Origin of the sequence: Cryobacterium sp. TMT2-15-1, from assembly GCF_004402345.1 — a bacterium.
GTDB classification, from domain to species: domain Bacteria; phylum Actinomycetota; class Actinomycetes; order Actinomycetales; family Microbacteriaceae; genus Cryobacterium; species Cryobacterium sandaracinum.
Genome location: NZ_SOGD01000041.1, coordinates 1 through 56,587, shown reverse-complemented (window position 1 = coordinate 56,587; position 56,587 = coordinate 1). Strand labels below are relative to the sequence as shown.

At 67.5% G+C, this 56,587-nt stretch carries 54 protein-coding genes and 1 pseudogene (1 of these 55 cut by a window edge); 27 read left to right on the top strand and 28 right to left on the bottom strand.

All coding sequences use genetic code 11. The features are described from left to right. Window positions 1–800, top strand: partial view of an HAD-IIA family hydrolase gene (locus tag E3O62_RS11575; protein ID WP_134393873.1) — the 3' portion only. 1 nt of this gene lie to the left of the window's left edge; the window shows 800 of its 801 coding nt (coding positions 2–801); the start codon is cut by the window's left edge — 2 of its three bases fall inside, at window positions 1–2; the stop codon is at window positions 798–800. A gap of 59 nt (window positions 801–859) precedes the next feature. Here the strand turns inward: E3O62_RS11575 and E3O62_RS11570 are convergent, their stop codons facing one another. The 3 genes from E3O62_RS11570 to E3O62_RS17350 all read right to left on the bottom strand — a co-directional run bounded on the left by E3O62_RS11570 (window position 860) and on the right by E3O62_RS17350 (window position 3,673). Beyond that, complete coding sequence (locus E3O62_RS11570; RefSeq protein ID WP_134398589.1) at window positions 860–2,584, bottom strand: hypothetical protein; 1,725 nt, start codon at window positions 2,582–2,584, stop codon at window positions 860–862. A 365-nt stretch (window positions 2,585–2,949) separates the two neighbouring features. After that, entirely contained in the window at window positions 2,950–3,498 is a 549-nt protein-coding gene (gene pyrE / locus E3O62_RS11565) for an orotate phosphoribosyltransferase (protein WP_104170664.1), read from the bottom strand. A gap of 52 nt (window positions 3,499–3,550) precedes the next feature. After that, on the bottom strand, window positions 3,551–3,673 hold the full coding sequence (locus E3O62_RS17350; protein ID WP_255408580.1) for a hypothetical protein: 123 nt from the start codon (window positions 3,671–3,673) through the stop codon (window positions 3,551–3,553). 137 nt (window positions 3,674–3,810) lie between these two features. Here E3O62_RS17350 and E3O62_RS11560 point away from each other — a divergent pair, with 137 nt between their 5' ends. Then, window positions 3,811–4,734: a LysR family transcriptional regulator gene (locus tag E3O62_RS11560; RefSeq protein ID WP_134398588.1), complete on the top strand. Its 924-nt coding sequence runs from the start codon at window positions 3,811–3,813 to the stop codon at window positions 4,732–4,734. Here the strand turns inward: E3O62_RS11560 and E3O62_RS11555 are convergent. The 5 genes from E3O62_RS11555 to E3O62_RS11535 all read right to left on the bottom strand — a co-directional run bounded on the left by E3O62_RS11555 (window position 4,731) and on the right by E3O62_RS11535 (window position 11,052). Continuing rightward, the gene (locus E3O62_RS11555; protein WP_134398587.1) at window positions 4,731–6,230 is read right to left on the bottom strand and encodes a CoA-acylating methylmalonate-semialdehyde dehydrogenase; all 1,500 of its coding nucleotides are present in this window, start codon (window positions 6,228–6,230) and stop codon (window positions 4,731–4,733) included. The genes E3O62_RS11560 and E3O62_RS11555 overlap by 4 nt on opposite strands. 56 nt (window positions 6,231–6,286) lie before the next feature. Continuing rightward, window positions 6,287–7,621 carry an aspartate aminotransferase family protein gene (locus tag E3O62_RS11550; RefSeq protein ID WP_241973454.1) on the bottom strand — a complete coding sequence of 445 codons (1,335 nt, stop codon included), beginning with the start codon at window positions 7,619–7,621 and terminating at the stop codon, window positions 6,287–6,289. A 106-nt stretch (window positions 7,622–7,727) separates the two neighbouring features. Then, window positions 7,728–8,744: a TIGR03842 family LLM class F420-dependent oxidoreductase gene (locus tag E3O62_RS11545; protein WP_134398586.1), complete on the bottom strand. Its 1,017-nt coding sequence runs from the start codon at window positions 8,742–8,744 to the stop codon at window positions 7,728–7,730. 12 nt (window positions 8,745–8,756) lie between these two features. Then, complete coding sequence (gene hydA, locus E3O62_RS11540) at window positions 8,757–10,193, bottom strand: dihydropyrimidinase (protein ID WP_134398622.1); 1,437 nt, start codon at window positions 10,191–10,193, stop codon at window positions 8,757–8,759. Window positions 10,194–10,203: 10 nt separating this feature from the next. After that, on the bottom strand, window positions 10,204–11,052 hold the full coding sequence (locus E3O62_RS11535) for a nitrilase-related carbon-nitrogen hydrolase (protein ID WP_134393637.1): 849 nt from the start codon (window positions 11,050–11,052) through the stop codon (window positions 10,204–10,206). 472 nt (window positions 11,053–11,524) lie between these two features. Here E3O62_RS11535 and E3O62_RS11530 point away from each other — a divergent pair, with 472 nt between their 5' ends. The 5 genes from E3O62_RS11530 (at window position 11,525) to cofD (ending at window position 16,691) form a co-directional block, all read left to right on the top strand. Next, a complete protein-coding gene (locus tag E3O62_RS11530) occupies window positions 11,525–12,310 on the top strand; it encodes a (S)-acetoin forming diacetyl reductase (RefSeq protein WP_134393638.1) in 786 nt (261 codons plus the stop codon). A 321-nt stretch (window positions 12,311–12,631) separates the two neighbouring features. Beyond that, on the top strand, window positions 12,632–13,642 hold the full coding sequence (locus E3O62_RS11525; RefSeq protein ID WP_134393639.1) for a putative F420-0 ABC transporter substrate-binding protein: 1,011 nt from the start codon (window positions 12,632–12,634) through the stop codon (window positions 13,640–13,642). A gap of 171 nt (window positions 13,643–13,813) precedes the next feature. Continuing rightward, window positions 13,814–14,836 (top strand): putative F420-0 ABC transporter permease subunit, encoded by a 1,023-nt coding sequence (locus tag E3O62_RS11520; protein WP_134398621.1) that lies wholly within the window; start codon window positions 13,814–13,816, stop codon window positions 14,834–14,836. Further along, complete coding sequence (locus E3O62_RS11515; RefSeq protein WP_134398585.1) at window positions 14,827–15,693, top strand: ABC transporter ATP-binding protein; 867 nt, start codon at window positions 14,827–14,829, stop codon at window positions 15,691–15,693. The genes E3O62_RS11520 and E3O62_RS11515 overlap by 10 nt, the downstream gene beginning before the upstream one ends. Next, the gene (gene cofD, locus E3O62_RS11510; RefSeq protein WP_134398584.1) at window positions 15,690–16,691 is read left to right on the top strand and encodes a 2-phospho-L-lactate transferase; all 1,002 of its coding nucleotides are present in this window, start codon (window positions 15,690–15,692) and stop codon (window positions 16,689–16,691) included. The genes E3O62_RS11515 and cofD overlap by 4 nt, the downstream gene beginning before the upstream one ends. 107 nt (window positions 16,692–16,798) lie before the next feature. Here cofD and cofC read toward each other — a convergent pair whose 3' ends face one another. The 3 genes from cofC to E3O62_RS11495 are packed head-to-tail and all read right to left on the bottom strand — an operon-like array spanning window position 16,799 to window position 19,277. Next, entirely contained in the window at window positions 16,799–17,452 is a 654-nt protein-coding gene (cofC, locus tag E3O62_RS11505; RefSeq protein WP_134393642.1) for a 2-phospho-L-lactate guanylyltransferase, read from the bottom strand. Further along, the gene (gene cofE, locus E3O62_RS11500; RefSeq protein ID WP_198413789.1) at window positions 17,449–18,273 is read right to left on the bottom strand and encodes a coenzyme F420-0:L-glutamate ligase; all 825 of its coding nucleotides are present in this window, start codon (window positions 18,271–18,273) and stop codon (window positions 17,449–17,451) included. The genes cofC and cofE overlap by 4 nt, the downstream gene beginning before the upstream one ends. Before the next feature lie 2 nt (window positions 18,274–18,275). Continuing rightward, window positions 18,276–19,277, bottom strand: a complete 1,002-nt coding sequence (locus E3O62_RS11495) for a TIGR03557 family F420-dependent LLM class oxidoreductase (RefSeq protein ID WP_104194343.1) — start codon at window positions 19,275–19,277, stop codon at window positions 18,276–18,278. Between the two features lie 151 nt (window positions 19,278–19,428). Here E3O62_RS11495 and E3O62_RS11490 point away from each other — a divergent pair, with 151 nt between their 5' ends. From E3O62_RS11490 to E3O62_RS11480, 3 genes are all read left to right on the top strand, one after another. Beyond that, window positions 19,429–20,265: an exodeoxyribonuclease III gene (locus E3O62_RS11490; protein ID WP_134393644.1), complete on the top strand. Its 837-nt coding sequence runs from the start codon at window positions 19,429–19,431 to the stop codon at window positions 20,263–20,265. 695 nt (window positions 20,266–20,960) lie between these two features. Next, a complete protein-coding gene (locus E3O62_RS11485) occupies window positions 20,961–22,328 on the top strand; it encodes a hemolysin family protein (protein ID WP_134398619.1) in 1,368 nt (455 codons plus the stop codon). Next, window positions 22,321–23,361, top strand: coding sequence for a hemolysin family protein (locus tag E3O62_RS11480; RefSeq protein WP_134398583.1), 1,041 nt, complete (start codon window positions 22,321–22,323; stop codon window positions 23,359–23,361). The genes E3O62_RS11485 and E3O62_RS11480 overlap by 8 nt, the downstream gene beginning before the upstream one ends. Before the next feature lie 73 nt (window positions 23,362–23,434). On the opposite strand, the gene E3O62_RS11475 is transcribed toward E3O62_RS11480, so the two are convergent. Further along, on the bottom strand, window positions 23,435–24,121 hold the full coding sequence (locus E3O62_RS11475) for a TetR/AcrR family transcriptional regulator (RefSeq protein WP_198413788.1): 687 nt from the start codon (window positions 24,119–24,121) through the stop codon (window positions 23,435–23,437). A 113-nt stretch (window positions 24,122–24,234) separates the two neighbouring features. Between E3O62_RS11475 and E3O62_RS11470 the strand changes: the two genes are divergently transcribed. Then, window positions 24,235–24,936: a DUF4386 domain-containing protein gene (locus tag E3O62_RS11470; protein ID WP_134398582.1), complete on the top strand. Its 702-nt coding sequence runs from the start codon at window positions 24,235–24,237 to the stop codon at window positions 24,934–24,936. Between the two features lie 48 nt (window positions 24,937–24,984). Here E3O62_RS11470 and E3O62_RS11465 read toward each other — a convergent pair whose 3' ends face one another. Next, window positions 24,985–27,828: an AMP-binding protein gene (locus tag E3O62_RS11465; protein WP_134398581.1), complete on the bottom strand. Its 2,844-nt coding sequence runs from the start codon at window positions 27,826–27,828 to the stop codon at window positions 24,985–24,987. Between the two features lie 113 nt (window positions 27,829–27,941). Between E3O62_RS11465 and E3O62_RS11460 the strand changes: the two genes are divergently transcribed. The 6 genes from E3O62_RS11460 (at window position 27,942) to E3O62_RS17345 (ending at window position 31,806) form a co-directional block, all read left to right on the top strand. After that, the gene (locus E3O62_RS11460) at window positions 27,942–28,595 is read left to right on the top strand and encodes a hypothetical protein (protein WP_134398580.1); all 654 of its coding nucleotides are present in this window, start codon (window positions 27,942–27,944) and stop codon (window positions 28,593–28,595) included. A gap of 512 nt (window positions 28,596–29,107) precedes the next feature. Then, window positions 29,108–29,923 carry an alpha/beta fold hydrolase gene (locus E3O62_RS11455; protein WP_134398579.1) on the top strand — a complete coding sequence of 272 codons (816 nt, stop codon included), beginning with the start codon at window positions 29,108–29,110 and terminating at the stop codon, window positions 29,921–29,923. A gap of 67 nt (window positions 29,924–29,990) precedes the next feature. Beyond that, window positions 29,991–30,431, top strand: coding sequence for a hypothetical protein (locus E3O62_RS11450; protein WP_134398578.1), 441 nt, complete (start codon window positions 29,991–29,993; stop codon window positions 30,429–30,431). Continuing rightward, window positions 30,407–30,568, top strand: a complete 162-nt coding sequence (locus E3O62_RS16600) for a hypothetical protein (RefSeq protein ID WP_166786470.1) — start codon at window positions 30,407–30,409, stop codon at window positions 30,566–30,568. Before E3O62_RS11450 ends, E3O62_RS16600 begins: the two co-directional genes overlap by 25 nt. After that, window positions 30,559–31,671, top strand: coding sequence for a hypothetical protein (locus E3O62_RS11445; RefSeq protein WP_134398577.1), 1,113 nt, complete (start codon window positions 30,559–30,561; stop codon window positions 31,669–31,671). The genes E3O62_RS16600 and E3O62_RS11445 overlap by 10 nt, the downstream gene beginning before the upstream one ends. Beyond that, entirely contained in the window at window positions 31,672–31,806 is a 135-nt protein-coding gene (locus E3O62_RS17345) for a hypothetical protein (protein WP_255573834.1), read from the top strand. A 117-nt stretch (window positions 31,807–31,923) separates the two neighbouring features. Here the strand turns inward: E3O62_RS17345 and E3O62_RS11440 are convergent, their stop codons facing one another. Next, window positions 31,924–32,742, bottom strand: coding sequence for a GntR family transcriptional regulator (locus E3O62_RS11440; protein ID WP_134393652.1), 819 nt, complete (start codon window positions 32,740–32,742; stop codon window positions 31,924–31,926). 114 nt (window positions 32,743–32,856) lie between these two features. On the opposite strand from E3O62_RS11440, the gene E3O62_RS11435 reads away from it, so the two are divergent. Both E3O62_RS11435 and E3O62_RS11430 read left to right on the top strand, forming a co-directional pair. Further along, window positions 32,857–34,296: an MFS transporter gene (locus tag E3O62_RS11435; RefSeq protein ID WP_134398576.1), complete on the top strand. Its 1,440-nt coding sequence runs from the start codon at window positions 32,857–32,859 to the stop codon at window positions 34,294–34,296. Between the two features lie 29 nt (window positions 34,297–34,325). After that, window positions 34,326–35,438: a nucleoside hydrolase gene (locus E3O62_RS11430; RefSeq protein ID WP_134398575.1), complete on the top strand. Its 1,113-nt coding sequence runs from the start codon at window positions 34,326–34,328 to the stop codon at window positions 35,436–35,438. 32 nt (window positions 35,439–35,470) lie between these two features. Here E3O62_RS11430 and E3O62_RS11425 read toward each other — a convergent pair whose 3' ends face one another. Then, a complete protein-coding gene (locus tag E3O62_RS11425) occupies window positions 35,471–37,300 on the bottom strand; it encodes a chloride channel protein (protein WP_241973453.1) in 1,830 nt (609 codons plus the stop codon). A 97-nt stretch (window positions 37,301–37,397) separates the two neighbouring features. Here E3O62_RS11425 and E3O62_RS11420 point away from each other — a divergent pair, with 97 nt between their 5' ends. The 4 genes from E3O62_RS11420 to E3O62_RS11410 all read left to right on the top strand — a co-directional run bounded on the left by E3O62_RS11420 (window position 37,398) and on the right by E3O62_RS11410 (window position 42,185). Next, window positions 37,398–37,862 carry a MarR family winged helix-turn-helix transcriptional regulator gene (locus E3O62_RS11420; protein ID WP_134398574.1) on the top strand — a complete coding sequence of 155 codons (465 nt, stop codon included), beginning with the start codon at window positions 37,398–37,400 and terminating at the stop codon, window positions 37,860–37,862. A gap of 115 nt (window positions 37,863–37,977) precedes the next feature. After that, entirely contained in the window at window positions 37,978–40,080 is a 2,103-nt protein-coding gene (locus E3O62_RS11415) for a transglycosylase domain-containing protein (protein ID WP_241973452.1), read from the top strand. Window positions 40,081–40,099: 19 nt separating this feature from the next. Continuing rightward, complete coding sequence (locus E3O62_RS17155) at window positions 40,100–40,477, top strand: PASTA domain-containing protein (protein WP_241973451.1); 378 nt, start codon at window positions 40,100–40,102, stop codon at window positions 40,475–40,477. 37 nt (window positions 40,478–40,514) lie between these two features. Beyond that, on the top strand, window positions 40,515–42,185 hold the full coding sequence (locus tag E3O62_RS11410) for an ABC-F family ATP-binding cassette domain-containing protein (protein ID WP_134398573.1): 1,671 nt from the start codon (window positions 40,515–40,517) through the stop codon (window positions 42,183–42,185). A 109-nt stretch (window positions 42,186–42,294) separates the two neighbouring features. On the opposite strand, the gene deoC is transcribed toward E3O62_RS11410, so the two are convergent. The 6 genes from deoC to E3O62_RS11380 form a co-directional block, all read right to left on the bottom strand. Next, window positions 42,295–43,008 carry a deoxyribose-phosphate aldolase gene (deoC, locus tag E3O62_RS11405; RefSeq protein ID WP_134398572.1) on the bottom strand — a complete coding sequence of 238 codons (714 nt, stop codon included), beginning with the start codon at window positions 43,006–43,008 and terminating at the stop codon, window positions 42,295–42,297. A gap of 177 nt (window positions 43,009–43,185) precedes the next feature. Next, window positions 43,186–43,569, bottom strand: a complete 384-nt coding sequence (locus E3O62_RS11400; RefSeq protein ID WP_241973450.1) for a hypothetical protein — start codon at window positions 43,567–43,569, stop codon at window positions 43,186–43,188. 509 nt (window positions 43,570–44,078) lie between these two features. After that, complete coding sequence (locus E3O62_RS11395; RefSeq protein ID WP_134393660.1) at window positions 44,079–44,753, bottom strand: hypothetical protein; 675 nt, start codon at window positions 44,751–44,753, stop codon at window positions 44,079–44,081. A 251-nt stretch (window positions 44,754–45,004) separates the two neighbouring features. Then, the gene (locus E3O62_RS11390) at window positions 45,005–45,718 is read right to left on the bottom strand and encodes a GAF and ANTAR domain-containing protein (RefSeq protein ID WP_134393661.1); all 714 of its coding nucleotides are present in this window, start codon (window positions 45,716–45,718) and stop codon (window positions 45,005–45,007) included. Continuing rightward, complete coding sequence (locus tag E3O62_RS11385) at window positions 45,711–46,430, bottom strand: GAF and ANTAR domain-containing protein (RefSeq protein WP_134398570.1); 720 nt, start codon at window positions 46,428–46,430, stop codon at window positions 45,711–45,713. Before E3O62_RS11385 ends, E3O62_RS11390 begins: the two co-directional genes overlap by 8 nt. Before the next feature lie 92 nt (window positions 46,431–46,522). Further along, complete coding sequence (locus E3O62_RS11380) at window positions 46,523–47,017, bottom strand: MarR family winged helix-turn-helix transcriptional regulator (RefSeq protein WP_134393663.1); 495 nt, start codon at window positions 47,015–47,017, stop codon at window positions 46,523–46,525. A gap of 221 nt (window positions 47,018–47,238) precedes the next feature. Here E3O62_RS11380 and E3O62_RS11375 point away from each other — a divergent pair, with 221 nt between their 5' ends. Then, the gene (locus E3O62_RS11375) at window positions 47,239–47,499 is read left to right on the top strand and encodes a hypothetical protein (protein WP_134393664.1); all 261 of its coding nucleotides are present in this window, start codon (window positions 47,239–47,241) and stop codon (window positions 47,497–47,499) included. A 24-nt stretch (window positions 47,500–47,523) separates the two neighbouring features. After that, window positions 47,524–47,661, top strand: a complete 138-nt coding sequence (locus E3O62_RS16595; protein ID WP_166784544.1) for a hypothetical protein — start codon at window positions 47,524–47,526, stop codon at window positions 47,659–47,661. Between the two features lie 258 nt (window positions 47,662–47,919). On the opposite strand, the gene E3O62_RS11370 is transcribed toward E3O62_RS16595, so the two are convergent. Next, window positions 47,920–48,450 (bottom strand): pyridoxal 5'-phosphate synthase, encoded by a 531-nt coding sequence (locus E3O62_RS11370; RefSeq protein WP_134393665.1) that lies wholly within the window; start codon window positions 48,448–48,450, stop codon window positions 47,920–47,922. Between the two features lie 74 nt (window positions 48,451–48,524). Here E3O62_RS11370 and E3O62_RS11365 point away from each other — a divergent pair, with 74 nt between their 5' ends. Further along, the gene (locus tag E3O62_RS11365) at window positions 48,525–49,418 is read left to right on the top strand and encodes an NAD-dependent epimerase/dehydratase family protein (RefSeq protein ID WP_134398569.1); all 894 of its coding nucleotides are present in this window, start codon (window positions 48,525–48,527) and stop codon (window positions 49,416–49,418) included. A 147-nt stretch (window positions 49,419–49,565) separates the two neighbouring features. On the opposite strand, the gene rbsD is transcribed toward E3O62_RS11365, so the two are convergent. The 6 genes from rbsD to E3O62_RS11335 all read right to left on the bottom strand — a co-directional run bounded on the left by rbsD (window position 49,566) and on the right by E3O62_RS11335 (window position 55,502). Beyond that, window positions 49,566–49,949: a D-ribose pyranase gene (rbsD, locus tag E3O62_RS11360; protein ID WP_134398568.1), complete on the bottom strand. Its 384-nt coding sequence runs from the start codon at window positions 49,947–49,949 to the stop codon at window positions 49,566–49,568. After that, window positions 49,946–50,869: a ribokinase gene (locus E3O62_RS11355; RefSeq protein ID WP_134398567.1), complete on the bottom strand. Its 924-nt coding sequence runs from the start codon at window positions 50,867–50,869 to the stop codon at window positions 49,946–49,948. The genes rbsD and E3O62_RS11355 overlap by 4 nt, the downstream gene beginning before the upstream one ends. Continuing rightward, complete coding sequence (locus tag E3O62_RS11350) at window positions 50,866–51,810, bottom strand: substrate-binding domain-containing protein (protein WP_134398566.1); 945 nt, start codon at window positions 51,808–51,810, stop codon at window positions 50,866–50,868. The genes E3O62_RS11355 and E3O62_RS11350 overlap by 4 nt, the downstream gene beginning before the upstream one ends. A gap of 74 nt (window positions 51,811–51,884) precedes the next feature. Next, window positions 51,885–52,856 (bottom strand): ABC transporter permease, encoded by a 972-nt coding sequence (locus tag E3O62_RS11345; protein WP_134398565.1) that lies wholly within the window; start codon window positions 52,854–52,856, stop codon window positions 51,885–51,887. An 11-nt stretch (window positions 52,857–52,867) separates the two neighbouring features. Continuing rightward, complete coding sequence (locus tag E3O62_RS11340) at window positions 52,868–54,382, bottom strand: sugar ABC transporter ATP-binding protein (protein ID WP_134398564.1); 1,515 nt, start codon at window positions 54,380–54,382, stop codon at window positions 52,868–52,870. 1 nt (window position 54,383) lies between these two features. After that, window positions 54,384–55,502, bottom strand: a complete 1,119-nt coding sequence (locus E3O62_RS11335) for a LacI family DNA-binding transcriptional regulator (RefSeq protein WP_241973449.1) — start codon at window positions 55,500–55,502, stop codon at window positions 54,384–54,386. A gap of 548 nt (window positions 55,503–56,050) precedes the next feature. On the opposite strand from E3O62_RS11335, the pseudogene E3O62_RS11330 reads away from it, so the two are divergent. Next, window positions 56,051–56,587: pseudogene (locus E3O62_RS11330) on the top strand (hypothetical protein); the annotation flags it as partial.

Below are 56,587 nucleotides of genomic sequence, written 5' to 3'. Positions count from 1 at the left end.
TGACACGCCGCGAAGACATCGAATGCTGGCTCACCGATATGGATGGCGTGCTCGTGCATGAAAACAGTCCGTTGCCGGGAGCGGCGCAGCTGCTGCAGCAGTGGAGCGACGCCGGCACGCCGTTCCTGGTGCTCACGAACAACTCGATCTTCACCCCCCGGGACCTCAGTGCCCGCCTGCGCGCCTCGGGCCTGAACGTGCCCGAAGACCGCATCTGGACCTCCGCGCTGGCGACGGCCGACTTCCTCCGCTCCCAGGCACCCGGCGGCACCGCCTTCGTGATCGGTGAGGTCGGGCTCACGACCGCCCTGCACGAGGCGGGCTTCATCATGACCGAGACGAACCCGGACTACGTGGTGGTGGGCGAAACCCGCAACTACTCGTTCGAGGCCATCACCAAGGCGATCCGACTGCTCTTGAACGGTGCCCGCTTCATTTCGACGAACCCGGATGCGACCGGCCCCAGTTCGGACGGCCCCCTGCCCGCCACGGGTGCGATCTCGGCCCTGATCACCAAGGCCACCGGCATGGAGCCCTATGTGGTGGGCAAGCCGAACCCGATGATGTTCCGCTCGGCGATGAACAAGATCGGCGCGCACTCGGAGAACACGGCCATGATCGGTGATCGGATGGACACCGACATCATCGCCGGGATCGAGGCCGGGCTGCACACCATTCTCGTGATGACCGGCATCAGTGACGACGCTGAGGTGCACCGCTACCCGTTCCGCCCGGACGAGATCCTCTCCGGCGTGCACGAGCTGGTCTCCAAGGAGCCCGTGGAGTCCGACGCGATCTAGGTTCGGTCGCTCCCGTCGCAGCCGGGCGGCAGACGTCGGTGACGGATGCTCCGGAGCGGTTATGCGGCGGGTCCCGGTCCGGGGCCCGCGATGCTCGCGTTCATCGGCTCGCCGGAGGCCCGGCTCACGAAGCAGTAGTAGGAGCGGCCGCCATCGGACCACTGTTCCTCGGTGATCGGGTAACTACCCTGCACCTGCACGTCGTCGTAGGCCGAGGCCGCGGCCAGGTCGATGACGCCGTTCGCGCTGCAGAGCAGGTTGATCTGCCCGGCCAGCTCGGCCTCGCCAGGGAAGGCTGTGGCGGCATCCCCGGCAAACACACCGCGGTACACGAGCTGAGCTGCATGCGGGGTGGCGCAGTCGGCGACCGTGAACTCCTCTTCCCAGGGTGTCACGTACGGCTGCAGACATTCGCCGCCGAATAGGGTGTCCCACTGGTGCACGCCGACCGGCTGCGGGCCGGTGGCCTCGGGCGGCGCCGACGGTGCCGCACTCGGGGTGGCGCTCGGGGCAGGTGTGGCGCTGGACGTGGCCACCGCAACGGGGGCAGGGTCGCCGCCGGCCAGGCTCTGCCCGAGGAAGAACAGTGCCGCCAGCGCGAGCACGAGCACCAGGCCGCCGACGCTCCAGATCAGAAGCCGGGGTCTGCCGGGGCGGCTGCCTCCGGGCGGGCGACCGGCCGAGGCAGGCCGCGCGGCACCGGCACCGGACAGCGCCGCGTCCACGGCGGAACGCCGGCCGTTCGCTCCGACCGGAGTGGCCACGCCCGACGAGGAGTTCGTGCCCGACGAGGGGCGCGGGGATACCGCGCCGAACGGACTCGTCGGGCCCGACGCGGGCCGCGGAGTGGTGGCAGCAGTACTCGCACCGGCGTGGGTACCGGCCCCCGCCCCGGCTGGTGCGGGTTCGGGGGAAGCAGTGGCGGCGGACACGGGCGCGCCGGACAGGTGGGCCGGCGGTGCGGTGGGCGCGGCGCGGGCCGCAGCCGAGGCCTGCGCCGCCGTCTCGGCCAGCCGTGTGCCTGCACGGGCGTCCGGTGCTCGGACGGCTGTCTTCGGCGCCGGGATGGCTGCCGCGGCTAACGGGGCACCCGAGGCGGCAACAACGGCCGCGGCTCCCGCCGCAACTCGTGCCTCGGCTCCAGCGATCCCGGCGGCGTCGCGGGCCTGGCCCGCGAGCGGGGCCGGAACCGACAGCGACGCGGCCAGTCGTGCGCGAAGACGGCCGCGGGCGGAGACCGGAGCCGGCAGCGCGGCCGGCTCGGGGTCGGGAGCAGGCGGCGTGCGCCCGGCCAGCAGATCGGCGGCCGCAATCTCCTCGGCGGTCAGCTCGAGCGGTGACTGCGTGACGGTGGTCCACCACGGCGCCGGTGCGAGATCGGCTTTCTCCGAACGGATGCCGCCGCTCCGGTCAGACTCGTCCGGCCCGGTCCCGCCGGGCACCGGCAGGGGCGCGGGAGCCTCGACGGGTGCCAGAGGTGCCGGTGCCGACGCGTCGGGCGCCCACGGGGTGGGCCGCAAAGCTGAGGCCGAGCGTGTTTCGGCGGGCGTCAGTTCCGAGGCCGAGTCAGCCGTGAGCGCGGCGGACGAAGCGGCCGACCTGACAGCGGCCGAGGGCGCGAACGCGGCCGGCTGGAGCTCGGAAAACGCGGCCGCAGACGAGGACGCGGCCGCAGTCGACTCGGCAGACGAAGCAGCACCGGAAGCAGCGGCACCGACTGCGGAAGCAGCACGCGCCGGGTTTGCGGGCGTCAGGACGAACAGGGCCGCGGTCGTGATCGGCACGGTTCCTGTCACATTGGCCGGCCCCGCAGACGAAGGCGTCGCTCCAGCCGAAGGCGTCGCTCCCGACGAAGGCACAGGAGCGGCCGGAGGCGCCGGAGCAGGACCAGCCGCAGCAGCGGCGGCCCGAGCCGCGGCACCCTTGGCGAGCCGAGGGTCAGGCTGGGAGGTCGGCTTGAGCCCCCAGAGGAAGACGCCGGTATGGGTCGACGGCTCGGCGGGTGCCGGTGGAACAATGCGGGAGGTTCTCGGCCACCGCGGCGACTGGCGGGGCGAATATTCATCCGGCAGGGCCGGGCGCGCACCGTCACCGAGCTGAGATGCCAGCCACTTCATTCCGTCCTCGCCGGGCACCTCGTCTGCGGGCACTAGTTCAGCCCCAGGTCCTCAAGGCCGATCGCGGCGTAGTAGGGGTAGCCCGCGGCTTCGATCACTTCGCGCGCGCCGGTGTTTCGGTCGACCACGACGGCTACGCCGGCGATGATCGCACCGACCTTGAGGAGCGCGTCGATCGCCGCCAGGGGCGAACCGCCCGTGGTGGACGTGTCCTCGAGCACGACGACGCGCTTGCCGGCGAGATCAGGTCCCTCGACCTGCTTGCCCCGGCCGTGGTCCTTGGGCTCCTTACGCACGACGAAGGCGTCATACGCGGCCCCGCGGGCCACGCCCTGGTGCAGGATGGCCGCCGCCACCGGGTCGGCGCCCATGGTCATGCCGCCGACCGCGGTGACATCCGGGATGTGCGCGATCAGGTCGAGCATGACCTGGCCGATCAGTGGAGCGACGCGGTGGTCGAGGCTGACCTTGCGCAGGTCGACGTAATACGTCGCCTTCTTGCCGCTGGTCAGGGTGAAGTCCCCGTGAAAAACGGCCTCGGCTGAGATGTGGGCGATGAGCTGCTGGCGTGTGTCCGTCACAGGACCAACTTTAGGCCATCGGCCGGTCGGTGAACCTGAAGCAGGCGTTGCTCTAGAAGATACGAACGAGCTTGCGCTCGGGAACGCGGCGGAATCCGTCCTTGTGCACGTCGACGACGACGGCAACGACGGAGGAGATGACGATGAGAACGAGAACGGCGAGAAGAACAAACACGGTCGTACCTTTCGGGAAATGGGGTTGAGTGTCGGGGAGACGGAGGCACCATTGCACGAGTTCGACGTAGATAGTCCATCATCTTTAACCTTGCAGCACAATCGCATAGTTCTGCACGGAGTGTGTAGCGTTACTACATGGATGTCCAACGACTCGAACTTCTCCGCGAACTGGCCGAACGCCACAGCATCACTGAGGTTGCCCGCGCCACGCACCGTACGCCATCCGCTGTCTCGCAGCAGCTGAAAGTGCTCGAACGCGAGGCCGGCCTGCCGCTCACCGAGCGCAGCGGTCGCGGCCTCATTCTGACGGATGCCGGCCGCGCCCTGGCCCGCAGCGCAACGGATGTCGCGGTCGCCCTCGCCCGCGCCCGAGCGGTCTGGGACGAGTTCCGCAACGACGCCACCGGCGAGGTGAGCCTGGTCACGTTTCCGACCGCGGGCGAGATGCTGCTGCCGGGCGCGGTGAAGGCCATCGCCGCCGTGCCCGGACTCGTCGTCAACTGCACCGATAAGGACCCGGAACTGAGCGACTTCCCCGCGCTCACGGCGGAGTACGACATCGTGCTCGCCTACAGCCTGCGCGGCCAGCTCCCCTGGGGCGGTCGGGGCCTGACGGTGGTCCCGCTGATGACCGAGCCGCTCGACGTCGGGGTGCCGGCCGACCACCGGCTGGCCTCCCGGTCGTGGATCACTCCGGCGGACGTCATCGGCGAGACCTGGATCGGCGCGCCGACCGGCTACCCGTTCGAGCGCATCCTGCACCAGATCGAGCAGAAGGCCGGCAGCCAGATCACTGTCGCCCAGCAGTTCGCCGACCTGCGAGTGATCGAGGCGTTCGTCGTGGCAGGCCTCGGCATCGCCCTGGTGCCCCGGTACACCTGGGGCGGCGACCAGCCGGGCCGGCTCGTGCTCAAGCCGCTGCGCGGGGTGGACGCCGAACGCCAGATCGTGGCGCTGATGCGCCCCGACCGGGCCGAGCGCCTCGCCGTGCGCACCGTTTTGGAGGTGCTCCGCACCGAGGCCGCCCGCGTGCAGGCCAAGCACTCCCTCATCCCCTAGGCGTTCTGTGGGAAGCCCAGGTTGATGCCGCCGTGGCTCGGGTCCAGCCACCGGCTCGTGATGGCCTTCTCCCGGGTGTAGAAGGCGATCCCGGCCGGGCCGTAGGCCTTGGCATCGCCGAACAGGGAGTCCTTCCAGCCGCCGAACGAGTGGTAGGCCACGGGCACCGGGATCGGCACGTTGATGCCGACCATGCCGACCTGCACCTCGTTCTGGAACCGTCTGGCCGCACCGCCGTCGTTGGTGAAGATGGCCGTGCCGTTGCCGTAGCGGCTGCGGTTGATCAGGTCGAGCCCCTCGGCGTAGCTGGCGACCCGCACGATGGAGAGCACCGGGCCGAAGATCTCGTCGAGGTAGACGTCCGAGTCCGTGCTGACCCTGTCGAAGAGGGTCGGGCCGAGCCAGAATCCGCTCGCGTCACCGTCCACCTCGATGCCGCGGCCGTCCACGACGACCTCGGCTCCGTCGGTCTGGGCTTGGTCGATGTAGGAGGCCACCTTGTCGCGGTGTACCTTCGTGATCAGAGGTCCCATGTCGCATCCGCGCATGCCGTCGCCCACCTTGAGGCCCCTCAGCCGTGCGGTGATCTTCGCGACCAGGTCGTCAGCGACCGGTTCCACGGCCACCACCACGCTGATTGCCATGCAGCGCTCACCGGCCGAGCCGAAGCCGGCGTTGACCGCGGCATCCGCGGCCAGGTCCAGGTCCGCGTCGGGCAGCACGAGCATGTGGTTCTTCGCGCCGCCGAGGGCCTGCACGCGCTTGCCGTGGTGGGCGGCCGTCTCGTAGATGTACTGCGCGATCGGCGTGGAGCCGACGAACGAGATCGCCTGCACGTCGGGGTGCACGAGCAGGGCGTCGACGGCTTCCTTGTCGCCGTGCAGGACGTTGAGCACACCGGCGGGCAGGCCGGCCTCGGTCATCAGGGCAGCCATCCAGTTCGACGCGGACGGGTCTTTCTCGCTCGGCTTGAGCACGACCGTGTTGCCGGCGGCGATGGCGATCGGGAAGAACCAGAGGGGCACCATGGCGGGGAAGTTGAACGGGCTGATGATGCCCACCACGCCGAGCGGCTGGCGCAGCGTGTAGACGTCGACGCCCGTGGACACGTTCTCGGAGTACTCGCCCTTGCTCAGGTGCGGCATGCCGAGCGCGAACTCGACGACCTCGAGGCCGCGCGCGATCTCGCCGAGCGCATCCGAGGTGACCTTGCCGTGTTCGGCGGTGAGGATGTCGGCCAGCTCGCCTTTGCGCGCGTTCAGCAGCTCGCGGAAGTTGAACATCACGCCCTGGCGCTTGGCTTGGGATGTGTCGCGCCAGAGCGGATAGGCGGCGTGGGCGGAGGCGACGGCGGTGTCGACGTCGGTGGCACTGGCCAGGATCACGTTCTTCGCGACGGCGCCGAGGGCGGGGTTGAAGACGGGCGCGGTGCGGGTCGAGGCTCCCCGGAGGGGAGCCCCGTCGACCCAGTGGGTGATGAGGGGCAGTTCGGTCATGGGCGTTCGTCTCTCTTCATTCTCTTCATCGAGTCGGGGTGAGGGTGAGCGGGGCGTCAGCCGAGCAGGTCGAGGCTGAGGACCTCGTCATAGATAGTGAGCGCCTCGGCGACCTCGGCGTCGGTGACGACGCAGGGCGGCACCACGTGGATGCGGTTCTCGGCCAGGAACGGCAGCAGGTTGCGGGCCAGCAGCTCCGATTTGATCCGGCCCATCACGGCGCCGCTGAGCGGCTGGCGGGTCTCCCGGTCGGAGACGAGTTCCATCGCCCAGAACACGCCGACCCCGCGCACCTCTCCGATGATCGGGTGCTTGGCCGCCAGTTCGGCGAGCCCGGGCGCGAGCACGTCGCGCCCGATTCGGGCGGCGTTCTCCACGATGCCCTCGTTCTTCATGGCATCCAGGGCCGCCACGATCGACGCCATCGCCAGCGGATGTCCGCTATAGGTGAGTCCGCCGGGATAGACCGTGGTGTCGAAGTCGTGGGCGATGGGGTCGGAGATGATCACACCGCCGGTGGGCACATAACCGGAGTTGACGCCCTTCGCGAAAGCGATCAGGTCCGGCACCACGTCGAAGCCGTCGAACGCGAACCAGTTGCCGGTGCGGCCGAAGCCGGCCATCACCTCGTCGAGGATCAGCATGATGCCGTACCGGTCGCAGAGGGCCCGCACGCCGGCGAGGTAGCCGGGCGGCGGCACGAGCACGCCGGCGGTGCCGGGGATGGATTCCAGCAGCACGGCCGCGATGCCGGCGGGTCCCTCACTCTGGATCACGTGCTCGAGGTGGCGCAGGGCCCGCTCCGACTCCTGCTCGGGGCTGGTCGCCCAGAACTCGCTGCGGTAGAGGTAGGGGCCGAAGAAGTGCACGTGCCCGCGGGCGAACTCATTCGGGATGCGGCGCCAGTCGCCGGTCGCGACGATGGCCGCGCCCGTGTTGCCGTGGTACGAGCGGTAGGTGGAGAGCACCGTGTCGCGGCCCGTGTGCAGGCGCGCCATGCGGATCGCGTTCTCGATCGCATCCGCCCCGCCGTTGGTGAAGAAGACCTTGTTGAAGCCCTCCGGCGCCCGTTCGACGACGCGCTGAGCGGCCTCGCCGCGGGACAGGGTCGCCGTGGAGGGCGCCACCGTGGCGAGCCGACCGGCCTGCTCGATGATGGCCGCGGTGACGGCCGGATGCTGGTGGCCGATGTTCACGTTGACGAGCTGGCTGGAGAAGTCCAGATAGCTGCGCCCGTCATAATCCCAGACCCGGGAGCCCTGCCCGCCGGCGATCACCAGCGGTTTGAGGGCCCCCTGGGCCGACCAGGAGTGGAAGACGTGCGCCCGGTCAAGGTCGTAGGCGAGCTCGTTGCGGCTGGCCGTGGCGCTCGGGGAAGTGATGTCATTCACGAATATCGGGTTCTTTCTCTCTGCGTTGAGATGGTGAGGTCGTGGATCGCCCACCTTCAGTGTGACCTCGATCGGCTTGAAGTCTGCACCATTCACCTGGATCGGGTCATTTCCTTGCCACGATGGGCTCGGTCATCGCCGGGATCACGGTCTCCCCGTAGACGCGCATCGTTTCTTCCTTGTTGTCGTGTTGCAGGTAGCCGGCGAACTGGTCGACGCCGATGGCGCGCAGGGCCTCGAGCTTCTCGATGTGGTCCTTCGCGGTGCCGAGCAGACAGAACCGGTCGATGATCTCGTCGGGCACGAATTCGGCGTGCGCGTTTCCGGGACGGCCGTGCTCGTTGTAGTCGTAATCCTGCCGGCCAATGATGTAGTCGGTGAGGGCCTTCGGCACAGAAGATTCGGTGCCGTACTTGGCGACGATGTCAGCCACGTGATTGCCGACCATGCCGCCGAACCAGCGGCACTGGTTGCGCATGTGGCCCCAATTGTCGCCGATGTACATGGGCGCGGCCACGCAGAACTTGACCGCCATCGGGTCGCGGCCGGATTTCGCCGCGGCCTCCCGCACGGTCTTGATCATCCACTCGGCCACGTCGAGATCGGCCATCTGCAGGATGAAACCGTCGCCGACCTCGCCCGCGAGTTTGAGCGCGAGGGGCCCGTAGGCCGCCACCCACACGTCGAGGGTGGAGCCGCGGCTCCACGGGAACTGCAGGGTCGCGCCGTTGTATTCGACCGACCGGGAGTTCGCGAGTTCCCGGATCACATGCACCGACTCGCGCAGCGTCTTCAGGGTGGTGGGGGTTCCGTTGATGACCCGTACCGCCGAATCCCCGCGGCCGATGCCGCAGATGGTGCGGTTGCCGTACATCTCGTTCAGCGTCGCGTAGGTGGAGGCCGTGACCGTCCAGTCGCGGGTGCCCGGGTTCGTGACCATGGGTCCGACGATGATCCTGTCCGTCTCAGCGAGGATCCGGCTGTAGATGACGTAGGGCTCCTGCCAGAGCAGATGCGAGTCGAACGTCCAGACGTGGCTGAAGCCGTGCGCCTCGGCCAGTTTGGCCAGTTGCACGGTGCGGGCGGATGGGGGGTTGGTCTGCAGCACTGCTCCGAAGTCCATCTGGGGTCCCGCCTAGATCAGGTACTGGCTCAGGCCGCGCTTGACGAACCGGCCGTCACCCGTGGAGCCGAGATAGGAGTTGTCGTCGATGATGACCTTTCCGCGGGACAGAACGGTGTCGACGTGACCGTCGATCTCGTAGCCTTCCCAGGCGGAGTGGTCCATGTTCATGTGGTGGGTCTTGCCATTCCCGTTGACGGGCAGGCCGATCGAGGTGTGGCCGTTCGGGTCGTAGATCACGATGTCGCCGTCGGCGCCCGGCTGGATGACCCCCTTTTTGCCGTACAGCCCGAACATCCGTGCCGGGGTGGTCGCGGTGATCTCCACCCAGCGTTCGAGCGAGATGCGGCCGTTGACGACGCCCTGGTAGAGCAGGTCCAGGCGGTGCTCGACCGAGCCGATGCCGTTCGGGATCTTCGAGAAGTCGCCGAGGCCCAGCTCTTTCTGCCCCTTCATACAGAACGGGCAGTGGTCGGTGGAGACCATCTGGATGTCGTTGGTGCGCAGGCTCTGCCACAGGTGGTCCTGGTGGCCCTCGGCCCGCGAGCGCAGCGGCGTGGAGCAGACCCACTTCGCGCCCTCGAACCCGGGTACCCCGAGATTCTCCTCGAGCGACAGGTAGAGGTATTGCGGGCAGGTCTCCCCGAACACGTTCTGGCCGTGGTCCCGGGCGGCGGCGATCTGCTGCACGGCCTGCTTGGCGCTCACGTGCACCACGTAGAGCGGCGCCCCGGTGAGGTTCGCGAGCATGATCGCGCGGTGGGTGGCCTCCTCCTCCAGCTGCCAGGCGCGGGCGACGCCGTGGTAGTAGGGGTCGGTCTTGCCCTCTGCGAGCAGCTGCGTGACGAGCACGTCGATGGCCGGGCCGTTCTCGGCGTGCATCATGGTCATCAGCCCGGTCTCGGCGGACTTCTGCATGGCGCGCAGGATCTGCGCGTCATCCGAGTAGAAGACGCCGGGGTAGGCCATGAACAGTTTGAAGCTGGAGATGCCCTCGTCCAGCAGCCCGTCCATCGCCTGCAGCGAGTCCTCGTTGAGGTCGCCGATGATCTGGTGGAAGCCGTAGTCGATGGCGCAGTTGCCGGCCGCCTTCTCGTGCCAGGCCGCCAAACCGTCGAAGACCCGCTGGCCGTAGCTCTGCACCGCGAAGTCGACGATGGTGGTGGTGCCGCCCCAGGCCGCGGCCCGGGTGCCGGTCTCGAAGGTGTCGCTGGCCGCGGTGCCGCCGAACGGCAGCTGCATGTGGGTGTGCGCGTCGACGCCGCCGGGGATCACGTACTTGCCGGTGGCGTCGATCACACGGTCGACGGATGCGGCGAGGTCGTTCCCGAGGAGGGCCGAGCCCGGTGCCAGCACGGCGACGATGATCTCGCCGTCGATGAGGACATCCGCCCGCACCCGGCCGGTCGCGCTGACCACGGTGCCGTTCTGGATCAGGATCGTCACGATGCACCCCTGGCTACGGCCGGGCGATCGGGCCGTAGGAGTCAGGACGGCGGTCCCGGTAGAACTGCCACGAGTTGCGCACCTCTCGGATGACACCCAGGTCGAGGTCGCGGATGACGACCTCCTCGGTGTCGGTGGAGGCCACCTCGCCGACGTAGTTGCCGCGCGGGTCGACGAAGTAGGAGCTTCCGTAGAAGGTGACGGCGTCGGCGCCGAACTCCTCGGTCTCGGTACCGATGCGATTGTTGGCGCCGATGTAGTACTGGTTGGCGACGGCGGCGGCCGGCTGCTCGAGCTCCCAGAGCCGGTTCGAGAGGCCGGGCTTGGTGGCCGAGGGGTTGAAGACGATCTCGGCGCCGTTCAGGCCGAGCACGCGCCAGCCCTCCGGGAAGTGCCGGTCGTAGCAGATGTAGACGCCGATCTTGCCGACCATGGTGTCGAAGACGGGGTAGTCGGCGTTCCCGGGGCGGAAGTAGAACTTCTCCCAGAACTGGGGCAGGTGGGGGATGTGGTGCTTGCGGTACTTGCCGAGGTAGGTGCCGTCGGCGTCGATGACGGCGGCCGCGTTGTAGAGCACCCCGGGCTGCTCCTCCTCGTAGATGGGGAGCACGATCACCATCGTGTGCTCGGCGGCGAGCTTCTGGAACCGCTCCACGAGCGGTCCCGGCACGCTCTGCGCGTAGTCGTAGTACGTGGCGTCCTGCACAATGCCGAAGTAGGGGCCGTGGAACAGCTCCTGGAAGCAGATCACCTGCACTCCCGCTTCGGCGGCGGTGCGCACGAATCCCTCGTGCTTCTGGATCATCGACTCCTGATCGCCCGTCCACTCGGTCTGGGTGATTGCGGCCCGAACTACAGTCATCTTGTCTCCACATTCACCAGTGACGGAACAACGTCAAGCCGAACGACAGCGTCCGGGCTTGTTATTCTTCGACGCAAACATTTGGTGCTGTTTTTCTGTGTGACCAACGCGTTTATCATCCTGTCGAGTGAATCTGCCGGTGGCAAGGATTCATGCAAACCGTTATCGTCGCGGCCCAGCACGGGGGCACTGGCCGACCGAGTATCACTCGATCGCGCCTACAATGGGGGTAATGCCTCGTCCGCTGCTGGAGTTCTCGGACAACTTCGACACAGAAAACGGGGACGTCTCAGTTCACCCCGAGAGGCTCGCCGTCGGGGCCACTCATCCGCCGCGACGACGCCGGAAATTTTCGGTGCGCGCCGCGCTGCTGGCGCCGTGCGTATCGGATCAGTAAAACTCCTGTCCTGCTTTGACATGACGTCATCGACTCGCCGGCAGGTTGTGAATAATCGAGATTGGAATCCACACCATGGCACGCACAGAAAACGGAAAAGTCGCACTCGTTACCGGTGGTGGACAGGGAATTGGTCAGGCCATTGCTGAGCGGCTCCACGCTGACGGCTTCAAGGTCGCCATCGCCGACCTGAACCGTGCGACCGCGGGCGCAGTTGCAGATTCCCTGGGAGGCAAGGAGGGCGGAGCACTCGCGCTGCACGTCGATGTCTCCGACCGAGACAGCGTGTTTGCCGCGGTCGAGCAGGCCGTCACGGAGCTCGGCGGCTTCGACGTCATCGTCAACAACGCCGGCATCGCCCCCACGTCTCCACTCGATGACATCACCCAGGAAAGCATCGCACAGATATTTTCCATCAACTTCAACGGCGTGGTGTGGGGCATTCAGGCAGCCACCAAGGCGTTCAAAGAGCTCGGCCACGGTGGCAAGATCATCAGCGCTGCGTCCCAGGCCGGTCATGTCGGGAACCCCGGCATCGCGTTGTACTCGGCCACCAAGTTCGCCATTCGTGGCCTGTCCCAGACAGCCGCCAAGGACCTGGCCCAATTCGGCATCACGGTCAACACCTTTGCTCCCGGCATCGTGAAGACGCCCCTCATGGAGGAGCTCGCGAAAAAGGTGGCAGCCGACGCGGGCCAGTCGGAAGAGTGGGGCTGGGATCAGTTCACGAACGGCATCGCCCTCGCCCGCCTGTCCGAAGCGTCCGAGGTCGCGGGGGTCGTTTCGTTCCTGGCTGGCCCCGACTCCGGCTACATCACTGGACAGTCGATTCTCGTCGACGGCGGAATGGTCTTCAACTAAGCGGAGGACGAGACTGACTCACCCCGGCCCGGAGACTGGCCGCATCGAGTATCCGGGGCGCGCCGGACATCCGTCGCCTCATGCCCCGCTCGCCCGGGATGGGCCGCGCCGGAGTTCTGGCCTAGGCTGAAAGAAGACCGCCGGTTGGCTCTGACCGGTTGAGCCGGCCCCGACTTGGGCGGCAGGTCGCCGACACATGCTCGGTCGCACCCTTCCTGCCCCGCAGTTCTCCCTGTGCTCGCCAGAGCGGGTGAATCGTCGCTGTGGCGCGCGCATACCGACGATTCACCAGCTCTCGCAACCCTGAACCGGATCGGTAACATGTCCCAATTACGTTTGTTCCGTGGGCCCCTGCTGGTGGTCGTTGCTGCGGCTGCCCTGCTGTCGAGCGGATGCGCTGCGGCGAGTCCCGCCGCCGCGCCCAGTGCCGCGCCGGGCGCGAGCGCCGGCACGCGTGGGGGCTACCCGATCACGATCGACAACTGCGGCACCGACGTGACCGTGGAAGCGGCGCCCGAACGGATCGTGACGATCAAGTCGTCGACGACAGAGCTGCTGCTCGCACTGGACCTCGGCGATCGCATCGTGGGCTCGGCGTTCCTCGACGGCCCGCTGCCGGCATCCCTCGCAAAGGCTGGCGGCGATCTGAACGTGGTCAGCGACTTCGTGCCCGGCCAGGAGGCCGTGCTCGGACTCACGCCCGACTTCGTCTACGGCGGCTGGGAGTCCAACTTCTCAGCCGAGGGCGTGGGCGAACGCCAGAGCCTCACCGACCTCGGCATCGGCAGCTACGTATCCCCCGCCGCCTGCAAGGGTGAGGGCTACATGCCTGACCCGCTCACTTTCGACTCCGTGTTCGCCGAGATCACCGAGGCCGGCGCGATCTTCGGCGCCGAAAAGGCCGCGGCCGACCTGGTCGCCGACCAGCAGAAGACCCTCGCGGCCCTTGACCCCGCCGCCGCGGACACCACCGCGCTCTGGTATTCCAGCGGCACCGACACGCCCTACGTGGGCGCCGGCATCGGCTCACCCAACATGATCATGGCGGCCGCAGGCCTGACCAATGTGTTCGCCGACGTGCAGGACACCTGGACCTCGGTCGGGTGGGAGTCGGTCATCGAGGCGAACCCGGGCGTGATCGTGCTCGTCGACGCCATATGGAACACCGCGGAGTCGAAGATCGCGAACCTCGAGACGAACCCGGCCACGCAGCAACTCGACGCCGTGAAGAACCAGCGCTACATCGTGCTGCCGTTCGCGGCCACCGAGGCCGGCATCCGCAACGTCGACGCCGCCGCGTCAACCATCGAACAGCTCGACGCGCTCGAGTAGACGACGGCCGGCTAGCGACCGGCGCCAGAGCAGGACGCACGACGCACGACAGGACAGCACCACCAGGACAGCACCACCAGGACAGACACGACGGAACAGGCGAGGCAGGTGGATCGGGTGGATCGGGTGGAGCTGCAGCAGCCGGAACGCACGGCGGCCCAGAGCCGTCGCGTGGCCGGGCGCGCGCGCTACCTGGGCTGGCTCGCCCTGTCGGTCCTGGCCCTCGTGCTCACGGCGGGGCTGGCCGTGACCATCGGTCCGGCCGACGTGAGCCTGACGGATGTCGCCGCGAGCCTCGCCGGGCACCTCGGCCTGCCGGGCGCCGCCGGGGTGGCGCCGCTGACCGACTCGATCGTGTGGCAGCTGCGCCTGCCGCGCGTGCTGACGGCGGCCGCGGTCGGCGCGGGGCTCGCGCTCTGCGGCGCGGTGATGCAGTCGGTGACTCGCAACCCGCTGGCGGACCCCTACCTGCTCGGGCTGTCGAGCGGGGCCTCTCTCGGCGCGGTCTGTGTGATCGTTCTCGGCGTCGCGGTGGCGCTGCCGGCCGCGGCGTTCCTCGGCGCGTTGGCAGCCCTCGTCGCCACGCTCAGCATCGCGCGGGTCGGCAACACGATCACGCCCGGGCGGGCGGTGCTCTCGGGCCTGGCCATTGCGCAACTGGGTGCGGCCGGCACGTCCTTCATCATCTTCTGGGCAGCCAAGGGCGACTCCTACCGGGAGATCCTCAACTGGCTGCTGGGCTCGCTGGCCGGCAGCTCGTGGTCGAGCGTCGTCATCTCGGGCACCGCCCTCGTGGTGGTCGGCGCCGGGATCGTGCTCTCGGCCACCCGTCTGGACGCATTCACCTTCGGGGACACCGCCGCGGCATCCCTCGGCATCAACGTCAACGGCACCCGGTGGATGCTGCTCGGCGCGGTGGCGCTGCTGACCGGCGCCATGGTGGCCGTGAGCGGGGCCATCGGCTTCGTCGGCCTGATCCTGCCGCACCTGGTGCGCGGCCTGAGCGGGCCCGGCCACCGCCGCCTGCTGCCGCTGACCGTGGTGCTCGGCGCCCTGTTCCTGATCGTGGCCGACACGGTCGCCCGCACGGTGTTCGACCCGCGCGAGCTGCCCGTGGGCATCATCACCGCGCTGATCGGCGTGCCCGTCTTCATCGTGCTGATCAAGAGCAGAAGGGCCGCCGCATGGTCGTGATCCTCGACCGGGTGTCGTTCCAGGTCGACGGCACCCCGATTCTGACCGATGTGTCGGCGGTCGTGCCCACGGGCGCGGTGACCGGCCTGCTCGGACCCAACGGGGCCGGCAAGTCCACCCTGTTGCGCCTGATCGCAGGGCTGGAAACGCCGGATGCCGGCGGCGTCGAACTCGACGGAGCGCGCTCCGGCAGAGGGTCCGGTCTGTCGCGGCGCGAGACCGCCCGGCGGGTGGCGCTGCTCGAGCAGAACGCCGCGCCCAGCGTCGACCTCACGGTGCGCGAGGTCGTGCTCCTCGGCCGGATCCCGCACCGCAGCCGGGTGCTCGGCAGCTTCGGCGACGACGACGACCACCGGGTGGCCGAGGAATCACTCGCCGTGGTCGGCGGCAGCGACCTCGCCGATCGGGCGTGGCATACGCTCAGCGGCGGCGAGCAGCAGCGCGCGCAGATCGCCCGAGCGTTGGCGCAGCGGCCGAGTCTGCTGCTGCTGGACGAGCCGAACAACCACCTCGATGTGAGCGCCCAGCTCGGACTGCTCGGGCAGGTGCGCGGGCTCTGCGCGGGCGCGGCCGGCACGGGCCTGACCGCGATCATGGCCCTGCACGACCTGAATCTGGCCGCCGCGTTCTGCGACCAGATCCTGCTGCTGCACCACGGGCGACTGGTCGCGGCCGGAACCCCCGAGGCGGTGTTGCGGCCGGCGACCATCGCGGAGGTTTACGGCGTGGACTGCGACGTGATCCCCCATCCGCGCGGCGGGCATCCGGTGATCATGTTCTCTCCATCCACACCGATTCCGGCCTTCCCGCCTCCCCGTGAACCCGAAGTCACCCAGCACGAAAGAGCGCACCGATGACGACCATCACTGTTCTGGCCGGCGGCATCGGCGGCGCCCGGTTCACCCGCGGGCTGCTGAAGCACCTGGCGGCAACCGAGCCGGAGGCGACGGTGACGGTGATCGTGAACACGGGCGATGACATGTGGCTGGACGGGCTGCGCATCTGCCCAGACCTCGACACCGTGATGTACACCCTCGGCGGAGGCATCAACGAGGAACAGGGCTGGGGGCGGCCCGAGGAGTCCCGCCGCGCCTCCGCTGAGATCGCCGCCTACGGGCGCGGCTGGTCCTGGTTCACGCTCGGCGACCTGGATCTGGCCACCCACATCGTGCGCAGCGACCTGCTCCGGAACGGCTCCACGCTGAGCGAGGCCACCGAGTTCCTCTGCCGCCGCTGGCAGCCCGGGGCGCGCCTGCTGCCGATGAGCGACATCCCCGTCGAGACACATGCCCGACTGGCTATGGATGCCGATGAGCACCGGGCCGGCGAGCTGATCCACTTCGAGGAGTGGTGGGTGCGCTACCGCGCCGGCGTCCCGGTGACCGAGTTCGTGCAGGTCGGACGTGAGGCCGCCGTGCCCGCGCCGGGTGTCGTCGACGCCATCCTGACGGCGGACCTGGTGATCCTGCCGCCGTCGAACCCGGTCGTCTCGGTCGGCACGATCCTCGCCGTACCGGGTATCCGGGACGCCCTGCGTTCCAGCGCCGCCGCGGTGGTCGGCGTCTCGCCGATCATCGCGGGCGCGGCCGTGCGCGGCATGGCCGACGCCTGCCTGCACACCATCGGCGTCGAGACTTCGGCCGAGGCCGTGGGCCTGCACTACGGCTCCCGCGCCGCGGGCGGCGTGCTCGACGGGTGGCTGGTGGACGAGACGGATGCCGGCGCGCTGCCGGCGCTGGCGGCCGCCGGCATCCATTCGGTCGCCGTGCCGCTCTGGATGCGGGATGCCGCGACAACCATGCGGCTCGCGGCGGACGCGGTCGCCCTCGCTCGCGGCACCTTCTCCTTCGTCTGAGCGGCAGTGGGCGGACACGTAGCCTCGAAGATTTTCGCGACACGCCGTTCGCGGCGCCCGCTCACCCGGCGTTGTGCGAAAAATCTCCGACTGTAGCGACGCGCCGATCAGCGGGCGGCGGCCGACCCCGGGGCCTCGACGACCCGGAGGGTGTGCGGCCCGACGCCGAGCCGCTGCGCCACCGCAAGGTCGGCGGCGGTATCGACGTCGTGACGGATTGAAACGGATGCCGCCAGCAGGAGCGGCACATGGCCGGCGGCCTCATGGGCCGCCCGAGACCCAACCCCGAACCGAGGCTCGATCAGGATTCCGGCGAGCGCGAGCAGAGTCGTGGTTCCGGTTCCGGCCGCGTCGGGCACCAAACTGCGATCGTGCGCGGCGGCGAGGTGCAGAGTGCGCTCGACATCCGCGGGCGTCAGCGCCGGCAGATCGCCGGTCAGCACGGCCAGGTTCGCCTCCGGAAATGCCCCGCGGGCAACCATCAGCCCCTGCCGGATTGCCGCGTTCAACGGGTCCGCGGGCAGGATCGATTCGCGCGCCGGGGCCTCGCGTACGATGTCGACCCCGAGCTCGGCCAGCCGACCCGACAGTTCACCGTCGCCCGTGACGACCAGCACCCGGTCGACACCGTTCGCCGCCAGCAGGGCCGCGACCGTGTCGAGAGCGAAGGCATCCGCCAGCCCGGCCCGATCGGGCCGCTTGCCCAGCCGGCTCTTCGCCCCGGGGTTACCCTTGACGGGCACGATCGCCACCCAGCTCATTCGGTGACGGAAACGACGGATGCCGCGTCGACGGCGGCAGCGGCCAGCCCCGCCGCGTACCCTTCCGAGAAACCCTCGGCGTGCGCCTCGGCGCTCCCCAGCCGGAACATGTCGTTCTCGCTCGGCCGCAGCAGCCGGGTCGCTCCGCGCGCATCCGCTTCGTCGGGCTCGCCCACGAGGCGACGGAGCCCGCGCACGACAGCGACCGGGTTGCCGCTGGTCTTGCCCTTCACCAAATCGGCCGCGCCGGCGATCTCATCGGCGACCGCGGCGACGGTCACGTCGAGGCGCCGACCGGTCGCATCGGTCGTGCCGCGCAGGTCGTCGAGAACCGTGACTCCGGCGGCGCCGATCGCGATGTCGGTCTGGCCCTCACGCCACGGGCGCCCGACGGTGTCGGTGATCAGCACGCCGAGCCGCAGGCTGGTGCGTTCGTGGAGGGCTGTGCAGAGGGCGCGCGCGGAAGCATCCGGATCGTCGGGAAGGAGCAGCACGAACCCGTCAGGGGTGTTGCTCGCGTCGACGCCGGCCGCGGCCATCACCAGGCCCTGGCGGTTCTCGACGATCCGCGTCATCCCACCGGGAAAGGCGCGGGTCGCGACGACCCGCACCGTCTCGTCGGTGATCGCCTGCTCCCGATCGGCCGCCCGCATCTGGCGGCCCTCGGCCTTGGACACGATCTTGCTTGTCACCGCGAGAATGTCGCCGTCGCGCAGGCGGTTGCCTGCCGCGTCGGCGATGAGCGCAGCGAGGTCTGCGCCGGCCCCGACTTCACCGATGCCCTCCAGCACGAAAACGTGCAGGCCGGTTGGTTCTGGCACCACTAGCGCACGAGCTTCGGCAGCACGGATGCGCCGAAAACGTCGATCCACTGGCGCTGGTTGCGGCCCACGTTGTGCAGATAGATGCGGTCGAAGCCGAGGTCGACGAACTTCTGGATGTAGGCCCGGTGGTCGTCGGGGTCGGCCGAGATGATCATGCGGCCCTCGAAGTCCTCGGGGCGAACGAGTTTGGCGATCTGCTCGAATTCGAACGGTGAACGGATATCCCCCTTCGGGAACTTCATCCCGCCGTTCGGCCACTCGACCAGGGCGTTCCGCATGGCCTCCTCGTCGGTTTCGGCCCAGCTCATGTGCAGCTGCAGCACCTTGGGCATAGCGGCCGGGTCCTTGCCGCCATCCCGGGCGCCGTCGTCGAACTTGCCGAACAGCATCGAGATCTTTTCCAGCGGGGCTCCGACCGTGATCAGGCCGTCGGCGTGACGCCCGGCGCGCTTGGCCGTGACCGGGCCGGCGGTGGCGACGAGAATCTCCGGGGCCACCTCGGGCATGGTCCAGAGCCGGGTCGACTCGAGCTTGTAGAACTGGCCGGAGTGCTTGACGTCCTTGCCTGCGATGGAGGCGGTGAACAGCTTGGAGATGATCTCAATGGCCTCGAACATGCGGTTGATGCGCTCGGGGGCTTCCGGCCAATACTGGCCGACGATGTGCTCGTTCAGTGCTTCGCCGGAGCCGAGGCCGAGCCAGTGCCGGCCGGGGTACATCGAGGCGAGCGTCGCGGAGGCCTGCGCCACCATCGCCGGATGCCACCGGAAGGTGGGCGCGGTGACGCCGGGGCCGAGGTCCCCCTTCGTGCGCTCACCGATCGCCGCGAGCACGCTCCAGACGAACGAGGACTCACCCTGGGCGGGCACCCACGGTTGGAAGTGGTCGGCCGCCATCACCCCGGTGAACCCGTGTTCCTCGGCGTAGGCCGACAGGGCCACCGCCTCCGCGGGAGCGAACTGCTCCAGCATCGCCGCGTAGCCGATCTGCAAATCCGTCATGGGTACCGCCCTGTCTTTCGTTGTGGTTCGATCCTGTCACTCCCGGCTCCGAGAACTCCCCTCCCCACCCGGAAACGCCCGAGCGGCATCCGTCAGGGGGCATCCGTCACAGCGCATCCGTCACCGGGCATCCGTCAAATAGGCTGGAAGCATGCGCATCGCCACCTGGAACGTCAACTCCATCCGTGCCCGAGTCGGCCGGGTCGTCGACTGGATGGTGCGCGAAGACATCGACGTGCTCGCGATGCAGGAGATCAAGTGCAAGCCCGAGCAGTTCCCGGCGCAGGCGTTCGAGGACGCCGGCTACGAGCTGGCCGTCCACGGCCTCAGCCAGTGGAACGGCGTCGCGTTCGCCAGTCGCCACGAGATGACGGATGTCGCCACCGGCTTCCCCGGCATGCCCGGCTTTCTGAAGGGCCAGGAGGGTCCCGGCCTCCCGCTCGAGGCCCGGGCGCTCGGCGTCACGGTGGAGGACCTGAGGTTGTGGAGCCTGTACGTTCCGAACGGACGCGGCATCGACGACCCGCACTTCGCCTACAAGCTGGACTGGCTGGAGCGCCTGCGCGCGCACGCCCGGGACGAACTGGCTCGCGACCCGCACCTGGCCCTCGCACTGATGGGCGACTGGAACGTGGCCCCGTTCGAGCGTGACATGGGTGACCCGAGCTTCGTTCCCGGCGAATCCACTCACATCTCCGAGCCCGAGCGAACCGCGTTCCGCGCGTTCGAGGCAGAGGGCATCCTCGATGTGGTGCGCCCGCTGGCTCCGGAGGGTTACACCTTCTGGGATTACAAACAGCTGCGGTTCCCCCGCAACGAGGGCATGCGGATCGACTTCATCCTCGGCTCCCCTGCGTTCGCGGAACTGGTGACCGCGGCGAGCATCCACCGCAATGAGCGCAAGGGTGATGCGCCGAGCGACCACGTTCCCGTGGTCGTGGAGCTGGCCCTCGAGGGCGAGGACGACGACCGCCCGATGATCTTCTAACCGGCGCACCGAGCCGGAAACGTGCCGGCGACGGCGCGGGCGAGCGCGGCGGCGATACTCGCACAATGCCTTCCGTACCCCGGGGGGGGCGCCACAGGATCGCCACACGCGCGCCCAGCGACCTCCGGCACCGTCTCCCGCCGCATCGAGCCGACCGCACCGAGTAGCCTCGGTTCATCGACGGCGGAACGAGGCGCAGGGCCTCGGACTCAGCTCGGCCGGCCTTCCCTCGCTTTGTGCTCCGGAGCCGTGTTCGGCTTCGAGCGATCGATGTCGTGCTCAGCCATCGGCCGGCCGGCCGCTAGATCGGGGCAAGCAGCTCCGCGTTCGCGCCCCGAACCCGCCTCGTGCAGGCGCTCCCCGTGCAACGCCATACCGAACGCCCGGAGCAGCCGCAGCCGGCACGGCTTCACCCATCGGAGCGTGAAAGGACACCCGGTTGATGGCCAGCCCGGCGCCAACGCCGATGGTGCCGCGGAGCTCGGCGAGATAACCCACCAGGATCACGAATCGGATGATGGAGAAGCCGACCAGAACACCGCCTATTCGACGAGCTTGGGGCGGCCGGAACCGACAGTTTCCCAGCCACAACCGGGCACCGCCCGATAGTCTTGATCTCCTCATGGACCCCGATAAACCCTCGCCCATCCAGCCACACCTCGACATCCTGCGCCCGAATCTGAGAGGGCCACATGCTGTTTGAGTGGGCGATGGTGGGGGTCGGGCTTCTCCTCACCGTCGGAACGGGCATCTTCGTCGCCGCCGAATTCTCCCTGGTCACCTTGAACCGCAACGAGCTCGAGGCCCGGCAGGAACGCGGCGAGAAACGCCTCGGCCCGACCATCAAGGCCCTGAAGATCACCTCCACGCACCTGTCCAGCGCGCAGCTCGGCATCACGCTGACCACCCTGCTGACCGGGTTCACCTTCGAGCCCGCCATCAGCTCGCTGTTGACCGGGCCGCTCACGGGCGCCGGCGTGCCCGAAGGACTCGTGCCGCTGCTCGGCACCATCACCGCCATTTCGCTGGCCACCCTGTTCTCCATGGTGATCGGCGAGCTCGTGCCGAAGAACTTCGCCCTGGCCGTGCCGCTGGCCACGGCAAAGATCGTGGTGCCCCCGCAGGCCCTGTTCACCGCCGTGTTCAAGCCCGTCATCCTGCTGTTCAACAACACCGCCAACGCTCTGATCCGCCTGGTCGGCATCGAGCCGAAAGAGGAACTCTCGGGTGCCCGAAGCGCCGAAGAACTCAGCTTCCTCGTGCGCCGGTCGGCGACGGAAGGCGTGCTCGACAACGACCACGCGGCCATGCTGCACCGCACCCTGCGCTTTGCCGACCACACGGTCGACGACGTCATGACGCCCCGGGTACGGATGTCCTCGGTCAAGGTCACAGACTCTGCCGAGAGCATCCTGGCCCTGTCCACGGCCACCGGCTACTCCCGCTTCCCCGTGATCGACAGGGATTCCGACGACATCGTCGGGGTGCTCCACGTCAAGGCGGCCTTCGCCGTCGAGCTGACGCAACGCGACCGGGTCACCGCCGACGAGCTGAAGGTGGAGGCACTGCGTGTGCCCGAGTCGATGGCCGTCGACACGCTCCTGGGCCTGCTGCGCAGGCAGGGCTTCCAGATCGCGGTCGTCGCGGACGAATACGGCGGAACGGCGGGCATCGTCACTCTCGAGGACCTCGTCGAAGAACTTGTGGGCGAGCTGGAAGACGAGCATGACCGGGCGAAAGCCGGCGTCATACGTTCGGGGCGTTCCGTGGTGTTCGACGCCGGCTGGCGGCCGGACGAGCTGTTCGATCGTTCGGGCGTCACGGTGCCCGAGGACGGCGACTACGAGACCGTCGCGGGCTTCATCGCCGATCAGCTCGACCGCATTCCCGAGCTCGGCGACGAGGTCCCCGTCGACGGGGGCATCCTGCGGATCGACCGAGTCGATGGCGTGCAGGTTCAGCGCGTGCGCTACACCCCGGAAGACCCCGAGCACGATCCGAGCCTGGCCACCAGACACGACCGCATCGTCACGCGAATCCAGAAGGACCTGGCCCATGAGTGAGTACTGGCCGGGCCTGATCTGGCTCGTCGTGTTGTTGACCGTCAACGCGTTCTTCGTGGGCGCCGAGTTCGCCGTGATCTCGGCCCGCCGGTCCCAGATCGAGCCGCTCGCCGCCCGCGGCAACAAGGCGGCGAAGACCACCCTCTGGGCGATGGAACACGCGACCCTGATGCTGGCGACCAGCCAGTTGGGCATCACCGTGTGTTCGCTGCTGATCCTGAACGTGTCCGAGCCGGCCATCCACGGCCTGTTGGAGTACCCGCTGGCCCTGACCGGACTCTCTGAGGGCGCGATCAGCGTGATCGCCTTCGCCATCGCACTCGCGCTCGTGACGTTCCTGCACGTGGTGTTCGGCGAGATGGTGCCCAAGAACATCTCCTTCTCCGTGCCCGACCGCGCCGCGCTCATCCTGGCGCCGCCGCTCGTCGTCGTCGCCCGCATCTTCAGCCCGGTGATCGTCAGCCTGAACTGGCTGGCGAACGGCATGCTGCGCCTGTTCAAGGTGCAGCCGAAGAATGAGGCGACCAGCGCGTTCACCCTCGACGAGGTGGCCGGCATCGTGGAGCAGTCCACCCGAGAGGGCCTGCTGACGGATGCTTCGGGCACCCTCTCCGCCGCGTTCGAGTTCACCTTGAAGCGAGTCTCCGACGTGGAGGTGCCGATCGGCGCAATGGTCTGCCTGCCGGCATCCGCGTCACCCGCCGACATCCAGCAGGCCGTCGCCCAGCACGGCTACTCCCGGTACATCCTCACTGACGTCGACGGGCAGCCCACGGGCTACCTGCATCTGAAAGACGTGATGAACCTCACCTCCGGGAGCACGTTCACGGAGCCGGTGCCGGCCAAACGCATCCGTCGCCTGGCCTCCGTGTTCCGGGGCAGCGAGCTCGAAGATGCCCTGGCGTCGATGCGGCGCCTCGGCGCGCATGTCGCCACATCGTTCGACGCTGACGGAGTCGCCACGGGCGTTCTGTTCCTCGAGGACATCATCGAGGAGCTCGTCGGCCAGGTCGATGACGCCACCACCGTGTAGGTGACGGCCGGGGCGCGGATGCCGCGTGGAATGTCGATGGGTGCCCGTCACGTGTGTCTCATGACGCCCTCATTCATTCACAGGCCGAGTCGGTGTCTCGCAGAGTCTCGAGTCCGTCGAGTATGAGGTCGAGCCCGACCAGGAATTCATCCCCATAGGAGTATCCGGGCTTCAAGACGTGGTCGGCCGTGAGTTCAGCCAGGTACGGGTACTCGCTTGTGGTCAGCTGCGCCAGCATGATCGCGGCCATCGCTGCCGTCTCGTCCGGCGTGGTGAAGGGCAGGCTCTTCTCCTGCATCGCGAACCCGTAGATATAGCTGTCGACAGCGGAGAAAGCGTGGGCCGTCTTCTCAACCGAGAAACCGCCGTTGCGGAAGGTTCCGATCACCCGGTCGTGGTGGCGGAGGGTGCCCGGTCCCGGGTTCGTTCCGGAGTCACGAACGGTCGTAGCCCAGGCATGACGGGCGAGGACATCCCGGAATGAGATCGAGCGCTTTCGGATTGCCGGCTTCCACTCATCGCTGTGTGACGGCAATTCGATCTCGCCGAAGATCGCATCGGCCATGGCGTTGATGAGGTCATCCTTGTTGGCCACGTGGTTATAGATCGACATGGCCTTCACGTTCAGATCCTCGCCCAGACGCCGCATCGTGAGGGCTTCAAGCCCCTCCGCGTCGGCAAGGCGAACGGCGGTGGCGATCACCCGCTCGCGGTTCAAACGAGCTCGGGGTGCGGGTGCTGCTTCACGTGCTGCTGCCAAGTCTCTCTCCTGCACTCATATTCGTTGACAAACCTTACCACGTACATATATTTTACTTACATCATAAACATACGTCGTAAGTTCTAGCCACAGATACAGTAAGGATACGAGCCATGACCACTCACCTCCACCCCGCCCCCAGCGCCACGGCGCCGGCTGCCACCCTCAACCCCTTCCGCTGGTCACAGCGGACCGGAGCGCTCGTAACGGGCACCGCCCTCACGGCCATGGTGTTCCTCTCGATCTTTGGTTATTTCATCGCCGTCAACAGCCTCGTGACCGCCGGTGATGCGGAAAAGACGACCGATGCCATTTCCGCCTCGCCGGCGCTGTGGCTCGCCGGGATCGGCGCGCTGTGTGTCGTCGTCGTGCTGGACGTCGTCGCCGCCGCCGGCACCTACGCGCTCTTCAAGCCCGTCAGCCGTGTCGTCTCCGCTGGTGCCGGGTTGATCAGAATCGCTTTCGCCGGGTGGTTCATGGTCGCTCTCAGCCGGCTCGTGGTCGCCTTCACCAACCTCGACACTCCGGAAGCCGCGCTGGCCGACATCGAGTCGTTCTCGTCGATCTGGACCACCGCCCTGGGCCTGTTCGGGGTGCATCTCCTCCTGATCGCCTACCTGTCGATCCGCTCGGGCTTCATGCCGAAGGTCTTTGGAATCCTGATCGGTCTCGCCAGCATCGGTTACATTGCCGACCTCATCGGCCTGGTGGTGGCACCCGCCTTCACCCCGACCTTCGGCCTGTTCGGCTTCGTGGGCGAGACCGCCATGATCTTCTGGCTGCTCATCGGGGGACGGCGTCTCCCGCGTTCCTAACCGCACCCGACCTCACCCCGAACTATGCCCCGCTCATCCAGCCCAACCTCACCGCCGGCGACCGGCCGACGTTCTTGTCGCGAATACATTGGCCACAAGCGTGCGGGTTGCGACCGCGGGATGACGGGTCCACCAAGCGCTCAGTGCGGAATATCCTCGCCAGGCGAGGATACCCACCGCGAAGGAGGCAAGGGTGGCGAGCAGCGGTACGTCGTCCCCGAAAAGCGGGAAGACCTGCCAATGGACGAGATATACGAACAACGATGCCGAGGCCGTGACGCTCAGCACCGACACCAGAATCCGCGGGACGGGGACGGCCGGAATCCAGAGGAGAAGAAGCAGTCCCGCAATCGTGATCGCCTCGCGGGCCGGGTCGCCGAAGAAGCCCGGAACGGAGAGCACGACGAGCGCAGAGCTCAGCACCCGCCGAGTGACGTCCGTGGAACGCGCGATGAGCCAGCCGAGAGTGATGAGCCAGAGCACGAACGGCAGCGAATAACGTTCGGTCGGCCCTGCCTCGACCCCTCCGGTCAGCAGCAGACGAAGCAGAAGCGCCCCCGCAAAGAAGGACGCCGCGAAGACGAAGGGGTATCGGCGCTCGATCCGGTCGAGCTGGGGCACGCAGAAGAGAAGCGCAAGGCCAAGGATCGTCCACACGACGGATTCCAGGAACCAGTACTGCCATTGCACCGTCCAGCGTTCGTCGCCGCCGAGCAGGTTGTGCAGCATGAAGACCGTCGCGGGTTCGTACATCCCTCCGATCAGGGCAACTCCACCGATCCACAGCACGGCCGGGACGAAGATCTGGACGGCGCTGCGCAGAAGCTTCCCGAGCCGTACCGGCCGAGGTACATCGGCGAACTGGAATCGGGCCAGGTTATAGCCCAGGATTCCGAGCAGCAGGTGAGCACCGCCCTGCATCTGGAAGAGGTTGGCGTGCGTCCCCGTGATGAGCGCGATGGCGATAGCCCGCAGCACTACGGATGTCTCCATGCGCGCCAGCGACCGTCGGGGTCGCGCCCCGGACGGTGCGGTTCGGCGGCTCGCCAACTCCCGGGCCGATTTCGCGGGCCAGTCCCTGGGGAGCGTGCCGAGCATCTGCTCGAGCCGCACCGAGACCTCGACGTAGCTGAGCGAGTCGCCGTGCAGCGCGACGAAGCTGTCGTCCAGGACCGCGTCCGGACGGTCAAGGAGGGTTGAGTAGAGCGCCCGAATATTTTCCGCCGTCACGGTCCCTCTGCGATCCACCAGCGGGACTTCTCGCTCGAGGTCCGCCGCCTCCCGAAGCAGGCTCGCGGTGTCTGGCTTGCCGCTGGACGTCAGGGGGAACTCCTCGACAAGGTGCACCCGGACGATGTGATCGGGCAAGCCAAGCGCCTCCGCGACGATCGGCGCGACGAGCCCGAGGGCCCACCGCTCTCGCACGAAGACCACAAGGCGTTCCTCAAGGTTCACCGCCCTCGCTTCGACACCGTCGTCGTCAAGGAGCCGTTCGACCCGGTCGAGGTCGATCCGCAGGCCGTATATCTTGACGAAGCGACTGCTCCGCCCGACGATTTCGAAGAGTCCGTCGTCGTGCTGGCGGGCTAGATCGCCGGTGCGCAGATCCCCCACTGTCGGTCCAGCGGCGAGTTCCTCCGGGCTCTCCGCGTATCCCATCATGACGTTCGGCCCGGTGTACACGAGGTTACCGACCGAGTGCTCGTCGGCGTCGTCGATGCGGAACTGCCCGCCCGGTATCGGGATTCCGATGGATTCAGGCCGGGTCGCCGCCAACTCCGGCGGCAGGTAGGCCATCCGTGCGGTCGCCTCTGTCTGTCCGTACATGACGACGAAGTCGAATCCACGTTCTTGCCCCAGCCGGGCGTAATCGCGCACCCGGTCGGGGCCGAGCCGGCCGCCGGCCTGAGTGATGTAGCGCAGGCTCGAATGTTGGCGCCCAGCGAATCCGGTCGAATCGAGAAGGTCGAAGGTGTAGGGAACGCCGGCGAAGGAGGTGGCCCCTGCCGCGTCGAACTCGTTCCAGAATGCAGACTCGACCACAGAACGCTCGGTGAGGAGCAGGCTCGCCCCGGAGATCAGGTGGCTGTTCACGACTGAGAGGCCGTAGCAGTAGTGCATCGGCAGGGTTGTGGCCGCCCGGTCCTGCTCGGTCAGGGCGAGGTAGTCGGCGATGCTTCTCGCGTTGCTGCGCACATTCTCGCGTGACAGCCGAACGAGTTTCGGCGATCCTGTCGAGCCCGAGGTGCTGAGCAGCAGTGCCAGCTCAGGGTGCAACGTGTGCCGGCTTCCCTCGCGTCGCTCATCCAGACGCCATTCGCCGCCGACGGGCGCCAAAACCACGTCGGGGTCGTAACGCTCAAGGAGCCCGTTCCTGTTCCGCTCCTGGCTCGGCTCGTCCCCGTCGCCTGCGACGAGGAGAACTGGATGCCCCGCCGCGAGCGCGGCGAGATAAGTCACCAGGGGCTCCAGGGCGTTCGCGCACGACACCATGACGAGTCGGCGGCCGTCTCCCAATAATTCACGCCGGTCACGGACAAGTTCGTCCAGTTCGGCGTAGTTTATGGTTCCATTCGCGGTCACGAGGGCAGTCGCGGACGGATCGCCGGAGAGGAGTCGGAGGGCCTCAAGACCGCCCACCGGGTCGCGTCGGGTGCTCCTCAGTGGTTCTACCGCGCATATCCTTGCGGGCGGGAATGCATCGTATGTTTTGTCGGTGCGCACGGCTGTCTCTGGTCGAAGTTTGCCCCCGCAGTCACACTGAGGCAAGGCTAACCTTAGTTCACGAACCCTGTGGATGGACCGGCAAACCTGCGACGAGGAAGTCGTCTCTCCGAGACCGAATCGGATGACCGACACGCACCCGGCCTTGTCTACATGACCAAACCTCATTACTGTCCGCTCCGAACCACCAATGATCAACGGGAATTCCTCGTTGACCGCTGACCAAGGAGTAAATCGTGAAACGACATTCCATCGGGATTCTCGGAGTTTCGACTGTTGCGTTGTTCGCCGCAGCCGTACTCGGATCCGGAGCAGCTCAAGCGCAGACCACGCAATCCGAACGCACCCCCAAAACGGTGACGTTGACCGCGAACCTCACGGAACTCAACGGATCCAAGGCATCCGGAACTGCAACCGCGACAGTTCGCAACCAGAAGATCAAGCACATTGAAGTGCACGCCTTCGGGCTGATGCCAGATGCCCCGCACGCTCAGCACATTCACTACGGCAACCAGGCGATGCAAGAGTGCCCCACCATCGCACTGGACAGCAACGGTGATGGTCGCCTGAACACCGTGGAAGGGATTCCCGCCTACGGGCCGGTCGTCGTCTCACTGACGACGACAGGGGACACCTCACCGGCCAGCTTGCTGGACGTCACCCGGTTCCCGGTGTCTGAGGGCGGCAGCTACCACTACAGCCGCGACAATCTCCACATCACCAAGGTGGGGGGAACCGGATACCCCGGCCCCAGCGGAACAGGAACGGCGAAAGAGATCGCTGATTCCATCCGCGAGGGCGAAGGCGTCGTCGTGATCCATGGCGTCGACTACAACGGCAACGGCGAGTATGACTTCAGCCGAGGTGCAAGCGAACTCGACCCGAACCTGCCGGCAGAAGCAACGGATCCGGCCGCCTGCGGCATCCTGGAATAGACAACACCCTCAGCACGACTCTGGGTTGAAAGAGCCTATGGCCCATCCTGCCGGATGGGCCATAGGCATGCCGAAATCACCGTCGCGGGGAGAGGTGGTCGTGATGTACGCGTTCATGGTGTTCCTCGTATTTTTCGGCCACGCGAAGCGAGCAGGAGTTCGCGGGGCAACCCGGACACACGAGTCCTCGGACTTGCCCGCTCAGTCCCGGCGCAGTGAACGGGGCATTGGTGGGGGCGTCGCGCGACTCTGGGGCGATCGCCATGGGGTTGATCCACTGGTCCCAGGTCGTGGGTCCAATTCAGGGGGCCACGTCGTGGCCCAGAACGGCAGACAACCAACTAATCGATCGGCGTCGATATATCGAATGTGACTCTTGCCCCGATGGATGTCAATCTGTCCACCTGCATACCCGTCACCCGGGTTGGGGTCGCCGGTATTCAGCGGTCACAGATTCGTGCGCTCACGGTAATTCCCTTGCCGCGGCGCCCGCCGCACGCCTACGCTGAATCATGCCTCACCTCACCGTTCCGGGCGCGTCGCTCTACTACGAGACAGCCGGCCACGTATCGGCACCGGCACTCCTCTTGCTGCACGCCGGCATCGCCAATCTGCGCATGTGGGACCCGCAGATCGACGCGCTGGCTGCCGGCCACTTCGTCATCCGTTTCGATAGCCGCGGATGCGGCCAGACGACCACCGAGAACGTGGAGTTCTCGCCGCGTGCGGACGCCCTCGCGGTTCTCGACCACCTCGGGGTGGCGTCGGCCACGCTGATCGGGTGCTCTCGCGGAGGCGGGACCGCCATCGACCTGGCTACGGAGAGCCCCGTCCGCGTGGACGGCCTGGTGACCGTCGGAGCCGGGCCCAGCGGATTCCCCGAAGTTGAACTGACCGATCTCGAGGACTCCCGGTTCGACGAACTGGATGCCGCGTTCGACGCTCAGGACTGGCACCGTCTGGCGCGACTCGAGGTGGCGCTCTGGGCGTTCGGCCCACTGCGCACCGAGGCCGACCTCGACCCCGAATTCGTGGCCACGGCCTACGCGCTGGGCCGAGTCAACGCCGTGCATGCGGAAGAGTCCCCGACGCCGATTCCGCTTGAGCCGCCCACTTTCAACCAGGTCAGCGACATCGAGGTACCCGCGTTCGTCTCGGTTGGTGAATTCGACATCACCCCGCATCTCGCCGAATATGAGTACCTCCTGTCGACGCTCCCTGACGTCACCGGCTTCACCTTCCGCGACACCGCCCACCTGCCGAGCGTCGAACGGCCGGCGGATTTCAATCGGGTGCTCGTGGATTGGCTGGCGGAGCACCGGCTCTAGTCCGGCGCGGCAGGGTTTTCCCCCGGTTGACCGCGCACGCACCCGTTAGGACGGCCGACCAGTACCCTTGCGCCATCGGAATCTGGCTGGGCTGCACGGCAATTCCGGCACCGCACGGATCGAGCGTGTCGTGGCCCTCGGCGCAGCCGCGCCAACGCTGCTCGCGCTGATCTGGTCCGTGCGGCAGACGACGGATGCCCCCGCGCCCGTCGACGGCATCGCCGTCGCGACCGCGGCATCACTCGTCTGCGCCCTCGGCCTCGTACTCGACACGGTGGGGGCACGTGACACGGCTGCGAACGCCCAGGGGCGGACGGACCGGCTCGCCCTCGAGGCCGGCGCGGGCCTGATTCTGGTTCCCGGCACGCTCCTGACCCTCGCCGCCGGGAGCCCGTTCGCCTGGCTCGTGCTGCTGCTGGTCGGCGCGACCGCCCTCGTCACGGCGATCGCCCCGGACGGGCTCTTCGGCTCCCGGTCGCCGGCATGCTGCTGGTCCTGGCCGTGCTGATCCGCCGGTTCGGCCGCACCCCTCGGGCTGCAGCGGCAAGCCCGGTCGCGGCGCTGCTCACCCTGGCCGGCCTGCTCGTGGCTATCGTGCCGCTGGCGCTCGCCTCGGGCTCCTGGTCACCAGCATCGTGCAGCTGATGCGCGTGCTCGGCTCACCCGGCGCACCCGATGCACGGCTCGAATGCTGGTTGTTCCCGCTCGCTGCCGCGGCGGCGGGGGCGTTCCTGATCGGCGCCCGCACCGACCCGGCGACCCTCCGTCCGCGCACCATCGCGAGCATCACGCTGCTCGTGCTGACGCTGGCGACCGTGACGACGGCCGAGATCGCCGCCTTCACCGGGGCCGATATGACCGATGACGCCACCGTGACCGCGGTGCGTGCATCCGTTCTCGTGCTCGCCGTCGGGGTCGTGCACGTGCTGGCCGCGTGGCGGTTGCGCGCGCCCGTGACCCTGGCCGTCGGCTGGATTGCGGCGGGGCTGGCCGGGTTCGCCCTGGTGAGCGCCGTGGGGACGCAAGCCACCGAACCGTTCGAGCTCGTCACCGTGCCGGTCGCCGTGCGGGCTCGCTGGATCGCGGCCGGACTGGCCCTGCTGCCCGGCGCGGTGGTCGGCGGCACGAATGACCTCCTCCGCCCCGTGCTGGCCCTGACCATCGGCGGTGCGTTCGCCGTCAGCGGGGCGCTCCTCCTGGTCCGGCCGCGCTGGGCATCCCTCGCCTGGCCGGCCCTCGGCGTCGGCGCGCTCACGGTTGTGCTCACGGCCTCATCCCGCATCCAGCCGCTGCTCGAGCTCGCGCCGAACGGCCCCGACACCCGGCTCGAGGCATGGCTGCTGCCCTCGGCGCTGATCCTGGCGGCCGTCGGCACAGGTCTCGTCACCGTCACCCGGCGCACCGATGAGGGTACCGCCCCCGGCCGCGGCGAAGCGACGGATGCCCCCGCGCTGCACCTCGGTTACGTCCTGTTAGTCCTGGCCATCATCGGGGTTTTCGCGGCCGAGGTGGTCGCACTCGGCTACGAGCCGCTGGCGGTCATCCGGGTGATCCTGCTCGTCTGGACTTTCTCCGCGCTGCACCTGGCGGCGTTCTGGTACGACGACAGCCGACTGGGCCGGATGGTCGCCTGGGTGGCAATCGGGGCCGGCGGCGGCGCCGTGGTCGCCGGGTCCGCGTACGCGGCGCCGGCCACGGTGGAGATCGTGAGCATTCCTCTGGCCATCGCCCTGCTGGCGACCGGTTAGTTGCACCTCGACGTCACGCCGGCCGTGCGCAAGTTGCAGGCTTCGTTCGTGATCGGCGCGATCGTGCTGCTGCTGCACGCGGTCGCGCAGCTCTGGCCCTGGATCTCGCTGGCCTACGGCGCGGTGCCGTGGTAGCTGTAGCTGGGCGTGGGCGGCGTCATCCTGATCGTGCTCGCGGCCCGCTACGAACAGCGGATCGCGAACTTCAAGGCGATCTCGATGACTATCTCGGCGCTGCGGTAGCGGCCCCGCTCAGGACTGCACCGCGTGGCTGATCGTCAGCTGCACGAAGTCGGTGTTGATCAGGGCCTTCGAGAGATAGAACGGGCGCCCGTCGTGGTCGAGAGTCTGGGTGAGGATGAGCACCGGGCTGCTGGCCGGCAGCCCGAGCAGCTTGCCGCGTGTGGCACCGGGAACACCGAGCGTGATGTCGGTTTCGCCGGGCCCGAAGATCGAACCGAGCACCGCGATCAGCGCGGCGAGCGCACTGCGTCCCGCAGCTCCCGCGTCACCCTGGGCGTTCGCGTCGACGCCTGCCTCGGACACGGCCGCCACCGCCGCCTCGCCGAACCGGCTCAGGCGGTCTCCCGGCACGTGCTCCTGGATCAGGGCGATGGGTGCACCCTCCCGGGTGATGACGCTCTCGAGAAACCATGAGGCCTCGTCGGTGCGAATGCCGATGGCGTCCGCAGTGAACGCGGGCGACGCAGACTGCAGCGCAGTCTGGGTGCGGCGAACGTGCACGGTCGGTCCGGTCTCGCTGAGAAGCTCCTCGATCGGACGGATCTTCTGCAGCCCGAGGTGAGGCAGCCGGTCGGCGACGAAGCGCCCGATGCCCCGGCGCGAGCGCACGAAGCGGTCCTCCTCGAGAAGTATGAGGGCCTCCCGCACGACCGTGCGGCTGACGCCCATCGCCGTGCCGAGCTCGGACTCCGATGGGAGCAGGGAGGCGATCGGCAGGGATCCGTTGCGGATCGCTTCGGTGATGCGCGAGTACACCGCCACCCGCAGCGGCAGACTTCCATTGGTCTCGAGCGGACCTGCCAGGGCCGCCTCCGTGCGTCGATCCATTCGTTCTCCCCTGGTCGGTGAGTCGAGCCTAGCGTGTGATCTCACGCACTTGTATAACAAGCATGTACACTGAGCGTGTCGATCTTGTCGTTGCTCCAATGAAGGAGGCTTGTCATGCTCGTGCTTTCCTCCGAAGCCGCTCCCGTACTGGGGCGCGCCCGCGCTCCCCGGGCTCCTCGGGCTCCCCTGGCTCCCGGGGTGTTGATCGGCACGCTGGTCCTGGCGATCCTGACGTTCCAGCTGAATGCCACCCTCCTCTCCGCCGCCTTGCCAGCCGTCGGCGCCCAGTTGGGCGAGAGCATGCAGGATGTCGCCCGGGTGCAGTCGGTGTTTTTTCTTTCCGGCGCCGTTTTCGGCATGGTCTTTTCCCGCTGGAGCGATTTCCTCGGCCGCAAGCGCAGCCTCGTGATCGTACTGACGCTGCTGCTGATCGGCACCGTCATCTGCGCCCTCGCACCGAGCCTCCCGCTGCTGCTGCTCGGCCGGGTGCTGCAGGGCGCGTCCAACGCCACCTTCACGATCTCCTTCCTCCTACTCTCGGAGCGCCTGAACAGCCGCCTGTTCGGCATCTCGGTCGGCATCATCACCTCAGTCAACGGCGGCCTGTTCGGCGTCGACGGCTTCCTCGGCGGCTACGTGACCGACACCATCGGCTGGCGGTTCCTCTTCGTGATCACCCTCGGCCTCGGGCTGGTCGCAATCAGTTGCGTCGCACTCTTCATTCCGCAGGATGAGCCGCGCACCCAGGACGGGTCAATGGACTGGTGGGGTGCCGGCATCCTGTCCCTGTTTCTGGTGCTGCTCACGAGCCTGATCTCGCAGGCGTCGGCGTCAGGCTGGGCCGACCCGCTCACGCTGGGTTACCTCGTCTGGGCGGTCGTCAGCGCGGTCGTCTTCGTGCTCGTTGAGAGGCGCACCCGACGGCCGCTCATTCCCATCCACGCGTTGCGTTCCCGCCAGGTGTGGCCGCTCCTGCTGTCCACGGTGCTCACCCTGGCCGGGGTCTTCTCCGCGCTCAACTTCACCGTGGTCTTGCTCAGCCAGAACAATCAGGTGGGTTACGGGCTCTCCGCCTCGATGTCGGCGCTGCTCTACCTCACCCCGACCGCGTTTGTCGGCGTCACCGCGGCGATCTTCTCCGGCTGGATCGCCGTGCGGATCGGTTGGATCACCGCGCTGCGGCTGAGCAGCGGCGTCATCACCCTGATCACGGTCGGCCTGGCCGTGTTCGCGATGGACCGCTGGCTGGTTTTCAGCCTGCTCATCGTGATGGGCGTCTTCTACCTCGGCCTGTTCCAGAGTTCGGTCAACGGCATCTCCGTGCTCAACTCGCCGCCCGAGGCCCGCGGGGCCCTGCCCGGCCTGAACGGCGCCTGCTTCGGCATCGGCATCGGCATCGGCATCGCCATCGTCGCCCCGGTCGTGGCCGCGGGCACGGTCGCCGGCTTCCAGACGGCCCTGTGGATCTCCGCGGGCCTCACCCTGGCATCCTTCCTGGCCTCCCTGATTCTGCGCCCCGCCGCAGAAACACCCGCACCACTTCTGAACCCCTGAAACAGCACGATGAGAACGGATGGTCAACGATGACTCACACGGCGGCTCCCCACCCCCGCCCGATCTACCTCGACTGCGACACCGGGATCGACGATGCGATGGCGCTTGCGTTCCTGCTGGCGACACCGGGCATCCGTCTGGTCGGGATCGGCACGGTGAGTGGATGCGTCAACCCGGCCGTCGCCGCGGCGAACACCCTGAGCCTGCTCGCGACCGCCCGGCGTGACGATATCCCGGTCGCGGTCGGCGTCTGGGAGCCCGTCAGCGGGATCTCCCGGCGCGGAACCGCCCACCTGCGCGGCCGCAACGGGATCGGGGACGTGCTGCTGCCCCGCTCGCGGCGGCACCCAGTCGACGAAAGCGCCACGGAGTTGCTGATCCGGCTGGCGCACGAGTATCCCGGCGAACTGGAGGTCATCGCGATCGGCCCGCTGACGAACCTGGCCGAGGCCCTCTGCCTCGACCCGGAACTTCCCCGGCTCGTGCGTCGCGTCACCCTCATGGGCGGCGCCGTCTTCGCGCCCGGCAACGTCGGCAAATTCGCCGAGGGCAACATCGCCGCCGACCCCACGGCCGCCGCGGACGTCTTCGCGGCCAGCTGGCCGGTGACCGTGGTCCCGCTCGATGCGACGGCGCCGCACACCTTCGACGAGACCCACCGGCGGGCACTCGCCTCGGCCTCGGGGCTGACCCAGCAGGCACTGGCCGCCATGCTCGGCACCTGCCTGACGCAGTGCGGCACGCAGTTCAGCACGCGGCGCTTCGCCCTGCACAACTCCATCGCCGCGGCCTTCGCGACCGGCGCTCTCGAGGCCGAGCGCGCACCCACCCTGCGCGTCCGCGTGGACATGAGCGCCGGTCCGCGCCACGGCCAGACCCACTTCGCCAAGGTGGAGGCGGCGGCCGCGGAGCCTGCCACCACGGGGGCTGTCACTGCGGGGCCTGCCGGGCAGAATCCGCACGAGGCCCGGGTGGTGCTGTCTCTCCGGCGCAACGCCACGTCACTTCTCCTGGAACGCATCCTCACCCTCGCTCCCGCCGCGACTCCGGTGCCGGTGCCGGCTAGAGCTCTGGCTCCGGCCGGAGCCCGCGCACTCGCGCCCGCTCGGGCCCGGAGGCAGGCGGAACCGGTACCCGTCTGAGCCCGCCGTCGGCATCCGTCGGCATCCGTCGGTCAGCGGGTGCCACGGGGCGGGCTCGTAACGACCCCCGAACCCGGCCCGTGCCCGATGGTCACCGCACGAAGCACGGCGTCGAGGGTGAGCCACCCCCGGAGCAGCCCGTCTGAGTCGACAACGGGCAGGCCGTCGCTCTCGCTGGCGGCCAGCACCACATCCAAAACCTTGTCCAGGGTGTCGTCGGGATTGGCCACCGCGGGCGTCTCGATCAACGCGCCGAGGGTGATCGTGGCGCTGTCGTCGTCGTTGCCCAGTGAGTCAGAGACGGCAGCGACTGTCACGATTCCGATGAACTCACCCCCACGATGAAGTACCGGCAGGGCGCGCCTGCCTGACCCGAGCAACATCCGGGCCCCTTCCGCCGGAGTGAGCCGGGAGCTCACCGCGTCGGGTGCCTCGGTCATGACCTCCCGCACAAGCGTCGAATGCAGCAGGATGCCGCCGGGGCCGCCGTCGACGCTCACCCCGCGGCGGCGAAGCTTGAGGGTGTAAATCGTGTCCTCACTGAGGACACGCGAGACTCCGGTCGCGATCACGATGGCCAGCAGCAGAGGCAGGATGATCGAGTATTCCCCGGTCAATTCGAACAGGATGATGGCGGCGGTGATCGGTGCTCGCGCAGCGCCTGCGAAGACCGCACCCATCCCGACCAGGGCAAAGGTACCGGTCTGACCCGCGAACACGGGGAACATCGCCCCGGAGACCTGGCCGAACCCGGCACCGAGCATCGCGCCGATGAACAGCGACGGTGCGAAAACGCCGCCGGAACCGCCGATGCCGATGGTGAGGCTCGTGGCCACGATCTTTCCGACGAGGAGCAGCGCCACGAACCCGAGGGCATAGCCGCCCTCGACACCCTTTTCCAGCACCGGGTAGCCCACCCCATACAGTTGCGGCAGGGCGAAGAGCAGGAGGCCGAGGAGGAGCCCGCCGGCCACCGGCCGCAGCCATTCCGACTTGCCCCGCCAGGCCCAGTCGCAGGCGTCTTCCACGGCGTAGAGGGTTTTGGTGAACCCGACCGCAACGAGACCGGCCGCGAGTCCGAGCACCGCGAAAAGAGCGAATTGCGCGGAATTGACGATCGTGAACGTCGGCAGGGTGAGGAACGGATGATCGCCCAGGATCGACCGGCCGACGATGGAGGCGGTGACCGAGGACAGCACAACGATGCCGAACGAACGAGCCGCGAAATCGCGCAGCAGGAGCTCGAGGGCGAAGAAGACGCCGGCTATGGGAGCGTTGAAGGTTGCGGCGATCGCACCGGCAGCACCGCAGGCGACCAAAGTCCGCAGCTGCGATTCCGGCATCCGCACCGCTCGCCCGAGGGTCGAGCCCAGTGCGGAGCCGATCTGCACAATCGGCCCCTCGCGGCCGACGGAACCACCGGAACCGATGGTTATGGCCGAGGCGAGCGACTTGACAATCGCCACCTTGCCCGGAATCCGCCCGCCGCGCTTCGTGACGGCGTACATGACCTCCGGCACACCGTGGCCTCGGGCCTCCGGCGCGAACCTGTTCACCAGGGGGCCGTAGAGAAGACCGCCGACGACCGGCGCGAAGATGACGAACGCACCGCCGAGCCAGGGAAGCCAGGGGTGGGCAGGATGTCCCTGCGTCGCGGCGTAGTCGGCGGTCCCCGTGAAGATCACGGTCGACGCAGCCACCAGCCAGCGAAAGGCGACGGCCGCCAGACCGACACCGGCACCGACCACGACCGCCATGAAGACAAGCCGCCCGGTCCCCGTCAGCACGGGATCGAAGGCAGCCCGGATCGGCCGCGGCCAACGGCTCGCGAGCATCCTCAGGCTCAGGGCGGGCTGGGCCATCAGGGCTCCTTCCTGTGTAGACTTAGCGTGCGCAATCGCAACTATTGCTTTTATGCAATAAAAACTTTATCACTTGTCCCGAACAAGGGAGCCCGGCATGGATGCGCTTACTACGGCTGCGGCCGACGCCACCCTCGCCGCCTCTCGCGCCTTGCTCGGCGTGGTTGCCCGGTCTGTCACGGCGGCCCTGGACGTCGTGACGCTGCCGCAGTTCCGTGTGCTGGTCGTGCTCAGCGCGGCCGGGCCCACGCGCATGAGCACCCTGGCGGAGCGGATGGGGGCCAACCCGTCCACCTTCAGCCGGTCGATTGACCGCATGGTTGCCGGAGGCTGGGTTGAACGGGGGCCAAGCCCCGAGAGCCGCCGCGAAGTGCTGATCACGCTCACCTCGGCCGGCCGAGAACTCGTCGACGATGTCACGGAGCGTCGCCGGCAGGGCATCGCCGCGATCCTCTCGACCCTGACTGCGGAGCAACAGAAGGCCGTACGCGACGCATTGCAGCTCTTCGCCGACGCCGCCGGCGAAACCTCGGCATCGGATCTTCTCACCCTGGGCATCTGACTGCCCCCGTACGGCACTACCCCTGGCCCTGGACTGCACGGCCACGAGTTCGACCCGGAGCGATCACATCTTCTCTACGACCACCATCTCTTCCCACCACCGCACGTTTGGCAAGGTGCTCGGAGGGCTTCTCGGCTTTGTCGCAACCAGCGCCCTCGCCGGCATCCTCGCCGCGGCCGCGGTCACACCGGTGCTGGCCCTGTCGAGCGTGGCGGCCACGAACGCGATAAACGTTTTTGAGAATCTGCCCAGCTACCTCGCGATTGACCAGCTCTCGCAGAAGAGCAACATCTACGCCACTCAGACCGACGGCACCAACGTGCTGTTGGCCTCCTTTTACGACCAGAACCGGGTCGAGGTGGAGTGGGATGCGATCAGCCAATTCGTCAAGGACGCCGCCGTTGCCGGCGAGGACCCGCGCTTTTACGACCATGGCGGAGTCGACCTTCAGGGCACCGTCCGTGCCGTGCTGAGAACGGCCAGCGGCAGCGCCACCCAGGGTGGGTCGTCGATCACCCAGCAGTACGTCAAGAATGTGCTCGTTCAGAAGTGCGAGGTCCTCCAGGACAAGACCGATCAGGACGTCTGCTACCTGGCCGCAACCGAAACCACACCGGATCGCAAGCTCAAGGAAATGCGAATGGCGATCGGCCTGGAGAAGAAGTACACCAAGAACGACATTCTCCGCCAGTACCTCAATATCACCGGCTTCGGCGGCACGGTGTACGGCATCGAAGCGGCCGCGAACTACTACTACGCCACGACCGCCGCGACGCTGACCCTTCCGGAGTCGGCGAGCCTGGTCGCGATCGTGAACAACCCCGGCAAGTTCCAGCTCGACCACCCGGCCAGCGACACGAACGGAGGGGCGAATGGCTATGCCGCCAACAAGAGCCGCCGAGACTACATTCTCGGCGAGATGCTCACCCACGGCAAGATCAGCCAGGAACAGCACGACTCGGCCGTCGCCACTCCCATTGAGCCGATCATTACGCAGCCCAGCACCGGCTGCAAGACGGCCGGCTCCAACGCCTTCTTCTGTGCCTACGTCACCAAACAGCTTCTGCACGACCCGGCCTTCGGGAAGAACCAGGACAGCCGTCAGCTCAATTTCCGCCGCGGCGGCTACAGCGTCTACACCTCCCTCGACCTCGACCTGCAAAACGCGGCCGTGGCCACTCTGGCCGCGAACGTCCCCTCCACCTATCCCGGCTGGGACGTCGGCGGAGTGGTCACCAGTGTGGAGGTCGGCACCGGGCGGGTGCTCGCAATGGCTCAGAACAAGGACTACAGCCAGGATCCGGCCGTGCAATCGACCGGCGCCAACTACACCGCCATCAACTACAACACCGATTTCGACCAGGGTGGGTCCAGCGGCTTCCAGCCGGGCTCAACCTACAAGGTGTTCACGCTGGGCGAGTGGCTGGCGGAGGGGCACTCGCTCAACGAGCGGGTCGACTCCCGGCGCAAATCCGACTGGGGCGTCTTCAAGGACAGCTGCAACGGCAACGCGAGCTACGTCTTCAACCCGAAGAACGATGACAACGAGTCCGGCAGCAACTACAGCGCCCTCCAGTCGACGATCGGCTCCATCAACACCGGTTACATCGGCATGGCGAAGAAACTCGACCTGTGCGGCATCCGTAAAACCGCCGAAGCCTTCGGGGTGCATCGCGCCACCCTCGGCCCGCTGGCACAGGGACCGTCCTCCGTGCTCGGCACGAACGAGATCGCACCCCTCACGATGGCCGCCGCCTTCGCCGGAATCGCCAACGACGGCACGACCTGCACCCCCGTCGGCATCGACAGCGTCACCGGCCCGGGCGGCGCCGGGATCCCGATTTCCCAGTCCGATTGCACCCAATCGGTTTCGTCGGCGGTGGCCGCGGGGATGACATACGCGATGCACCGGGTCATGACCGAAGGCACCGCCAACCAGTCCTATCGAAACACCTCCCCGCGCGTTCCCATGATCGGCAAGACCGGAACCACCGACGGAAACAAGGACACCTGGATGAGCGGGGCCAGCTCCCGGGTCGCGACCGTCGCGGGCGTGGTCAGCGTCACCGGGTCGGACAACCAACGCCGGATCTACTTCGAGAGCGGGCAGGCCGCGACCGCCCGGCATCGGATGTGGCCTGACGTCATGTCGATCGCCAACGCCAAATACGGGGGGGGAAGCCTTCACCGAAGCATCAGCCAAGACGGTTCACGGTGAGCCGGTCGCCGTACCGGACGTGCGTGGCCAATCGCTCGCGAAGGCGCAGGCCGCCCTCGAGTCTGCCGGATTCACCGTCGTGGACGGCGGTGCCACAGCCTCCGAATTGCCCTCGGGCACGGTGGCCCGTTCGGCTCCGGCCGGCGGCACAACGGCCAGCCCCGATTCGACGGTCACCGTCTACACCAGCGACGCCACCCTGAAACTTCTGCCCGATGTCATCGGACTCAGTGAAAGCGTCGCTCGGGCCAGGCTCACCGGCTACTCCGTGGTCACGGTTGCCGAGATCATGACCGACCCGGAACAGGTCGGTAAGGTCAACGCAATGACGCCCCGTTCGGGATCCCTCGCGCGGGCTGGGGACACTGTCACCCTCACCGTGGGCGCACTCGGCTGACGCCCCGACGCGGTTGCAACAATGAGAAAATAGATGGATGAGCGCAACACTCGTGGCCAAGGGCCTGGCCGGCGGGTATGCACACCGCACCCTCTTCGACTCGCTCGACCTCACCGTCGCGCCTGGCGACGTCGTGGGCGTCATCGGCGTGAACGGATCGGGCAAGTCCACCCTGCTGAGCCTGCTCGCCGGCCTCGCCGAGCCCCAGTCCGGCACCGTCAGACTCGCCCCGGCCGATGCCTTCGTCGGCTGGCTGCCGCAGGAGCACGAGCGCCTGCCCGGTGAGACCGTCGCCGGCTACATCGCCCGGCGCACCGGCTGCGCCCAGGCGACCCTCGAGATGGACGACACGGCATCCGCTCTCGGCGATGCCTCACCGAGCCCGCGACCCGACGGCCTCGACCCAGCCGACGCGTACTCGGCCGCCCTCGAGCACTGGCTGGCCAGCGGCGCCGCCGATCTCGATGAACGGATGCCCGTGGTGCTCGCCGGCCTCGGCCTCACTTTCGGCACCGAGCTCGCCGAGCACACCCTGATGACGTCCCTGTCCGGCGGGCAGGCCGCGCGGGTCGGACTGGCCGCCCTTCTACTGTCGCGCTTCGACATCGTGCTGCTCGACGAGCCCACCAACGACCTCGACCTCGACGGCCTGGAACGCCTGGAGTCCTTCGTCACCGGCCTCCGCGGCGGCGTCGTGCTCGTCAGCCACGACCGCGAGTTTCTGGCCCGCTGCGTGACGCGCGTGCTCGAACTCGACCTCGCCCAGGGCGCGAACCGGGTCTTCGGCGGCGGCTACGACTCCTACCTGGAGGAGCGCGAGACCTACCGCCGGCACAAGCGCGAACACTACGACGAGTTCGCCGAGAGGAAGGCCGACCTCGTGGGCCGGGCCCGCACCCAGCGCGAATGGTCGAGCCAGGGCGTGCGGAACGCCATGAAGAAGGCGCCCGACAACGACAAGATCCGACGCAAGGCATCCGCCGAGTCCAGCGAGAAGCAGGCGCAGAAGGTGCGGCAGCTGGAGAGCCGCATCGCGCGCCTCGAGGAGGTCGACGAGCCGCGCAAGGAGTGGCAGCTCGACTTTGCGATCGGGTCCGCGCCCCGCTCGAGTTCGGTGGTGTCCACGCTGAGCAACGCGGTGCTCCACCAGGGCGATTTCACCCTCGGCCCGGTGTCGCTGCAGGTCAACGCGGGTGAGCGCATCGGCATCACCGGGCCGAACGGGGCCGGCAAGTCCACGCTGCTGCGCGCGCTGCTGGGGCATCAGGTTCCGGATGCCGGCACGGCCAGCCTCGGTACCAGCGTCAGTATTGGCGAAATCGATCAGGCCCGGGCCCAACTCGATGGCACCCGACCCCTCGCCACCAGCTTCGAGGAACTCGTGCCCGATCTGTCCACGGCCGAGGTGCGCACCCTGCTCGCAAAATTCGGCCTCAAGGCCGACCACGTCAACCGTCCGGCCGCGGACCTCTCCCCCGGCGAGCGCACCCGTGCCGGCCTGGCGCTGCTGCAGGCGCACGGCAACAACCTACTGGTGCTCGACGAGCCCACCAACCACCTCGACCTGGCCGCCATCGAGCAGCTCGAGCAGGCCCTCGAGTCCTATGCGGGCACGCTGCTGCTGGTCACCCACGACCGACGGATGCTGGCCAACGTGCACACGGATCGGCACTGGCGGGTGGACAACGGCCAGGTGACCGAGGCGTAGGTGAGTGGCCCCTATCCGATTGGTGGAGTCGCTGCCAGGCCTCGCGGACGACCGCCGCGAACCCAAATCCGTGATCCCTCACGGCTGTCAGGCGCCTCTCATCACGGACTCAGTAGCCGTCGGCCGGTCCTACCGGGGTGGCCCCAGCGAGCAGTGCGGCACTGCCGGAGACGCCGAGTCGGGTCGCGCCGGCAGCGATCATGGCCAGGGCGTCATCGAAGCTGCGCACCCCGCCCGACGCCTTCACCTGGGCCCGATCGCCCACGGTCTGCTTCATCAGGCGCACCGCGTGCAGGGTCGCCCCGCCGGCCGGGTGGAAACCGGTGGAGGTCTTGACGAAGTCGGCACCCGCGTCGACGGCGGCCTGGCACGCGGCGACGATCTCGGCATCGGTCAGGGCCGCGGATTCGATGATCACCTTGAGCACCCCGGGTGCGGGAATACTGGCCCGCACAGCCGCGATGTCGGCCTGCACATCGGCGAACCGGCCGGCCTTGGCAGCACCGATGTCGATGACCATGTCGATCTCGTCGGCTCCCTGCTCGATGGCGAGGGCGGCCTCAGCTCCCTTGATGGCGCTGTGGTGGTCTCCGCTGGGGAAACCACAGACGACCGCGACCTTGAGCTCGGCGCCGGCGGGGATGCGCAGCGGCAGCATCGACGGGGAGACACAGACCGAGTAGGCGCCGAGCTCGATTGCCTCGGCAATAAGCGCGGTCACGTCACCGGCGGTGGCCTCGGGCTTGAGAAGGGTGTGGTCGATGAAACGGGCGACGCTCGCGGCGTCAAGGGAAATGGTGGGCGTGGAACGGGTGGTGGTCATGGTGGTGCGTCCTTAAATGGTGACGAGTCTCGCGGGACCTCGGGCCTGCTGCCCGATCCGCCAAACGCCTCGATTTACACTACGCGTCCCCTGCTGACAGGCCCCGGTGGTCGACGTGTCGTCCCCGCTCAATGGGCGATTTCGACACGCTCGATCACCGGCAGCCCGGCCTGTCGGCTAGCGGGAGTGTGGTGCGAATCGCGCCATCCACCCGGCGATCGGTCGCTGCTGCTCACCCTGTTGCGCGGCGAGCACGATCAGGATCGCCGTGAGAGCGGGCGTCACCCACTGCAACACCCGCTGCTGCCGCTGCGCCGATTCGAGTTCCGCAGGCACACCGGGACCGGCTTCTGTGATTCCGGCGGTGGGCTCCCCCGCATGATCGCTCATCTTCTTGCCGAGAATCTCCGAGTACAGCGTCGTGCCCGCGGCCACACCGGTGAGGGCGAGTTTCACGATCGTGTTGATGCGGCCTTCCGGCTGGCCGGCCAGTCGCGCCTGGTTCCCCAGAATCAGGCCCACGCCGCCCACGCCGTGGGCTACGAGAGCTGCGACCTGCACCGGCGCCCACCTCTTCCACCCCTCACTCGCCAGAACCAGGCGTTCTCGGGGATCTTTCGCAGTCGAAGCGCTCCCATTCAGCCCGACAGCGCCCATCAAGGCGCCCCCAGCCCACAGCGCCAACCCCACATCATGCAGGCTTCGAACAACGGTATTGCGTCCAGTCACGGAGTACTCCTCTTGGTTCGATTCGTCTTCCCGTACGGGTGCGTACAGGGATAGGTGCTATCTGTGACGGTTGCCGAGACCGATATCTCATGCTCCAGTGCCGACCACTGTGGACTGTCTCAGCTACTTCCCAGTTTTCGGCATCGCGGCCTTCCCCTGCGGGCTGCGCAGGTACTTGGTGACCAGGGTCAGGATTACGGGGATGTACTTGAGCAGGCGCGCCATGGCGTTCTCATTTCTGTTCGAAAAAGTTTGGTACGAGAGTGCGGTAGCGGCTGGGCAGACCTGCGCCCGCCCAGCCGCCCCGTGCAGGTTGGCGGACGGGTGTTAGGTGCTCGGAGTCAGCGGCCGAGTGCTTCGCGGTCGACGCGGCGGTGGAACCGCATTCCGGCGAGTCCGCCGACGATTGCGCCGACGAGGCTGATCAGGACGATGACGATCGCGGTGACGATGCTGCCTGCCGTGAGGCCTTCCGGATTGAGCGGGATGCTGGGCAAGCTGTTCAGGTTCCCCAGAATGTTGAGTTCACCGCCGGCAATGACCCCGAGGATCCCGGCGACGGCAGCGATCACGATCGCCCAGACCCAGACCGCGATTCCCTGCTTGATTCCGTTGAAGCGGGCCATCCGACCGGCGACGTAGCCGCCGCAGAAATAGGACACGAGTACCACAACCGCGAGCACAATCGCTCCGACCAGTGCGATGGTGCCGGCGTTCTCGGCAGCAGTTCCGGCAGCTTGATCCGTGGAATCGGCCCCGCCCAAGCCGACTGCGGCTCCAACCGCAGCGAACAGGGCGGTGAGGATCACCGCGGTCCCGGTGGCGGTGAGCCAGCCGAAGAAGGCCGATCCCCACTTGATCCCGCCGAAGCGGGCCTCGTCGCGGCCGACAGCCTTGTCACGGCCGGCGACCTCGTGGCGGTTGGTCGCCCCATCGCCCGCGGATACCGCGGCGTCGGAGCCGTGGTCGTCGATGTTTCGCTTCATGTTTGAACCGGATGAGTCGTATGTTGCCATGTCGATATCTCCTCTACTGATACAGGTATGAAACTCAGAGAGTCAGGACGACTGCGCTCAACCGCGTCACAGGAGAATCGATGAAGCGGACGCGATCGGAGCGTGTCCCGCCGAGACAGAATCTGTCCACAACGAGGATCTCTTAACATGTAGTCGTATTTCGGAGGGTGTTCGTCACAGAAATCAGACAGGCAATTTCGCGCTCCTGGCGGATTCAGTCGCTCCGAGAGGCGCGGGGGGGGGTCTCCCGGCTAGATGACAAGGGTCTGGTCGACCAGCCCCTGTGCAACCTGGGACAACAACAAGTGGTTACCGCGAGCGTGATTCCGCAGCAACGCGAATGCGTCCTCCATCGAGACTCCGCGGGAATGCGAGATCACGCCTTTGGCCTGCTCGATGAGGACTCGGGAGTTCAACGCAATCGTCAATTGCTCCCGCACCGAGTTGCTTTCTCGGAGCGTGCGTTCCTGCAGAATCCCGATCGTGGCCACAGCAGCCAACGCCTGGGCCGCGCGAACATCCTGTTGACGCAGGGCGCCGGGAACAGTGGACAACAGGTTGAGGGCGCCGATGGTCGTCTCACGCAGCCGCAACGGAATCGCATGGACCGCAGCGAAACCCTGCTCCCTGGCGCTGTCCCGAAACCGCCGCCACGCGGGCGGGCTGTCCTCCACGTCCGGCAGGGACACGACCGACCCGGTAATGAAACACTCGACACACGGGCCCGCCCGAGCGCTCAGTTGCATCACCTCGACAAGCCTGCTGGCTTCGCTGGTGGAAGCGACAACTTCGAGCTCTCCGTTTTCGTCGGCCAGGAGAATACCTGCCGCCGCAATATCGAAGAGCCCGGCGCAACTCTCCACCAGTGTCTGGAGGAGCTCCACCACGTCATAACCGGCAACCAGGGTGTCAGCGAGGGTCGCGAACGTTTCGATCAGGCGGTCTTCTCTCGTTTCATCAATCATGAGACCCTTCGATCTGGTTTTCATTCACCGCAAAAGTCAATTGCCGGTCGATGATCTCCTCCGCTATCTCCTGCACAGATCGGCCGACGGCGAAGGCATGGCCCTGGATGATCAGACGGGCATCCAGGGCAGAGATCCCCAGTTGGGCCAGCACCATGCCTGTGGCCTGATGCACCTCACGTCGGGAGAATTGTTTGCGCGTGTCAGTTTCACCCTGAATGTCGCTCTGGGACAGCCGGATGGCTCGAGCGAGAACGAGACGGCTGACGACGGTCGCGAGGGCTGCAGTGCGCTGGATATTCAGATCACTGAGATGACTGGGCCGACTCGTGTACAGGTCGATCGCCCCGATGCGCAACGGCCCCAGCGACAAAGGAAAAGCGAAAAGCGCGCCCAGATCATCGGCGATGATTGCCTCCGAGAACGCCGGCCAAACCCGGTTCGGCCGTTCGCGAATGTTCGGCTCGAAAACCGGCGCCCCGGTTTCTAGAGCATCCCAACACGGACCCTCACCCAGATCGAATTGCAGCTCGTCCAGCCGAAACGATTGGGCGTCGCTCGCCGAGATTGTCTCATCAGGGAGAAAGTCACCGAACGTCGAGATTGACACCCCATCCACTGGCAGTGCCCCGAGGAACGGTTCGAACAGGCGGGACTCGCTACCTGCCAAAGCGGACAATGCCTTTTCGGCAACTGCAAATTGATCACGCATGGCAATCCCTCCTGCGATTCTCTCTGCTGCTCCTTGTCAGACGTGGCCAAGTCATCTTCCGAACGTACTCCGCCACGTCCGGAGCAGGAGGCTCAAGAAGCCTTCACAACCGATATTTGAGTTCCAGCTAGTCCTTCTTCCAGGTCGTAGCCAAGCGCCGCAGCGATATTCAGCAGCTGCGCCTCGAGAAGTTCCTGTTCAGGACTCGACATTTTTCTCTGAGCTTCGGCGATCCGTGCACGAAAATCACCGTAGATGCTATCCATCAACGTCTCGCCCGTCGCAGTCAGCTCCAGGAACAGGCTCCGCCGGTCATCCGGGTTGGCAACTCGGCGTACGACATCCCGGGCGACCAACCGGTCAGAGATCGCGGTGACCGCACCCATCGAGAGATCTGTGGAACCGGCCAAAATCTTCGGTGTCACCCGGCCCGCTTCCGAAATTCGAAAAAGAACCCGTATCTCAGAACCCGTGAAGCCATCCTTAGCCGCCATCCCGGCACGCGTCTTGTCCAGCGCCCGAAGCAGAACGACCACCGCAGCAGCAACACCCTCGAGAACCTGGACGGAGCCATTTTCCTTGAACATGGTTTCCTCCCGACATCAACGAAAAGTACTCAACTGGAACTGCGGCACATTTCCGCCTCCACCCTATCGACGACGTGCATCATCTTCCAACATAAAATAGTTTGAAATCCAAACTGATCGCTATATATTACGTTCCGACGCCAATTCTTAGGGCATCGTCCGATCTCTGCTGAACCACCACGTGGCGCTTCAGGGTCCGCTGAGAGACAGGGTCTATTTCCATGAACGAGTACCGTCTGACCGTGAATGGCGACCGTTACGTTGTCGACACCGACGATGACCTGGCAGCATGGAAAACCTCCGTGGCCGACGCGGTACAGCGCGGTGGCGGATTCATCAATGTGATCAATTCCGCCGGGTTCTTGACTACGCTTCTGATCACCCCGAACTCGACCGTCACCCTGCAACGAGTCCGCTCCCAACGACCGGAACCGTGGACGCAGCTTCTCGCCGAGGAGGCCTTCACCTACGAGGACTTCTAGCTACCCGACCTGGTATCTCCTGCTGTGGACCTGCTGGTCGCGCGGCAACCTGTCCCCGGCAAGTCGAACGCGCTGATCTCAGCACGGACCCACGTGACCACGCCCTATCTGATCACGGTCGACGCGGACACGCTGCTGCATCGGAAGACCCGGCGCCAGTGATCTCCCGGCTTCGATCCGCCCCGGCAGACGCTGCGCCGTTCACGGAGGTGCCGGCGACCATCCCTCGGAATCGGCGCTTGTTCCAGAGCCGCCGGGTCTTCGGTCCTCTCGGCCTGGTAGTGCGGCGCATCGGTTCGGCTACCTGGCCGAGCTGCTCGGATACCCGGTGCCGGGCACCTACGCGTCACTGGTCGGCGATATGCAGTTCCTTGCCTGGCCGCCCGCCGCTGGAAGTAGTCGCTCTCAGCCCCAGCGCGCTCAGCCCTCGGCGGGAATCAGGTAGCGGTGGCGCACGTGCCGGCGGCTGGGGTCGGCCTGCCAGAATTCGACCTCGACCGGGCGCAGGGCATACAGCTGCCAGGTGGGGTTCTCTGATCCGTCGGCGCCGGGCCGTTCGGACCAGTCGGCCGCCGAGGCATCCGTCGACAACTCGGTGACCGGGCCGACCACGCGCACCTGGCGGCCCAGCGCCGACCAGAAGAAATTCATCGCGGCCAACGGATGCTCCGTCAGCTCCCGGCCCTTGCGCGACGCCCGCGAGGTGGCGAAGTGCCAGCCCTCGGCGTCGAGATTCTTGAGGATGAGCATGCGCGACGACGGCATGCCCTCGGCGCCGACGGTCGCCAGGCTGAAGGCGTGCGGCTGGGAAACCCCAGCCGCGAGGGCCTCATCAAGCCAGGACCGGAACAGTACAGCCGGGTCGAGTGGAGCCGACGCCGGGTCGAAAATCGGTAGATCGACGGGGAAATCCGGCAGGGAACGCAGCATGCTGCGGAATGATTCGCTCACCCACCGAGCCTACTGCGCCGACTGTCAGCGTTCAGAGAGTGCCGCTAGCGTTGGAAGCAGACAAGAGGAGCGAGATGACGGTACTCATTGCAGGATGCGGGGACCTCGGCACGGAGGTGGGCCTGCGTTTCGCGGCGCTCGGGCACCGGGTGGTGGGGTTGCGCCGCAACGCGGCCGTTCTCCCCGCCAGCATTGAGGGCCAGTCCGTCGACCTCAGCGCGCACCAGCCGGTCGTGCCGGCCGACACCGAGATCGTGATCGTGGCGATCGCCGCGGGCGACCCCAGCCCCGCGGTCTACCGGGCGGCCTACGTCGACGGTCTGCAGAACCTCCTCGACGCGCTCGACGAGGCCGGCGTCACGCCCCGCCGCGTGCTGCTGGTGTCGTCGACCGCCGTCTACGACGTGTCCGACGAGAGCTGGGTCGACGAGCAGACGCCCGCCAACCCGAGGCCGGGCACCGACGCCATTCTGCTCGAGGCCGAACAGATGCTGCACGCCCGCATCCCCGCGGCCGTCGTCTTCCGCCTGTCGGGCATCTACGGCCCCGGCCGGGAGCGCCTGATCACCCAGGTGCGGAGCGGCCGCACCACCGCGTCGGCCTCGGCCCGCCACACGAACCGCATCCACCGGGATGATGCCGCGGCCGCGATCGTGCACCTGATGCTGCGGGAGGAAGCACCGGCGCCCCTCTATCTCGGCGTCGACAGCGCACCGGTGCGCGGCGGTGAGGTGCTGGCGTTCCTTGCCGAGGAGCTTGGACTGCCGGCCCCTATGCCCGAGGCACCCGGCGCTCCCGGCGCAACGACGGCCGCGCCCACTCGGCCCGTCCCGCGGGACAGCCAGCGCGGAGGCGACAAACGCCTTCGCAACCAACTGCTGCTGGGCACGGGTTTCACGTTCAGCTATCCGACCTACCGCGAGGGCTACCGGGCCGTGCTGGCCGGCCGGGGCATCCGTCACCCGTAGCTTGACCGGGTTCAGTGTGAACCAATTCGACGGAGATTTTCGTTCAGAACGGCCTTTTCGTGGGCTCACGGCCGATCTGACCAAAATCTCCGTCGAATTCGTTCAGGAACGAGGCGCCGCGGAACGAGGCGCCGCGGAACGAGGCGTCTAGAACGAGACGCCGCAGACCAGCGCCGCGTTCGCGAACGGCGTCGCCTCCCCCGAACGGATGAAGAGCTTCGCCGAGGCCGACAGGTCCTTCAACTCGGCGTGGCTGATGTACTCGATCGCGTCGAACCGGTCGGCCAGCCAGACCCCGGCAGGGGCGGTTTTCGCCTCCTCCGCGACCACGCAGCTCTGGAACACCATCTCCTCGAGCAGGGCATCGAGCACCTGCTCGAAGCGCGGCACACCATGCACGAGCGCCAGGTCGATCACGGGAACGCCGGCCGGGATCGGCATGCCGCAGTCCGCGAGGAGAACGATATCCGTGTGCCCGAGGCGGGCCAGGGCGCCGGAGAGGTCGGCGTTCAGGATGCCGCGGCGCTTCATGCGCGCACCAGCGGCAGCTCGTCGGCCAGGGACGGATACGACGTCTGCGTGCCGCGCGACTGCACCGCGAAGGCACCCACGCGCACGGCCCGCCGCACGGACTCGGACAGGCTCGACCCGGCCGCGAGCTGCGCGCTGAGGGCGCCGACGAATGCGTCGCCGGCGCCCGAGCTGTCCACGGCAACGACCCGTGGCGACGCCAGACTGTGGGTGCCGTCCCGGTCGGCGCAGATCGCGCCCTTCGCACCGCGGGTGAGCACGACCGAGGGAACGCCCCAGTCGAGGAGCCGGGCGACGAGCTCGGCGTCCTCGGTGGGGATGACCATTTTCGGGGCGAGCTGCGCGAGCACGAGGGCAGCCTCGTGCTCGTTGACGACCAGCGGGTCGGCCCGACGGATGCTCGCGGCATCCAGTTCGATCACGGGCGCCAGGTTCAGCACCACCCGGCCGGTGGCCAGCCGCATTGCCGCCATGATGCCCGCCGCGGGAATCTCACCCTGGAGCACCACCACGGCGGCCTCCGCGATGACGGTCGCGCTGGCCTCGACGGCCTCCGCGCCCAGCAGTGCGTTGGCGCCGGGGATGATCACGATGGTGTTTTCGCCGTCGGCGGCGACCGTGACGAGTGCCAGGCCGGTCGGGCCGTCCACCGCGCGCACATTCGACAAGTTCACTCCGGAGCGGGTCAGGATCGCAGTCGCGACCTCGGCCTGCGGATCCCGGCCGACCAGGCCGACCAGGCTCACCGCGGCACCCAGTTGGGCTGCCGCGACGGCCTGGTTGGCGCCTTTCCCTCCGGGGAGGAACTCCATCGACGTTCCGATGAGGGTCTCACCGGGCAGTGGGTGACGTTCGATGGTGATCAGCTGGTCGACGTTGATCGACCCGACGACGACGACCGTGCTGGTGGAGTAGCTCACTTGGTGAAGTCGCCGACATTCGTCTTCGTGACGGAGACGACCTCGACCGGAACGGTCTTCTCGATCGTGTCGCCGGCGATGGCCTTGATGGCCAATTCAACGGCGAGCTTGCCGAGTTCGGCCGGCTGCTGAGCAATAGTGGCAACGAGGGTGCCGGCCTCGATGGCGGCGAGTCCGTCGGCTGTGCCGTCGAAGCCGACGACCGCGACCTCGGTGCCGGCCCGCGACCCGAGCGCCTGGATGGCGCCGAGCGCCATTTCATCGTTCTCCGCGAAGAGGCCGGTCGCGCCGGGGTTGGCCTGCAGCAGGTTGGTGGTCACGTCGAGCGCGGCGGCGCGGTCGAAGTTGGCGGTCTGCTTGGCGACCACGGTGATGTTCGGGTAGGCCTTGATGCCCTCTTCGAAGCCCTGGCCGCGGTCACGGCTGGCCGAGGTGCCGGAGACACCCTGCAGATGGATGACGCTGCCCGTTTCGCCCATGGCCTTGGCGAGGGCGTCGGCAGCCTGGCGGCCACCGGCCACGTTGTCGCTGGCGACGAGTGAATTTAGGTCGGCGCCGTTGACCGTGCGGTCGACCCCGATGACCGGGATGTCGGCGCTGAGGAGGTCGTTCACGGCGGAGGCGGCGGCGTCGGAGTCGACCGGGTTCACGATGACGGCCTTGGTGCTGCCGGAGGCGGCGGTGGCGAGCTGATTGGCCTGCGTGGCCGAGTCGTTCTGGGCGTCGACGATGTTCAGCTGCACGCCGGCCTCATCGGCGGCAGCCTGCGCGCCGTCCCGCAGTTCCACGAAGAACGGGTTGTTCAGAGTGGAGAGGGCCATCACGATCTTCGTGCCAGACGCCTCGTCCCCGCCGCCGCGGCCGCAGGCCGTGGTGCCCGCCAGAATCAGGGCGGCGGTGGCGGTCAGTGCCGCGATTTTGCGAAATGAGGAGGACTTCATTGTGTATTCCTTTGTGGTTATTGATGGGTGAGGAGAAAGGTAGAGGGGGTGACGGATGTCGGCCGCCGGCCTGGTCAGCTGCTGCGGGTCTTCCGGCGCAGCACGTCCACGCCCACGGCGAGGGCGATCACGAGGCCGATCACGACTTGCTGCCAGAACGACGTCACGTTGAGCAGGTTCAGGCCGTTGCGGATGACGACGAGCACGAGGGCGCCGACGAAGGTGCCCGAGATTTTGCCGAGGCCGCCGGCGAGCGAGGCGCCGCCGATCACGACGGCCGCGATGGCGTCGAGTTCGTAGCCGGCCGCGGCCTGCGGCTGCGCGGAGTCGAGGCGCCCGGCGAGCAACAGCCCGGCGAGGGCGGCGAAAAGTCCGGCCAGGGCGAAGACGGTGACCAGGATGCGCTTGACCGGCAGTCCCGACAGCCGGGCGGCTTCGGCGTTGCCGCCGACCGCGTACATCGAGCGGCCGATCACGGTGCGGTTGAGCAGGAAGGAAGCGACCAGGGCGGCGAGCACGAGGATGATGATCGGCATCGGCACCGGACCCAGGTTGCCGCCGAGGAAGGAGACCTCGGCCGGCATCTTGATCGGGCGGCCGTCGGAGATGACCAGGGTCAATCCGCGGGCCACGCTGAGCATGGCGAGCGTGGCGATGAAGGAGGGCAGTTTGCCGTAGGCGTTGGCCAAACCGTTGATGGTGCCGGCCAGGGCTCCGACGAACAGACCACCCAGGAGGGCGATCCAGCCGGGGAGGCCGGCGCTGGCGAACATCCAGCCCGACGACATGGCCGACAGGGCCGCCACGGCACCCACCGAGAGGTCGATCCCGCCGGCCACGATGACGAAGGTCATCCCGAAGGCCAGCACGGCAACCGTGGATACCTGGATGCCGATGTTGAGCAGGTTCTGCGCGGTCAGGAAGTCGGGAGTAGCGATGAACAGGGCGAGGCAGAGAACGACGAGGCCGACGAGGGCGCCGTTGTTGGCGAGGAATTTCTTGTAGTCGAAGCTGCGGTGCTTCGCCGGCACGGTTGTGGTGGACATGGCGTGGTTCCCTATCTCTGTTCGTGATTCTCGTCGACATCGCGGGCGGCGAGTGTCATGACTGCGTCTTGGGTGGCCTCGGCGGCGCTGAGCTCGCCGGCGATCCGGCCGTCGCGCATCACGAGGATGCGGTCGCTCATGCCGAGGATCTCCGGCAGCTCGCTGGAGACCATCAGAATCGCTCCCCCGGCCGCCGTGATCGCGTTCATCAGTTCGTAGATCTCGACCTTGGCCCCCACATCGACGCCGCGGGTGGGCTCGTCGAGCAGCAGCACCGTGGAGGCGGCGATGATCCAGCGGCCGAACACGGCCTTCTGCTGGTTGCCTCCGGAGAGTGCGCCGATCGGCTGGTCGATGGTGTGCATCCGGATGCGAAGTTTCCTCGCCACGTCGCCGGCCCGGCTGCGCTGGCCGGCGAAGTCGACCAGGCCGAGCTTCGCGGTGGCGGCGAGCGTGGCGTAGCCGAGGTTGTCGTTGACGGATGCGTCGAGCACCAGCCCCTGCCCCTTGCGGTCTTCGGGCACGTGCCCGATGCCCGCGGCGATTGCCGCCGGGATACTGCCGTTCGGCAGCTGCCGGCCGCGCACGGCGACCGTGCCGGAGGTGTATCGGTCGGCGCCGGCGATCGCCCGGATCAGTTCGGTGCGTCCGGCGCCGACCAGGCCGGCGATGCCGAGCACCTCGCCGGCCTTCACGGTGAAGCTGATATCGCTGAACGAGCCGGTCGAGGTGAGGTTCTCGACCGTCAGGATCTCGGGTGCCTGGCTGACGTCGCCGGTCACCCGCGGGAACTGGTCTTCGATGTTGCGGCCGACCATCAGCTTCACGAGGTCGTCTTCGGGGGTGGAGGCCGGCACCTCGGCGATGAACTCGCCGTCGCGCAGCACGGTGACGGTATCGCCGACCTCGGCGATCTCGTCGAGGTGGTGGCTGATGAACAGCATGCCCACCCCACGGCGGCGCAGGTCGGCCATCACGGCGAACAGGCTCTCGGTCTCGTGGCGGGTCAGCGCCGCGGTGGGCTCGTCCAGGATCAGGATGCGGGCGTTGATGCTCAGCGCCTTGGCGATCTCGACCAGCTGCTGCCGGGCGATGCCGAGGTCGCCGACCAGGGTGTCCACGTCGACGTCGAGGCCGATCAGGGCGAGGGCGGCACGCGCGCGGTTGCGCAGGGCGCTGCGGTCGACCAGGCCGTGCTTGGTGGGCATCCGCCCCAGCATCACGTTCTCGGCGATGCTCATGGTGGGAACGAGGTTCAGTTCCTGGTGGATCGTGGCGATGCCGAGTTCCTCGGCCGCGCGGGTGGTGGGCAGGGTGACTGTCTGCCCGTCCACCACGATGTGACCGGCGTCCGGCTGGTACACCCCCGCCATCATCTTGATCAGGGTGGACTTGCCGGCGCCGTTCTCGCCCAGCAGTACCTGCACCTTGCCGGCGTAGACGCTGACGGTGACGTCTTTGATGACCGTCACCGGTCCGAAGGTCTTGCCCACGTTCTGCAGGGTGACCAGTGGTTGTTGACTCATGTCAGTTCTTCCTCGGGCTCGGCCCGGATGCGGGTGAAACGGCTGCGGGTGAATCGGGCATGCCTGAGATGGGCGCCGAGGACGACGCCCGGATGATCAGCTCGCTGGGCAGCACCACCGATTCGGGGGTGCCTCCGCCAATGACCTCGAGCAGCATCTTCACGGCGATCCGGCCCATGTCCTCGACACTGTGCGAGATGACGCTGAGCGCCGGGTCGAGCAGGGCGAACCACTCGATGTCGTCGAACGCGATCAGGGCCACGTCCCGGCCGATGCGCAGCCCGCGCTTGTGAAGAATGGCGATCGCGCCCACGGCCATCGGGCTGTCGGCGGCGAGCAGGGCGGTGGGCGGCTGGCGCAGTTCGAGCAGCGCGTGCACGCCGGCCGAGCCACTGGCGGCCTGGAAGTCGCCGAAGTAGACCAGCTCGGGGTCCTGGCTCAGGCCGAACTCGGCCACCGCGCGGGTGAAGGCGGCGAACCGGTCCCGGCCGGTCGAAATGGCCTGCGGGCCCGAGATGTAGCCGATGCGGGTGTGGCCGGCCGCGGCCAGGTGTGCCACAGCCTGGCGGATGCCGGTTTCGCTGTCCGTGGTCACGCTCGGCACATCGAGGCCGTTCACGGTGCGGTCCACGAAGACGGTCGGGATCTTGCGTTCGATCAGCGAACGGATGCTGCCGCTGCCGTCCCCGAGCGGTGCCACGACGATGCCGTCCACTCGCCTGGAGATCAGGGTGTCCAGGTACCGGTCCTGCTGTTCTTTGCGCTCGTTCGCGTTGCCGAGCAGCGTGACATAGCCGGCAGCCAGGGCGGCCTGTTCGACCGTGTGGGCGAGGTCGGCGAAGAAGGGGTTGCGCACATCCGACACCAGCAGGCCGATGGACTCGGTGTGGGTGCTGCGCAGGGCGCGCGCCTGGGCGTTGGGCCGGTAGTCGAGCTGGGCAGCCGCCGCCGCTACGCCGGCGCGGGCCTCGGGCGACGTGGCCGGACTGCCGGAGAGAACCCGGGAGGCCGTGGCCACGGACACGCCGGCCAGGGCGGCGACATCCTTGATCGTGATGGCAACCATGTTCACCTCTTCGTGTTCGTGCGGGTACCGATGTAGTCGTGGAATCGTTTCCATGGAAACGATTCCATACTAGGTCCCTGCGTGGGCCGCTGTCAACGAGCCCGGAGAAACAGTGCAGCGAAGTAGCATGCCCGGTACGGCGCGGAGGAGACCATGGAGATTCAGCGAGATACCTACAGAGACGGCACCCTTCTGGGTCTGCTAGAACTCGGACGGATCCATCCAAAAGTCACAGACCTGCCGGTAGCGGACCTGTCGGCGGGGCGACCCGCGTCAGTCCTGGGCCTGTCTGCGCCTCGAAGTCGCGGCCCCGTCGGCGGTCAAGCCCGTCGAGAACCGGCGAGTCAGTCATCAGGGTTCCCGTGCCACACCGCACCTCCCGGCACGCGTTCGGTAAAGCGGGCGCACGTGAGAGGATCCGCCGTCGTCCCCAACCTGCGCCACGGCACCGAACGTTGCTGCCGGGCAGGCCGCCGGCTCAGCGCTGACTCGGTGGCGCCGCGCGGCCAAACAGCCGTGCTGCTGAACAAAGATACGAAACTGCTATCCACAAAAGGTGAGTGACACTCGCCTACGTGTGCTCCTTAAAGTATCCTCATAACATGACGAACCTCGCGGATGACCTCAGGCAGGCGGCCGACGCCGTCGCCCTGCTGGGCTCCTCGAGCGCCGACCTCGCGGCTCTTCCCGACGCCGAGGCTTTGGCCGGCCAGAAGCGGATCGCCCGCGCGCGCCGCCTGCTCGACACCTATGCCGCGTTGATGGCCGCAACCATCGCCCGCCGGTCCCGCCCGGAACTCGGCCACTCGGGGCTGGCCGCGCAGCAGGGGTTCCTCTCGCCCGAGGCCCTGATCCAGAACTGGACCGGCTCATCCAAAGGTGACGCGTACAAGCTGGTCGCGGTCGGCACGATGATGGCCGACACCGAGGCGGCCGACAAGCTGGTCGAAGAGGCGCTCTCGACGCTCTCGACGCCCGACGCCGACGCCGACGCCGACGCCGATGCTGTCGACGTCGCGGCGTTCGCCGCGAAGGTGCCCTGGCAGGCGCCGATCGCCCGGGCCGTCACCGCCGGCACGCTCTCGGTTGACGCGGCCGAGGCGATCCGGGCCGGGCTCGGCCAGATCGACGCGGCAGTT

Coding starts and splice junctions, on each gene's coding strand:
- cofC (WP_134393642.1), bottom strand. CDS start 17,452: ATGAGCTGGGTGGCGATCGTGCCCGTCAAGGGTAACCCCGGGGCGAAG.
- E3O62_RS11420 (WP_134398574.1), top strand. CDS start 37,398: ATGGATGCGCTTACTACGGCTGCGGCCGACGCCACCCTCGCCGCCTCT.
- rbsD (WP_134398568.1), bottom strand. CDS start 49,949: ATGAAGCGCCGCGGCATCCTGAACGCCGACCTCTCCGGCGCCCTGGCC.
- cofD (WP_134398584.1), top strand. CDS start 15,690: ATGACGACCATCACTGTTCTGGCCGGCGGCATCGGCGGCGCCCGGTTC.
- E3O62_RS11385 (WP_134398570.1), bottom strand. CDS start 46,430: ATGCGTGATCAATTTGCAGTTGCCGAAAAGGCATTGTCCGCTTTGGCA.
- E3O62_RS11395 (WP_134393660.1), bottom strand. CDS start 44,753: ATGGCAACATACGACTCATCCGGTTCAAACATGAAGCGAAACATCGAC.
- E3O62_RS11545 (WP_134398586.1), bottom strand. CDS start 8,744: ATGGACTTCGGAGCAGTGCTGCAGACCAACCCCCCATCCGCCCGCACC.
- E3O62_RS11390 (WP_134393661.1), bottom strand. CDS start 45,718: ATGATTGATGAAACGAGAGAAGACCGCCTGATCGAAACGTTCGCGACC.
- E3O62_RS11535 (WP_134393637.1), bottom strand. CDS start 11,052: ATGACTGTAGTTCGGGCCGCAATCACCCAGACCGAGTGGACGGGCGAT.
- E3O62_RS11495 (WP_104194343.1), bottom strand. CDS start 19,277: ATGACGGATTTGCAGATCGGCTACGCGGCGATGCTGGAGCAGTTCGCT.
- E3O62_RS11530 (WP_134393638.1), top strand. CDS start 11,525: ATGGCACGCACAGAAAACGGAAAAGTCGCACTCGTTACCGGTGGTGGA.
- E3O62_RS11555 (WP_134398587.1), bottom strand. CDS start 6,230: ATGACCGAACTGCCCCTCATCACCCACTGGGTCGACGGGGCTCCCCTC.
- E3O62_RS11350 (WP_134398566.1), bottom strand. CDS start 51,810: ATGAAGTCCTCCTCATTTCGCAAAATCGCGGCACTGACCGCCACCGCC.
- deoC (WP_134398572.1), bottom strand. CDS start 43,008: ATGACCACCACCCGTTCCACGCCCACCATTTCCCTTGACGCCGCGAGC.
- E3O62_RS11455 (WP_134398579.1), top strand. CDS start 29,108: ATGCCTCACCTCACCGTTCCGGGCGCGTCGCTCTACTACGAGACAGCC.
- E3O62_RS11515 (WP_134398585.1), top strand. CDS start 14,827: ATGGTCGTGATCCTCGACCGGGTGTCGTTCCAGGTCGACGGCACCCCG.
- E3O62_RS11430 (WP_134398575.1), top strand. CDS start 34,326: ATGACTCACACGGCGGCTCCCCACCCCCGCCCGATCTACCTCGACTGC.
- E3O62_RS11410 (WP_134398573.1), top strand. CDS start 40,515: ATGAGCGCAACACTCGTGGCCAAGGGCCTGGCCGGCGGGTATGCACAC.
- E3O62_RS11345 (WP_134398565.1), bottom strand. CDS start 52,856: ATGTCCACCACAACCGTGCCGGCGAAGCACCGCAGCTTCGACTACAAG.
- E3O62_RS11440 (WP_134393652.1), bottom strand. CDS start 32,742: ATGGATCGACGCACGGAGGCGGCCCTGGCAGGTCCGCTCGAGACCAAT.
- E3O62_RS11335 (WP_241973449.1), bottom strand. CDS start 55,502: ATGGAAACGATTCCACGACTACATCGGTACCCGCACGAACACGAAGAG.
- E3O62_RS11470 (WP_134398582.1), top strand. CDS start 24,235: ATGACCACTCACCTCCACCCCGCCCCCAGCGCCACGGCGCCGGCTGCC.
- E3O62_RS11435 (WP_134398576.1), top strand. CDS start 32,857: ATGCTCGTGCTTTCCTCCGAAGCCGCTCCCGTACTGGGGCGCGCCCGC.
- E3O62_RS16600 (WP_166786470.1), top strand. CDS start 30,407: ATGCTGCTGGTCCTGGCCGTGCTGATCCGCCGGTTCGGCCGCACCCCT.
- E3O62_RS11465 (WP_134398581.1), bottom strand. CDS start 27,828: ATGAGGTTTGGTCATGTAGACAAGGCCGGGTGCGTGTCGGTCATCCGA.
- E3O62_RS11490 (WP_134393644.1), top strand. CDS start 19,429: ATGCGCATCGCCACCTGGAACGTCAACTCCATCCGTGCCCGAGTCGGC.
- E3O62_RS11525 (WP_134393639.1), top strand. CDS start 12,632: ATGTCCCAATTACGTTTGTTCCGTGGGCCCCTGCTGGTGGTCGTTGCT.
- E3O62_RS11375 (WP_134393664.1), top strand. CDS start 47,239: ATGAACGAGTACCGTCTGACCGTGAATGGCGACCGTTACGTTGTCGAC.
- E3O62_RS11480 (WP_134398583.1), top strand. CDS start 22,321: ATGAGTGAGTACTGGCCGGGCCTGATCTGGCTCGTCGTGTTGTTGACC.
- E3O62_RS11560 (WP_134398588.1), top strand. CDS start 3,811: ATGGATGTCCAACGACTCGAACTTCTCCGCGAACTGGCCGAACGCCAC.
- E3O62_RS11380 (WP_134393663.1), bottom strand. CDS start 47,017: ATGTTCAAGGAAAATGGCTCCGTCCAGGTTCTCGAGGGTGTTGCTGCT.
- E3O62_RS11340 (WP_134398564.1), bottom strand. CDS start 54,382: ATGAGTCAACAACCACTGGTCACCCTGCAGAACGTGGGCAAGACCTTC.
- E3O62_RS11365 (WP_134398569.1), top strand. CDS start 48,525: ATGACGGTACTCATTGCAGGATGCGGGGACCTCGGCACGGAGGTGGGC.
- E3O62_RS11425 (WP_241973453.1), bottom strand. CDS start 37,300: ATGGCCCAGCCCGCCCTGAGCCTGAGGATGCTCGCGAGCCGTTGGCCG.